50 protein-coding genes and 1 tRNA gene (1 of these 51 cut by a window edge) are annotated in these 56,114 nt (G+C 71.1%); 36 read left to right on the top strand and 15 right to left on the bottom strand.

What is annotated here, in order from left to right:
• The first annotated feature begins 25 nt into the window (after positions 1-25).
• Positions 26-622, top strand: a complete 597-nt coding sequence (locus E1B00_RS11340) for a hypothetical protein (RefSeq protein ID WP_139448803.1) — start codon at positions 26-28, stop codon at positions 620-622.
• Between the two features lie 33 nt (positions 623-655).
• Here the strand turns inward: E1B00_RS11340 and E1B00_RS11335 are convergent, their stop codons facing one another.
• Together E1B00_RS11335 and E1B00_RS11330 are read right to left on the bottom strand one after the other, a co-directional pair.
• On the bottom strand, positions 656-1,399 hold the full coding sequence (locus E1B00_RS11335; RefSeq protein WP_139448801.1) for a DUF4197 domain-containing protein: 744 nt from the start codon (positions 1,397-1,399) through the stop codon (positions 656-658).
• 38 nt (positions 1,400-1,437) lie between these two features.
• Positions 1,438-2,085 carry a YceH family protein gene (locus E1B00_RS11330; protein WP_139448799.1) on the bottom strand — a complete coding sequence of 216 codons (648 nt, stop codon included), beginning with the start codon at positions 2,083-2,085 and terminating at the stop codon, positions 1,438-1,440.
• Between the two features lie 107 nt (positions 2,086-2,192).
• Here E1B00_RS11330 and E1B00_RS11325 point away from each other — a divergent pair, with 107 nt between their 5' ends.
• From E1B00_RS11325 to E1B00_RS11315, 3 genes are all read left to right on the top strand, one after another.
• Positions 2,193-2,930 (top strand): HAD family hydrolase, encoded by a 738-nt coding sequence (locus E1B00_RS11325; RefSeq protein WP_139448797.1) that lies wholly within the window; start codon positions 2,193-2,195, stop codon positions 2,928-2,930.
• A 66-nt stretch (positions 2,931-2,996) separates the two neighbouring features.
• The gene (locus E1B00_RS11320; protein ID WP_139448795.1) at positions 2,997-4,799 is read left to right on the top strand and encodes an acyl-CoA dehydrogenase family protein; all 1,803 of its coding nucleotides are present in this window, start codon (positions 2,997-2,999) and stop codon (positions 4,797-4,799) included.
• Positions 4,796-6,172 carry a GGDEF domain-containing protein gene (locus E1B00_RS11315; protein ID WP_139448793.1) on the top strand — a complete coding sequence of 459 codons (1,377 nt, stop codon included), beginning with the start codon at positions 4,796-4,798 and terminating at the stop codon, positions 6,170-6,172. Before E1B00_RS11320 ends, E1B00_RS11315 begins: the two co-directional genes overlap by 4 nt.
• Here the strand turns inward: E1B00_RS11315 and E1B00_RS11310 are convergent.
• Both E1B00_RS11310 and E1B00_RS11305 read right to left on the bottom strand, forming a co-directional pair.
• Entirely contained in the window at positions 6,169-6,912 is a 744-nt protein-coding gene (locus tag E1B00_RS11310) for a MipA/OmpV family protein (RefSeq protein WP_176693218.1), read from the bottom strand. The genes E1B00_RS11315 and E1B00_RS11310 overlap by 4 nt on opposite strands.
• An 87-nt stretch (positions 6,913-6,999) precedes the next feature.
• Entirely contained in the window at positions 7,000-7,662 is a 663-nt protein-coding gene (locus tag E1B00_RS11305; RefSeq protein WP_139448789.1) for an energy transducer TonB, read from the bottom strand.
• A 163-nt stretch (positions 7,663-7,825) separates the two neighbouring features.
• Between E1B00_RS11305 and E1B00_RS11300 the strand changes: the two genes are divergently transcribed.
• The 5 genes from E1B00_RS11300 to E1B00_RS11280 all read left to right on the top strand — a co-directional run bounded on the left by E1B00_RS11300 (position 7,826) and on the right by E1B00_RS11280 (position 13,756).
• Positions 7,826-8,299, top strand: coding sequence for a copper resistance protein NlpE N-terminal domain-containing protein (locus tag E1B00_RS11300; RefSeq protein ID WP_176693217.1), 474 nt, complete (start codon positions 7,826-7,828; stop codon positions 8,297-8,299).
• A 70-nt stretch (positions 8,300-8,369) separates the two neighbouring features.
• Positions 8,370-8,966, top strand: a complete 597-nt coding sequence (locus E1B00_RS11295) for a hypothetical protein (protein WP_139448785.1) — start codon at positions 8,370-8,372, stop codon at positions 8,964-8,966.
• Positions 8,967-9,115: 149 nt separating this feature from the next.
• The gene (locus E1B00_RS11290; protein ID WP_139448783.1) at positions 9,116-9,457 is read left to right on the top strand and encodes a hypothetical protein; all 342 of its coding nucleotides are present in this window, start codon (positions 9,116-9,118) and stop codon (positions 9,455-9,457) included.
• Positions 9,458-9,575: 118 nt separating this feature from the next.
• Positions 9,576-10,556 (top strand): homocysteine S-methyltransferase family protein, encoded by a 981-nt coding sequence (locus tag E1B00_RS11285; protein WP_139448781.1) that lies wholly within the window; start codon positions 9,576-9,578, stop codon positions 10,554-10,556.
• Between the two features lie 173 nt (positions 10,557-10,729).
• On the top strand, positions 10,730-13,756 hold the full coding sequence (locus E1B00_RS11280) for a protein kinase domain-containing protein (RefSeq protein ID WP_176693216.1): 3,027 nt from the start codon (positions 10,730-10,732) through the stop codon (positions 13,754-13,756).
• Here E1B00_RS11280 and E1B00_RS11275 read toward each other — a convergent pair.
• The gene (locus E1B00_RS11275; protein ID WP_139448777.1) at positions 13,731-14,285 is read right to left on the bottom strand and encodes an ECF-type sigma factor; all 555 of its coding nucleotides are present in this window, start codon (positions 14,283-14,285) and stop codon (positions 13,731-13,733) included. The two genes, E1B00_RS11280 and E1B00_RS11275, sit on opposite strands and share 26 nt — an antisense overlap.
• A 176-nt stretch (positions 14,286-14,461) precedes the next feature.
• Between E1B00_RS11275 and dusA the strand changes: the two genes are divergently transcribed.
• The 5 genes from dusA (at position 14,462) to E1B00_RS11250 (ending at position 19,008) form a co-directional block, all read left to right on the top strand.
• Complete coding sequence (dusA, locus tag E1B00_RS11270; RefSeq protein ID WP_139448775.1) at positions 14,462-15,460, top strand: tRNA dihydrouridine(20/20a) synthase DusA; 999 nt, start codon at positions 14,462-14,464, stop codon at positions 15,458-15,460.
• Entirely contained in the window at positions 15,457-16,365 is a 909-nt protein-coding gene (locus tag E1B00_RS11265) for an arginine deiminase-related protein (RefSeq protein ID WP_139448773.1), read from the top strand. The genes dusA and E1B00_RS11265 overlap by 4 nt, the downstream gene beginning before the upstream one ends.
• Before the next feature lie 132 nt (positions 16,366-16,497).
• The gene (locus E1B00_RS11260; RefSeq protein ID WP_139448771.1) at positions 16,498-16,893 is read left to right on the top strand and encodes a hypothetical protein; all 396 of its coding nucleotides are present in this window, start codon (positions 16,498-16,500) and stop codon (positions 16,891-16,893) included.
• Between the two features lie 42 nt (positions 16,894-16,935).
• On the top strand, positions 16,936-17,616 hold the full coding sequence (locus E1B00_RS11255) for a response regulator transcription factor (RefSeq protein ID WP_139448769.1): 681 nt from the start codon (positions 16,936-16,938) through the stop codon (positions 17,614-17,616).
• A gap of 6 nt (positions 17,617-17,622) precedes the next feature.
• Positions 17,623-19,008, top strand: coding sequence for an ATP-binding protein (locus tag E1B00_RS11250; protein WP_139448767.1), 1,386 nt, complete (start codon positions 17,623-17,625; stop codon positions 19,006-19,008).
• Here E1B00_RS11250 and E1B00_RS11245 read toward each other — a convergent pair.
• Both E1B00_RS11245 and E1B00_RS11240 read right to left on the bottom strand, forming a co-directional pair.
• Positions 19,005-19,754 (bottom strand): M90 family metallopeptidase, encoded by a 750-nt coding sequence (locus E1B00_RS11245; RefSeq protein WP_425456504.1) that lies wholly within the window; start codon positions 19,752-19,754, stop codon positions 19,005-19,007. The genes E1B00_RS11250 and E1B00_RS11245 overlap by 4 nt on opposite strands.
• A gap of 49 nt (positions 19,755-19,803) precedes the next feature.
• The gene (locus E1B00_RS11240; protein WP_139448763.1) at positions 19,804-20,052 is read right to left on the bottom strand and encodes a hypothetical protein; all 249 of its coding nucleotides are present in this window, start codon (positions 20,050-20,052) and stop codon (positions 19,804-19,806) included.
• A gap of 158 nt (positions 20,053-20,210) precedes the next feature.
• Between E1B00_RS11240 and E1B00_RS11235 the strand changes: the two genes are divergently transcribed.
• From E1B00_RS11235 to E1B00_RS11185, 12 genes are all read left to right on the top strand, one after another.
• Entirely contained in the window at positions 20,211-22,025 is a 1,815-nt protein-coding gene (locus E1B00_RS11235; RefSeq protein ID WP_139448761.1) for a DegV family protein, read from the top strand.
• A 31-nt stretch (positions 22,026-22,056) separates the two neighbouring features.
• Positions 22,057-22,677, top strand: a complete 621-nt coding sequence (gene plsY, locus E1B00_RS11230; protein WP_176693215.1) for a glycerol-3-phosphate 1-O-acyltransferase PlsY — start codon at positions 22,057-22,059, stop codon at positions 22,675-22,677.
• Positions 22,674-23,645, top strand: coding sequence for a bifunctional biotin--[acetyl-CoA-carboxylase] ligase/biotin operon repressor BirA (birA, locus tag E1B00_RS11225; protein ID WP_139448757.1), 972 nt, complete (start codon positions 22,674-22,676; stop codon positions 23,643-23,645). Before plsY ends, birA begins: the two co-directional genes overlap by 4 nt.
• Positions 23,642-24,394 (top strand): type III pantothenate kinase, encoded by a 753-nt coding sequence (locus E1B00_RS11220; protein WP_139448755.1) that lies wholly within the window; start codon positions 23,642-23,644, stop codon positions 24,392-24,394. The genes birA and E1B00_RS11220 overlap by 4 nt, the downstream gene beginning before the upstream one ends.
• The gene (locus tag E1B00_RS11215) at positions 24,391-25,047 is read left to right on the top strand and encodes an SPOR domain-containing protein (protein WP_139448753.1); all 657 of its coding nucleotides are present in this window, start codon (positions 24,391-24,393) and stop codon (positions 25,045-25,047) included. Before E1B00_RS11220 ends, E1B00_RS11215 begins: the two co-directional genes overlap by 4 nt.
• Positions 25,048-25,077: 30 nt before the next feature.
• Positions 25,078-25,153 (top strand) — tRNA-Thr (locus E1B00_RS11210).
• A 95-nt stretch (positions 25,154-25,248) separates the two neighbouring features.
• Positions 25,249-31,011, top strand: a complete 5,763-nt coding sequence (locus E1B00_RS11205; RefSeq protein ID WP_220396274.1) for a PAS domain S-box protein — start codon at positions 25,249-25,251, stop codon at positions 31,009-31,011.
• A 55-nt stretch (positions 31,012-31,066) separates the two neighbouring features.
• Positions 31,067-31,534 carry a response regulator gene (locus tag E1B00_RS15650; protein ID WP_176693214.1) on the top strand — a complete coding sequence of 156 codons (468 nt, stop codon included), beginning with the start codon at positions 31,067-31,069 and terminating at the stop codon, positions 31,532-31,534.
• Entirely contained in the window at positions 31,531-33,960 is a 2,430-nt protein-coding gene (locus tag E1B00_RS11200) for an EAL domain-containing protein (protein WP_176693213.1), read from the top strand. Before E1B00_RS15650 ends, E1B00_RS11200 begins: the two co-directional genes overlap by 4 nt.
• A gap of 71 nt (positions 33,961-34,031) precedes the next feature.
• A complete protein-coding gene (locus E1B00_RS11195; RefSeq protein ID WP_139448747.1) occupies positions 34,032-34,454 on the top strand; it encodes a rhodanese-like domain-containing protein in 423 nt (140 codons plus the stop codon).
• Complete coding sequence (gene rocF / locus E1B00_RS11190; RefSeq protein ID WP_139448745.1) at positions 34,451-35,368, top strand: arginase; 918 nt, start codon at positions 34,451-34,453, stop codon at positions 35,366-35,368. The genes E1B00_RS11195 and rocF overlap by 4 nt, the downstream gene beginning before the upstream one ends.
• A gap of 111 nt (positions 35,369-35,479) precedes the next feature.
• The gene (locus E1B00_RS11185; RefSeq protein ID WP_139448743.1) at positions 35,480-35,620 is read left to right on the top strand and encodes an entericidin A/B family lipoprotein; all 141 of its coding nucleotides are present in this window, start codon (positions 35,480-35,482) and stop codon (positions 35,618-35,620) included.
• Between the two features lie 68 nt (positions 35,621-35,688).
• On the opposite strand, the gene E1B00_RS11180 is transcribed toward E1B00_RS11185, so the two are convergent.
• Positions 35,689-36,516: a hypothetical protein gene (locus E1B00_RS11180; RefSeq protein WP_139448741.1), complete on the bottom strand. Its 828-nt coding sequence runs from the start codon at positions 36,514-36,516 to the stop codon at positions 35,689-35,691.
• 168 nt (positions 36,517-36,684) lie between these two features.
• Here E1B00_RS11180 and E1B00_RS11175 point away from each other — a divergent pair, with 168 nt between their 5' ends.
• Complete coding sequence (locus tag E1B00_RS11175; protein ID WP_139448739.1) at positions 36,685-38,001, top strand: tryptophan--tRNA ligase; 1,317 nt, start codon at positions 36,685-36,687, stop codon at positions 37,999-38,001.
• A gap of 76 nt (positions 38,002-38,077) precedes the next feature.
• The gene (locus E1B00_RS11170) at positions 38,078-39,160 is read left to right on the top strand and encodes a GGDEF domain-containing protein (protein WP_139448737.1); all 1,083 of its coding nucleotides are present in this window, start codon (positions 38,078-38,080) and stop codon (positions 39,158-39,160) included.
• Positions 39,161-39,222: 62 nt separating this feature from the next.
• On the opposite strand, the gene E1B00_RS11165 is transcribed toward E1B00_RS11170, so the two are convergent.
• The 6 genes from E1B00_RS11165 to E1B00_RS11140 form a co-directional block, all read right to left on the bottom strand.
• A complete protein-coding gene (locus E1B00_RS11165; RefSeq protein ID WP_139448736.1) occupies positions 39,223-39,612 on the bottom strand; it encodes a VOC family protein in 390 nt (129 codons plus the stop codon).
• A gap of 1 nt (position 39,613) precedes the next feature.
• Entirely contained in the window at positions 39,614-40,987 is a 1,374-nt protein-coding gene (locus tag E1B00_RS11160; RefSeq protein WP_139448734.1) for a dihydrolipoamide acetyltransferase family protein, read from the bottom strand.
• A 4-nt stretch (positions 40,988-40,991) separates the two neighbouring features.
• Entirely contained in the window at positions 40,992-41,327 is a 336-nt protein-coding gene (locus E1B00_RS11155; protein WP_139448732.1) for an SH3 domain-containing protein, read from the bottom strand.
• A 3-nt stretch (positions 41,328-41,330) separates the two neighbouring features.
• The gene (locus E1B00_RS11150) at positions 41,331-42,311 is read right to left on the bottom strand and encodes an alpha-ketoacid dehydrogenase subunit beta (protein WP_139448730.1); all 981 of its coding nucleotides are present in this window, start codon (positions 42,309-42,311) and stop codon (positions 41,331-41,333) included.
• Position 42,312: 1 nt separating this feature from the next.
• On the bottom strand, positions 42,313-43,386 hold the full coding sequence (gene pdhA, locus E1B00_RS11145) for a pyruvate dehydrogenase (acetyl-transferring) E1 component subunit alpha (protein ID WP_139448728.1): 1,074 nt from the start codon (positions 43,384-43,386) through the stop codon (positions 42,313-42,315).
• Between the two features lie 104 nt (positions 43,387-43,490).
• Entirely contained in the window at positions 43,491-46,601 is a 3,111-nt protein-coding gene (locus tag E1B00_RS11140) for a lamin tail domain-containing protein (protein ID WP_139448726.1), read from the bottom strand.
• 153 nt (positions 46,602-46,754) lie between these two features.
• Between E1B00_RS11140 and E1B00_RS11135 the strand changes: the two genes are divergently transcribed.
• The 4 genes from E1B00_RS11135 (at position 46,755) to E1B00_RS11120 (ending at position 52,154) form a co-directional block, all read left to right on the top strand.
• Complete coding sequence (locus E1B00_RS11135; protein WP_139448724.1) at positions 46,755-47,615, top strand: tryptophan 2,3-dioxygenase; 861 nt, start codon at positions 46,755-46,757, stop codon at positions 47,613-47,615.
• A 137-nt stretch (positions 47,616-47,752) separates the two neighbouring features.
• Positions 47,753-49,252, top strand: a complete 1,500-nt coding sequence (locus tag E1B00_RS11130) for a peptide MFS transporter (protein WP_139448722.1) — start codon at positions 47,753-47,755, stop codon at positions 49,250-49,252.
• Positions 49,253-49,327: 75 nt separating this feature from the next.
• Positions 49,328-50,815 (top strand): peptide MFS transporter, encoded by a 1,488-nt coding sequence (locus tag E1B00_RS11125; protein ID WP_139448720.1) that lies wholly within the window; start codon positions 49,328-49,330, stop codon positions 50,813-50,815.
• A 10-nt stretch (positions 50,816-50,825) separates the two neighbouring features.
• Positions 50,826-52,154, top strand: a complete 1,329-nt coding sequence (locus tag E1B00_RS11120; protein WP_139448718.1) for an MFS transporter — start codon at positions 50,826-50,828, stop codon at positions 52,152-52,154.
• Positions 52,155-52,164: 10 nt separating this feature from the next.
• Here the strand turns inward: E1B00_RS11120 and E1B00_RS11115 are convergent, their stop codons facing one another.
• Complete coding sequence (locus E1B00_RS11115; RefSeq protein WP_139448716.1) at positions 52,165-52,620, bottom strand: MarR family winged helix-turn-helix transcriptional regulator; 456 nt, start codon at positions 52,618-52,620, stop codon at positions 52,165-52,167.
• Between the two features lie 85 nt (positions 52,621-52,705).
• On the opposite strand from E1B00_RS11115, the gene hppD reads away from it, so the two are divergent.
• The 4 genes in view from hppD to E1B00_RS11095 are tightly spaced (at most 25 nt apart) and all read left to right on the top strand, a layout consistent with a single transcriptional unit that may run on beyond the window.
• Entirely contained in the window at positions 52,706-53,806 is a 1,101-nt protein-coding gene (hppD, locus tag E1B00_RS11110; protein ID WP_139448714.1) for a 4-hydroxyphenylpyruvate dioxygenase, read from the top strand.
• A 13-nt stretch (positions 53,807-53,819) separates the two neighbouring features.
• Complete coding sequence (gene hmgA, locus E1B00_RS11105) at positions 53,820-55,115, top strand: homogentisate 1,2-dioxygenase (protein ID WP_139448712.1); 1,296 nt, start codon at positions 53,820-53,822, stop codon at positions 55,113-55,115.
• Positions 55,115-55,774 carry a hypothetical protein gene (locus E1B00_RS11100; protein ID WP_139448710.1) on the top strand — a complete coding sequence of 220 codons (660 nt, stop codon included), beginning with the start codon at positions 55,115-55,117 and terminating at the stop codon, positions 55,772-55,774. The genes hmgA and E1B00_RS11100 overlap by 1 nt, the downstream gene beginning before the upstream one ends.
• Positions 55,775-55,799: 25 nt before the next feature.
• A protein-coding gene (locus tag E1B00_RS11095) for a fumarylacetoacetate hydrolase family protein (RefSeq protein WP_139448708.1) crosses the window boundary here: on the top strand, positions 55,800-56,114 show its beginning. 681 nt of this gene lie beyond the right edge of the window; only the first 315 of its 996 coding nucleotides appear in the window; its start codon is at positions 55,800-55,802; the stop codon falls past the right edge of the window.

Below are 56,114 nucleotides of genomic sequence, written 5' to 3'. Positions count from 1 at the left end.
CGGTTCCTACCCCCCGGACGACCGAATGACGCACCGCCTTTTCCTGCCCCTGCTGTCCCTGACCCTGCTGCTGGGTGCCTGCGGCGAAGCCCCGGCCCCCGCAGCGGCGCCCGAGACCGCGGCGGCCGCGCCCGCCGCCGGCAGCGGCGTGGACTGGAGCCGCTGCCGCATCCCCCATGTCGGCCTGCCTGTGCCCGGCCGGCTGTTCGTCATCGACGGCGGGCGGCCGACGCCCGAGTCCGAACCCGGCCGCGAATCGATCCGTCGCGTCGACGTGCGCGTGCCCGGCCCGGTGGCCCTGCTGCTGACCGCACCCGACGCCACCGCCTGGCACGTGCGCGTCTCGCCCGAAACCCAGCTGCGCGCGATCTTCGCCAGCGGCCAGCAGTCCCAGCGCATCACCGGCCAGGGCCTGGGCAATGCCCGGCTGACGCAGTCGCAGGTGTTCGGCGAGCCCTGCGGCCGCTACTGGCTCGAAGGCGGCGCCGGCCCGGCCCTGGCCGAGCTGACCCAGGAAGTGTTCGGCCGCCCGCACGACGCCATCTACGAGATGCGCATCGGCAGCGTGATCATCGGCGGCACCGATCCCGACCTGGACCAGCCGGTCGGCCGCGGCGACTGAGCGCCCGGCGGCGGCCGGAGACGCCGCGACCGCTCAGCGGCTGCCGAAGACCTTGCGCAGCAGTTCGCTGGAACGCTGCGCGGGATCCTCGCGGATGGCCCGCTCCTGGTCGGCGACGACCTTGAACAGGCCGTCCAGCGCCGCCTCGGTGACGTAATCGTCCAGGTCGACCGACTCCGAGCCGCCCAGCAGCGCCACCAGGCCGGCGTTGCGTCCGACCATGGCCTTGTAGCGCTGGGTGACGCCGGCGCTTTCGGTCGCGTCCTCGACGATGGGATGGAACTGCGCGCGCAGCCGGTCCTCGGTGACCCGGCGGAAGAAGCGGGTGCCGGCGTCGGGTTCGCCGCGCACGATGTCGATGGCGTCGCGCACGGTCATCTGCCGCACCGCGTCGGCGAAGACGTCGGCGGCGATCGGCACGGCCTTTTCGGCGGCGCGGTTCATCGACAGCTCGAATTCGTCGACCTTGCGGCCGGCGCCCAGCTGGCGCGCGGTGTCGGCGATTTTCCCCAGCTGGCCGGGGATGCGGATGCGCACGGCGCTGTCGCCGTAGAAGCCGTCGGTGCGGCCGAGCTGGGTGACGGCGCGGTGCACGCCCTGGGCCAGCGCCTCCTTGATGCCGCCGGAGGCCTCGGATTCGCTCAGGCGCGAACTGCGCGAGCCGCCCAGGCTGTCCCGGAGCCGGTCCTTCCAGTCGTCGGCCTGGGCGCTGGTGGCGCAGCCGGTGATGAGCACGATCGCGGCGAGCGCGAGGGAGGGCAGGGTGTTCGGGCGCATGGCGGTCTCCGGCGGGGGCGCGGCGCCCATCCTACGCGTCAGTCGGCGGGAGAGAGCAGACGCCGGACCTGGTCGCTCAGTTCGACGACTTGAGCCTCCAGCGCCTCGACCCGGGCCTCGAGCGACGTGCGCGCCGGGCTGGCCGCGCGCGGTGCGGCGGCGGCCAGCAGGTCCGGCGACACCGGGCCCGCGAGCAGGTGCATGTAGCGGTCTTCGCGCTGGCCGGCGCCGCGGCCCAGGTTCACGGCCAGGCCGCGCTGGATCAGGCGCTCGAGCTGCTGGCGCGCGTCATCGAGTTCGCGCGGGCCGTTCAGGCGCTCGCAGCGGGTCAGCAGTTCGGCGGCGGTCTGCGGACCCCGCAGCAGCAGCACGCTGACCAGGGCCTGCTGCTGGCGCGTCAGCGAATACGCCGCCGACAGCCGGTGTTCGTAGCGCTGGGCGCGGGCGCCATGCACCGACTGCACCAGCCCGCGCGATTCCAGCTCGCGCAGGGCGTGGCCGACTTCGCCGGCCTCGAGCTCCAGGATCGGATCGCGGTTGTTCTTCTGGTTGCAGGCCAGCTGCACGGCATTGGCGGTGAGCGGATAGGCCTCGGGCGTGGTCGCTTCCTTCTCGACCAGGCTGCCCAGGATGCGGGCTTCGGTGGCGCTGAGCGGGGGCAGGGCGTTGGATTCGGAAGAGTTCATGGCCGCGGTCCGGATAAAGAAGCCCATGATGCCGGACGTCGTGCCGGCGCACGACCTTCGCGGCGGTCCGGGTTAGCATTCCGTCTCCACCCGCCCACCGGCTTCCCATGATCCAGCTCATCGGCTTCGACGGCGACGACACCCTCTGGCACAGCGAGGGCTATTACCAGTCCGCGAACGCGGCCTTCGAGGTCATCGTCGGCGGCTATGTCGACCTGGCCGACGCCGGCCTGCACCAGCGCCTGCTCGCCACCGAGCGCGCCAACCTCAAGCTGTTCGGCTACGGCGCCAAGGGCATGACCCTGTCCATGCTCGAAGCCGCGTACGCGATGACCGAAGGGCGCATCAGCGCCGCCGACATGCACCGCATCGTCGAGCTGGGCAAGGCGGTGATGGCGCATCCGGTCGAGCTGCTGCCCGGCATCCGCGCGGCGGTCGAGGCGGTGGCGCGGGACGTGCCGGTGGTGCTGGTCACCAAGGGCGACCTGTTCCACCAGGAAGCCAAGGTCGCGGCCTCGGGCCTGGCCGACCTGTTCCGGCGCATCGAGATCGTGTCGGAGAAGGATGCGCGCGCGTATGCGCGGGTGCTGGGCGAGTTCGGCGTCGCGCCGGAGGCGTTCGCGATGGTCGGCAACTCGCTGCGTTCGGACATCGAGCCGGTGCTGCGCCTGGGCGGTTGGGGCGTGCACATGCCCTACCACGTGACCTGGGCGCACGAGCAGGAGAATGGGCTCGAGCCCGGGCACGCGCCGCGCATGGTGAGCGTGGACGGACCCGCGGGCATTCCCGCGGCGGTGGCTGCGCTGCAGGCGCGCGCCGCCGCATCGGCCGGAGGCGCCGGCTAGCCGCCTTCACTGCGCCGGAAGGCGCGCGCTTGTTAAGCTCCGCCCGACGCCCCCGCAGGTCGAGCCATGTCCGATACCGCCCCGTTCGATCGCCGCGATCTGGACTTCCATCTGCACCAGGTGCAGGACAGCGCCGGGCTGTGCCGCTACCCGCGTTTCGCCGCGCATTCGCGCGAGACCTTCGACGCCGTGCTCGACGCGGCGCAGTCGCTGGCGCTGTCGGCCTTCGCCGGCCACAACCGCGCCTCGGACGTGCAGGAGCCGCACTTCGAGGGCGGCCGCGTGCACATCCTGCCGGAAGTGAAGGCGGCGCTGGACGCGTATGCCGACGCCGGCTTCCCGGCCCTGCTCACCGACGCGGACGAAGGCGGCATGCAGCTGCCCTACACCGTGGCCCTGGCCTGCGACGCGATGTTCGTCGCGGCCAACGTCGCCACCGCGGGTTATGCGCTGCTGGCGCGCGGCGTCGCCAACCTGCTGAAGGTCCACGCGACGCCGGAGCAGTGCGCGCGCTACCGCACGCCGATCGTGCAGGGGCGCTTCCTGGGCACGATGTGCCTGAGCGAACCGCAGGCCGGCTCCTCCCTCGGCGACATCCGCACGCGCGCCGAACCGGCGGGCGAGGGCCGCTACCGCATCACCGGCGCCAAGATGTGGATCAGCGGCGGCGACCACGAGCTGGCCGACAACATCGTGCACCTGGTGCTGGCGCGGCTGCCGGACGCGCCGCCGGGCGTGAAGGGCATCAGCCTGTTCATCGTGCCCAAGTTCCGCGTCGGCGACGACGGAAGCCTGGGCGCGCGCAACGACGTGCAGCTGGCCGGCGTGAACCACAAGCTGGGCCAGCGCGGCATCGTCAATACCTTCCTGAAGTTCGGCGAGGGCGGCGACTGCCTGGGCGAACTGGTCGGCGCGCCGCACCAGGGCCTGGCGCAGATGTTCCACATGATGAACGAGGCGCGCATCGGCGTCGGCGTCGGCGCGGTGATGCTCGGGGTCGCCGGCGCGCGCTATTCGACGGCCTATGCGCGCGAACGCCGCCAGGGCCGTCACCCCGACCAGAAGGATCCGGCCAGCCCGCCGGTGTCGATCATCGAGCACGCCGACGTGCGCCGCATGCTGCTGCAGCAGAAGGCCTGGAGCGAAGGCGCGCTCGGCCTGGCGATCTACGCCGCGACCCTCGTGGATGTTCAGGCGCAGGATCCCGAGCCCGCGCGCCGCCGCGACGCCCACCTGCTGCTGGAACTGCTGACGCCGGTGGTCAAGGCCTGGTCGGCCGAGTGGTGCGTGAAGGCCAACGACCTCGCCATCCAGGTGCTGGGCGGCTATGGCTACACGCGCGAATATCCGGTCGAACAATACTGGCGCGACAACCGCCTCAACCCGATCCACGAAGGTGCCAACGGCATCCAGGCGCTGGACCTGCTGGGCCGCAAGGCGCTGATGGACAACGGCGCCGCACTCAAGCTGCTGCTGCGCGAGATCGCCGCCACCGCCGCCCAGGCCGGCGCGGTGCCGGCGCTGGCCGAACACGCCGCGGCGCTGGCCAGGTACGCCGCACTGGCCGCACGCACCACCGGCGAGCTCGGCGCCGCGATGGCGCGCGGCGACCTGCGGCCGGCGCTCGCCAACGCACCCCGCTACCTCACCCTGGTCGGCCACCTGGCGGTGGCCTGGAGCTGGCTGCGGCAGGCGCTGGCCGCCGCATCGGCGACGCCGCGCAGCGATGCCGAGCGCGACTTCTATGCCGGCAAGCTGGCGGCCTGCCGCTGGTTCTTCGTGCACGAACTGCCGACGGTCGAGCACGAGGCGCGCCTGCTGTCCGCGCTCGATCGCTGCGTGCTCGACACCCGCCCGGAGTGGCTGTGACCGCGGCCACCCTGCCGGCGATCAGTCCGCGGCGCGCGGCGACGCTGCGGCGCTTCGCGCGCGGCGCCGGCGCCGCGGTCGTGGTGATCGCCTGCTCCGCATTGCTGGGCTGGGCGATGGACATCGACCTTCTCAAGTCGGTGGTGCCCGGCCATGCCGAGATGAAGGCCAATACCGCCATCGGCCTGCTGCTGTCGGGTCTGGCCCTGCTCGCCAGCACCTTTCCGCACCCGCACGCGCCGACGGCCGTCACCCTGATGTCCGGCGCCGTGCTCGTGCTGGGCCTGGCGACGCTGGCGCAGTACGCCACCGGGGCTGACCTGGGCCTGGATACCCTGCTGTTCGACGACCCCAAGGCGCTGGCGCTGGGCCGGCCGCCGGGCCGCATGTCGCAGATCAGCGCCATCGGTTTCCTGCTGCTGGGCTGGAAAGGCCTGAGCGACGCCGGGCGCGTGTGGCTGGGCCAGACCCTGGCGCTTCTGGTGCTGGCGATCGCGCTGTTCGCGCTCAGCGCCTATGGCTACGCGATGGGCACCGGAGACCGCGAGGCGCCGTTCAACCCGATCTCGATGCACACGGCGGCGATGCTCTTCCTGCTGGCGCTGGGCTGGCTGGCCACCGATGCGGGCCGCGGCGTGGCGCGGGTGCTGGCCGCCGATTCCTTCGGCGGAGAGCTGGCGCGCCGCACCCTGCTGCCGGCCCTGCTGGTGCCGGCGCTGCTGAGTTACCTCGCGCAGCTGGCGCGCGCCAGCGACTGGATATCCGAAGGCGCGATCATCACGGTGCTGGCGGTGTCGTCGGGCGTGGCGGTCGCGACCATGATCTGGTGGGCCAGCGCCCTGCTGGACCGGGTGGAGCGGCAGAACCGCACCGCCGTCGCCCTGCGCGACAGCGCCCACACCGATGCGCTGACCGGGCTGGGCAACCGCCGCGCCTTCGACGCGGCCCTGGTGCGGTTGTTCGAGCAGCGCGAGCGTGTCGGCCTGACCTTCTCGCTGCTGCTGCTCGACCTGGACCACTTCAAGGCCTACAACGACAGCTTCGGCCACCCTGCCGGCGACGAAGCGCTGCGCCAGGCCGGCCGGCTGCTGCCGCTGGCGCTGCGGCCCGGCGACGTCGCCACGCGCTACGGCGGCGAGGAATTCGCGGTGCTGCTGCCCGGCGCACGCCGCGCGGATGCGCTGGTGGTCGCCGAACGCATCGTCGCCGACGTGCGCAACGGCCTGTGGCTGCATCGGCCGGTGACCGTGAGCGTGGGCGTGGCCGAAGCGCGCGCCGGCGAGGCCGCCCCGGCCCTGGTCGCACGCGCCGATGCCGCGCTGTACGCCGCCAAGCAGGCCGGTCGCGATCGCGCGGTCGCCGCGGAGCCTTAGTCCGGCGAGTAGCCCAGGCCGACGAACAGCGCGGTGCTGCTTTCGTCGTCGACGATCGGGCTGTCTGAGATTTCCGACGGCAGCCAGGCGTGGCTGGCGCGCACGAAGAAGGTCCAGCGTTTGGCGAAGGGCAGGGTGGCGAGCACCGACACGTCGGGCGTCAGCGCCGCTTCGCCGTAATAGGGCGGCCGACCGACGATGCCTTCGATGGCCCGCACGCCGTAGTAGTAGTCCACCATGTCCTCGCTCTGCCAGCGCAGCGAAGCGCCCGGCACCACGGTCCAGCCGCCGGCGCGGAACAGCAGGTTCCAGGACGCGGCCAGTTCGGCGCCACCGCTGCGGTCGAGAGCGTCGACCACGCCCGACAGTTCCAGCGCGCCGAGTTTTTTCGAGGTCCAGGTCGAGGCCAGGCCGAGGTCGAGCGAGGCGCGGCGGTCGGACATGCCGGCCAGGAAGGGCGAGTCTTCGGCGTCGTAACCGTCAAAGCGCGCCTGGCCGATCACCGCCAGTTCGTAGCCGGGCGTGTCGACCAGGCGCCATCCGGCGCGCAGGCCGCGCAGGTAGAAACGTTCGCCCTCGAAGCGCACCAGGGGCACGACCAGCAGGTCTTCGTCCAGGCCGGTGTAGGGCGCGTCGCGGTCGGCGGCGATCACGCCGAAGGTCCAGCGCGGCGGGCCTTCCTGCGCCTGCACGGGCAGGGCGGCGCAGAGCAGGGCGAGCGGGAGCAGGAGGGTTCGCATCGGGACGGCCTTGGGGCGAGGGGCCTCCATTGTGCCGCCGCGACGTCGAACCGGCGTGATTCCCGGTCCGACGCCGCGGGGCGGCCTTCAGGGCAGATCGAAGGCGATCGGCACCAGGGCATAGGCGGCGATCGCGCGGCCCTGGCGCGTGGCCGGGTGGAAGCGCCACTTCGCCAGCACCTGGTCGCGCGCGGCCTGGTCGAGCAGGCGGTGCCCGCTGCTGCGCTCGATCACCACCTGCTGCGGGCGACCCTGTTCATCCACCAGCACCTTCAGCACCACGGTGCCTTCCGCGCCGCTGCGCAGGGCCTGGCGCGGATAACGCGGGGCCGGCGAAACGTCGTAGGCCAGGGTTTCGACCTGGGGCTGGCCGGGATCGAACGTGTCCACCACCGGGCCGGCGTCGTCGCTGGGCAGGGCGGCTTCGGTTCCGGCGTCGAGCACGGGGGCGGTGTCGGCCACCGGCGTGTTGTCCACGCGCGGCGTGGGAATCGGCGTCGGCGTGCGCGTCTCGCGCGGCACGCGGATCGGGTCGGCGGGCGGCGGCGGGATCGGCGGCGGCGGGGCCGGGTCGGTGACGAGCGGCACCACCACCTCCAGGCGCGGCGCCGGTGCCGGCGGCTCCCAGGTCGAGGGCGCCATCAGCAGGGCGAAGGCGAGCGCATGCACCAGCACGACGACGGTATTGCCGGCGATGCGCTTGGCGTCGATCTGCGCGAAGGCGGACGGGTGGGGCAGGCTGCGGACCATGGGACACCTCCTGGGCTGGGGTCGCAGGGCTGTCAACGCGCGGGTGCCGGCAACGGGGTTGAGGGCGTCGTCATCGCGCCGAACGGGGCTTGAACGGAACCGCGGCGCGCGCCTGCGGTCCAAGGGCTCCCGGGCTAGGATGGAAGCCCCGATGGAGACGCCGATGCGCTTGCCGCGAACCCTCCGCCCGCTGGCCCTGCTGGGGCTCGCCGCGCTCGCCCTGGCGGGCTGCGGCCGCTCGTCCGAATCCGATTCCGCCGCTGCGCCCGCCGAGCGCGCCGAGCGCGCGGCGCCCCTGGCCGAAGACTTCGAGCGCACCTGGCTGGGCGTGCTGCCCTGCGCCGACTGCGACGGCATCCAGACCCGCCTGGTGCTGCGCGGCGAGGACGGCGCCCGCCGCTACCTGCTCGAAGAAACCTACCTGGGCGTCGAAGGCGACAACGCCTTCGTGCAGGAGGGCGAATGGACCGAAGAGACGCTGTCGCTGGAGGGCGTGGACACCCCGGTCTACCGGCTCGACCCGCAGGGCCCCGCCAGCCGCTGGTTCTGGGTCCAGCCCGACGGTGGCCTGGAGATGCTGGAAGGCCGCGGCCGCACCTTCGGCGACGGCCTGGGCTACCGCCTGCAGAGACTGTGAAACGGTTCCGGCACGGTTCATCGATCCGATGCAGAATCGCCGCGTCCCCCGGACCCAGGAAGCCAAAACAATGAAAACCAAGATCGCCGGATTCGTGCTCACCTTCGGCCTGGCCTTCTCGGCCGGTGCCCAGGCCCTCGTCGACAGCTTCGTGTTCGGCTTCAGCCCGCGCACGGGCGATGCCTTCGTGGACACCCAGCTGGGCGACATCAACGTGTTCGCCAGCGGCAACACCGACGGCTTCATCGACGACGTGGTGGTGAGCTTCGGCGCGCCCCGCCACCTCGTCAGCGAGTACTACCTCGAGCGACGCTGGGCGCCGGGCGACCTCTACTTCGCCTGCGCCATCGCCTACCAGCTGGGCCGGCCCTGCCTGGAGATCATCCACATCTACGAGCGCGACCACGGCCAGGGCTGGGGCGCGATCGCGCAGCGCCTGGGCATCAAGCCCGGCTCGGCGGCCTTCCATGCGCTCAAGGGCAAGGTCGGCCGCGGCCACGGCAAGATGAAGGCAGGTCGCGGCAATGGCGGCCATGGTGCCCGCGCGGCCGGTCCGCAGGGCGGCCGCAGCGCCGGTCCGGCCTCGCAGGGCGGTGGCAGGCCGCAGGGCGGCCAGGGCCAAGGCGGCCAGGGCAAAGGCAAAGGCAAGGACAAGGGCGGCCGCTGATCGGCCGTCCGCCCGCCAGGGCAGCGTCGCCAAAGCAGCCCTTCGGGGCTGCTTTTTTTTTGCGATGGCGGCCGGACCCGCCAAGTTTCATATCTCCTGAAGGCCCGCGGCGCGATTCCGGCGGGCGCCGAACCCAACGGGAGAATGAAATGAAGCTGCAGAACATGGGCTTGGCCGTCCTGGGCCTGGCTGCCCTGCTGGCATCCGCGGCCTGCACGCGCGATGGCCAGGGAGGGCAGGCCGTGCCGGCCTCCGCGCCGGCGTCCGCCGCCGCGGCGGAGAAGGCGACCGATTCCACACCGCGCGCCGACCGGGCGATGGTGCGAGAAGCCCGCCGCGACGCCAACGCCGAAGCCGAAGCCGTCCATAACGCGGCGCGCGTGACTGCGGCGGCCGCCGACGTCGACAACCTGCGCAGCCGGATCGAAGCCCGGCGCAAGGAACTGCGCGAGCAGGCCGCGCGGCAGCGGCCGGAGCCGGGAGCGCCCTGAGCTTCGGTCCGCCCGGATCAAACCGCGGTCGCGCGCACCGCGGCCACGCGTGGCGGGCGACGGCCCCGTTGCGCATAAGCAACCGCTCGGGACATCCGACACGCCGCGGCAGCACGCCATGACTTTTTCTCCGCGCCATCCGCTCCCGCATCAAGGCGAACGCCTTTACATCACCGACGGCGGACTGGAATCCGCGCTGATGCATCGGCAGGGGCTGGCCTTGCCCGCCTGCGCGGCCTTCGTGCTGATCGACGAGCCGGACGGACGCGACCGCCTTTGGCGCCACTACGCCCGCCATGCCCGGATCGCCTGCGAACAGCGCGTGGGCCTGGTGCTGGAAACGCCCACCTGGCGCGCCAGTTCCGACTGGGGGCGCCTGCTGGGCTATGACGCCTCCGCGCTGGTGCGCATCAATCGTGCGGCGGTGGACCTCATGCTCGAGCTTCGTGTTTCCTGCGAAACTGGCGCCAGCCCGATGCCGATCAGCGGCACGCTCGGGCCTCGTGGCGACGCCGGAAGCTCGAGCCGCATGAGTCCGGGCCAGGCGCGCGGCTACCATGCGCCGCAGATCCATGCGTTCGCCGCCAGCCGGGCCGATCTCGTCTGCGCCAGGACGCTGGGCGACTCGGCCGAGGCCATCGGCATCGTCGCGGCCGCCCGTGCCTGCGGGCTGCCGGTGGTGGTGTCGTTCACGGTGGATACCGATGGCCGCCTGCCCTCCGGGGAAACGCTCTGCGCGGCGATCGGACGCACCGACGCGCAGACCGACGGGCACGCCGCCTATTTCATGGTCGATTGCGCGCACCCCGTGCATTTCGCCCCGGCCTTCGCCATTCCGGGCGCCTGGCAGCGTCGCGTGCTCGGCCTGCGCGCCAATGCCTCGCGGCGCAGCCACGCCGAGCTGGAGGTGTGCCGCGACCTGGACGAGGGCGATCCCGCAGCGCTGGGCCTGCAGCTCGGCGAGTTCAAGCGGCACATGCCTTGGCTGCGCGTGCTGGGCGGCTGCTGCGGCACCGATCATCGCCACCTGGACGCCATATGCCGGGCGGCGCGGCATGTCTCGCGCTACGACCGCGAAGCGGAGGCGGCGATGCCCTAGCCGGCCGGCTTCGGCACCGGCCCCGAAGCGCGGTTGCGCTGGCGGACTGGCCGGGGCTTTCGCGTAGGGCAAGGATTCGGGCCGGACCGAAGCGCGCGTCTGCGATCGGCCGCAAGGCGCGCGTAAGATCGTGTGCGCACCGCAATCGACCGTGCCTGCTTTCCGAGGATGTCATGCCAGACTCCGCCTCCCGCCGTGCCCTGGACCAGCTGCTCGACGAACTGCTGGACCTGACTCCGGCCGATCGTGCGCGGCGGCTGAACAGCCTGCGGGAGCGGGAGCCGGCGAAGACCGCCGAACTCGAGCGGCTGCTGGCCTTCTGCCTGGAGGACTCGGCCGAGCTTGGTCCCGGCGGCGCACTGGCCAGCGGGCTCGCGCGCGAAGCCCTGCTCGGAACCGATTCTGCCGACGAGGTTCCCGCTGGCACCGAAATCGGCCCCTACGTCATCGAGACCCTGATCGGCCGCGGCGGCATGGCCGAGGTCTATCGCGCCAGCCGCGCCTTCGACGGCTTCGCGCAGTCGGTCGCGCTCAAGCTCGTGCGTTCGGACAGGGTCGGCGGCAACCTGCGCGAGCGGCTGCTCGGCGAACAGCGCGCCCTGGTGCGGCTCGAGCATCCCAACATCGCCCGCTTCCTGGACGCCGGCGTCGGCGCCGACGGCAACGTCTACCTGGCGATGGAGCTGGTCGACGGCCTCCCGGTGACCGCCCAGGCGGAGGCGCGCAAGGCGGACCTGAAGATGCGCGTGCGCTGGATCATCGACCTGTGCGATGCGCTGGAGCATGCGCATTCGCAGCTGGTCGTGCACTGCGACATCAAACCCTCGAACGTGCTGGTCGACCGCGGCGGGCGCCTGCGGCTGCTGGATTTCGGCATCGCCAGCCTGATGACCGAAGTCGAGCCGTCGTCCGACGCCGGGCTGAAGCTGTTCACGCCCGACTGCGCCGCGCCCGAACAGGTGAGCGGCGGGCCCGTCGGCACGGCGACGGACGTGTTCCAGGTGGGCGCGCTGCTGTACCGGCTGCTCGTCGGGCAGTCCTGGCTGCACCGGCCCGACCTGCAGGACAGCGACGAACTTGCCGCCGTGCTGCACGAATCGGCCACCGCCCCTAGCCTGCACCTGCGGGCCGCCGCGGACGATCCGCAGGTGCGCGCCAACGCCCTGGCCTGCGGGTTCCCCGACGCCGCCGCGCTGGCGCGCCGGGTGGACGAGCGGCTCGACGCCATCGTGCTCAAGTGCCTGGCGCGGGCGCCGACGGCCCGCTACGCCAACGTCGCCGGGCTGCGTGCGGACCTGCGCGCCTGGCTCGGGCACCGGCCGGTATCGGCGCTGGTTTCGGGCCGCTGGGTCACCGGCCGCCTCTGGCTGCGCCGGAACGGGCGCGAGGCGGCGATCGCGTTCGCCGGCGTCGCCTGCCTGGTGCTGCTGACCGTGGTCTACGTGCACCGCGTGACCGAGGAACGCGACGCCAAGGCGCGGGAGCTGCAGCGCGCGCAGGCCGTCGAAGGTTTCCTGGGCAGGGTGTTCGAGCAGGCCAGCCCCTACCTGGACCAGGACAGCGACCAGCCCCTGCAGACCCTGGTCGCGGTCGGCGATTCGATGCTGTCCGATGCCACCACCATGGACCCGCGCACCCGCTTCAGCCTGTCCACCGTGCTGGCCCGGCTGGAGATGGACCAGGGCCGGCCCGAACAGGCTGAGCGCCGCGCGCGTGCCGCGCTGCAGGCCGATGGCGCCGCCGCCGATGCACTGGCCCGGCTAAGGCTGCAGCGCCTGCTTGCCGAGGCGCTGGCGCAGCAGGACCGGGCCGCCGAAGCGCTGGACGTGCTGCGCGACGCGGTCGCCACCGGACCCGGGCTGGCCGAGCTGCCGCCGGCCTTGCGCGCGACACTGCAGGTACAGCTCGGCGGCCTGTACGAAAGCCACGGCCGGCTCGACGAAGCGACCGCGCAGTACGACGCCGCCTTCGATGTGCTGGTGTCGCCGGACACGCCGCTCGATGGCGAATCGCTGCAGGCGCTGCAGCGGCTGGCGAACAACATCGACTTCGGCCAGCGCAGCGAGGACCTGGCCAGGGTGAAGGCGATCCTGGCCCGCGTGTCGGTCGCGCCGGCGGGTGAGTCGACGATCCAGCGCGCGCGCCGGCTGCAGCTTCTGGGCTTCGTCGAAGGCCTGGACAACCGGCCCATCGAGGGCGGCGAGCGCAGCCGGGAAGCCGCGCAGGTGCTGGCCGCGGCGCTGGGCCCGACGCACCGGCAGGTGTCCGAAGCCTGGGGCAAGGCCTGCGTCTCTTTCATCAACGGTGGTGGCATGAAGCAGGCGCATGCGGCCTGCACCCACCGGCTGGAGCTGGAGATCCAGGCGGGGCGCCCGCAGTCGTCGGCGGCCACCAACGCGCGCGTGAACCTTTCGGCCCTGGAATTCCTGCGTGGCGACATCGCCGCGTCGGGTGCACTGATGCGCACGGTGCTCGAGGGCGTCAACGGCGACGACAACCCCGGGCTGTATCTGTACGTCGGCGGCTGGCTGTCGCGGGTCGACCTGCGACAGGGGCGCTACGGCGAGGCGCTGGCCCGGCTGGACGGGATGCTGCGGCTGCAGCGCCGCAGTTTCGCCGACAACCACGACCAGCTGGCCGAGATCGGCGCCAACCGCGCCGAGGTGCTGATCGAGCTCGGCCGGCTGGACGAGGCCGCGAAAGCCCTGGACGAGAGCGACCGCAAGACCGCCACGGGCGGACTGCGCGACCGCGTGCTTCCGGCCCGGCTGATCACCCGCGGCCGGCTCGCCGCCGCGCAGGGACGCCATCGCGAGGCGGTGGACCTGGTCGAGCAGGGCCTCGACGGCTTCGCGCGGCACGAGGCGGTGTCGCCGAGCGAAATGGGCTGGGCGCTGCTCGATGCGGGCGAGGCGCTGCTGCACGCGCGCGACCCGGCGAAGTCCCTGGCGGTCTTCGAACAGGCGCTGGCGACCGGACTGGAGCCGGACTGGAACCCGGGGCTGTGGGCGTGGGCGGTGCTGCGGATCGAAGAGCTGGCACCGGGGCGATATGGCGTCGACGAGCTGCGGCGTGCCGTCGCGCTGGCAGAGGCGCAGTTCGGGCCACCGGGCGGGCAGGCCGCGCCCTGCCTGCGGCGTCCGCCGGCGCTGGGCGGCCGGCCCGGACCGGAGATCAGGGCGCGGACAACATGTCTTTGACCCAGGCGCGGGCACGCATCCATTCGCGCTGGACGGTGCGCAGCGACAGCCCCAGGGCCTCGGCCGTCTCTTCCTCGGTCAGGCCGCCGAAAAAGCGGCACTCGAACACCCGCACCAGGCGCAGGTCGACGTCGGCCAGGCCGCGCAGCGCCTGATCCACCAGCAGCAGCTCCTCCGCTTCGCCCTTGACCGGGATGTCCAGGCCATGGATGTCCTGGATCAGCGGATTGGCGCCGCGCTTCTCGGTCAGCTTCTGGCGCGCGTAGGACACGATGAACTGGCGCATCGCCTGGCTGCAGATCGCCATGAAGTGCGCCCGGTCGTTGGCGTCCAGCGCGCGCTGGCGGACCAGCTTGAGATAGGTCTCGTGCACGACGCCGGTGGTGTCGAGCGTGAGGTTGGGCCATTGGCCCACGTGGCGGCGCGCCAGGCGGCGCAGGTCGTCGTAGACCAGCGGCACCAGACGGTCGAGGACGCCCGGTTCGCCGCGACGATAGGCGGCCAGCAGCTCGTGAAGGGTGTCGTCCATGTCGTGGGTCGAGCGGCGTCCCGATGACCGCCGCCGGATCCGGCGGTGGCGTCCGCAGGCGGTCCCGGCGAGCGGGTGATGGCCGCGTCTGTGCGCGGGCTGGGTTGAATATAGACAGCGCGCCGCGCCAGCGGCAACTGCCGCGGAACGGCGGGGCCGCCCGGTAGACTGTCGCCATGATCGCCCTGCCTCCCGCCCCTGCCACCCGCCTGACCGTGGCGCCGATGATGGACTGGACCGACCGGCACTGCCGGGTCTTCCACCGCCTGCTGGCGCCGAACGCGCGCCTGTACACCGAGATGGTGCACGCCCAGGCCGTGATCCACGGCGACCGCGAGCGCCTGCTCGGTTTCGATCCGGTCGAACATCCGGTCGCGCTGCAGCTGGGCGGCAGCGATCCCGCGCACCTGGCGCAGGCCACGCGCATCGGCGCCGACTGGGGCTACGACGAGGTCAACCTCAACGTCGGCTGCCCCAGCGACCGCGTGCAGGCGGGGCGCTTCGGCGCCTGCCTGATGAAGGAACCGTCCCTGGTCGCCGACTGCGTCGCCACGATGGCCGCGGCGGCGTCGGTGCCGGTGACGGTGAAGTGCCGGCTGGGCGTGGACGAGATGGAGGACTACGGCGTCTTCCGCCGGTTCATCGACACCGTCGCCAGCGCCGGTTGCGGGCTGTTCGTCGTGCACGCGCGCAAGGCCTGGCTGCAGGGCCTGAGCCCGAAGGAAAACCGCGAGATCCCGCCGCTGCGTTACGACTGGGTGCACCAGCTCAAGCGCGAGCGCCCGGACCTGCGCGTGCTGATCAACGGCGGCCTGGCCACGGTCGAGGACGCGGTGGCCCAGCTCGCCACCCTCGACGGCGTGATGATCGGCCGTGCCGCCTATCACGAACCCTACCGCCTGCACCTGATGGACCGCGCGATGTTCGCGCCGGAGCAGGCGCCGCGTCCGCGCGCCGAGCTGCTGCGCGCGCTGCGGCCCTACGTCGAGGATTGCCGTGGCCGCGGCATCGCCGTCAAACACCTCACCCGCCACCTGCTGGGCCTGTTCCATGGCCAGCCCGGCGGTCGCGCCTACCGGCAGGTGCTGAGCGAGGGCGCGCCGCGCGCCGACGCCGGCTGGGACCTGCTCGAGCGCGCGCTCGCCGTCACCGAACGCCGCGAGGACGCCGCGTGATCACCCGCGATACCGAGGCGTTCCTGCATTTCGCCCGCGGCCTGGCGGCCGACGCCGGCCCGGCCTGTGCCAAGGCCGTCTTCCTGGTCACGCCGGAGGGTTTCGCGCTGGCCGAACAGTCGGCCAGCGACAACGCCTACATGGACCTGGGCGTGGCGGTGGATCCGGCGCGCGCGCTGGCCCAGCACCGCGAGCTGCAGCGGCAGCTGGCGCAGGCGGTTCCGGCGATCGCCTTTCCCGGCGATCCGGCGGCGCCCGACGGGCTGTTCCCGAACAACGTCTTCGCCACGGCGCCGGGGCGTCTGGTCCTGGGCCACATGCGCCACCCGGTGCGCCAGCGCGAGGCCGAACGCGCCGACATCCGCGGCTTCTTCGCCGCGATGGGCTATGCGGAAACCGACCTGCGCCGCCAGCCCGGCATCGCCGAGCTCACCGGCGCCCTGATCATCGACCGCGCCCGGGGCCTGGGGTATGCCGGCCTCAGCGAGCGCTGCGACGAAGCCGGCGCCGCGGCCATGCACGCCGCCTTCGGCCTGCGCGCGACCCTGGTGTTCGACCTGGCCGCCGGCGAGTACCACACCAATGTGGTGATGAGCGTCCTGGCCGGCCGCGCCCTGGTGATCTGCCCGTCCGGTTTCGCCGACCCGGCCGTGCCGGCGGCGATCGCGGCCCTGCATGCGCCGCATGTGGTCACCCTGACGCCGGCGCAGAAGGCCGCGTTCGCCGGCAACTGCATCGCCGTCTCGCCCGACCGGGTGTTCGTCAGCCAGGCCGGGGCTGCGGCCCTCGAGGCCGGGCAGCGGGCGATCCTGGCGCGCGCAGGCTTCGAAACGGTGGCCGTGCCGCTGGACGAGATCGAGAAGGCCGGGGGCTCGCTGCGCTGCTGCGTGGCCGAAATCTACTGAGGCCTGAACCCGCTCGCGTCCAAGTGATTGAAGCTGTTAGGGTTCAGATCGGATTCACCGCCTGCCGCCCAGACTTCGCCCCGCTACCCCCGGCCTAGCCGGCCTGCCCCCCACGGAGCTAGTATCCCGACGATGCTGAACGCCCTGCGCCCCTTGCTGCTGCTCGCCGCCCTCGCGGTGGTCGTGCCCGTGCAGGCGAATGCCCAGCAGCGGGGCGGTCAGCGTGAGGATGCCGGCGACCGCGTGCGCCAGGTCGAACGCGACGGCGGCCGCGTGCTGCAGGCCCAGCCGATGCAGCGCGGCGGCGAAGAGGTCTACCGCCTGAAGGTGCTCACCCCGGAAGGCCGCGTGCGCGTGATCCAGGGCGACCTTCAGGACCGGCCGCGCCGCGAGCTGGCTCCCCCCCGCGACCGCCTGCGCGCCACCGGCGCCCGCCCGGTGGGCAGCGCCGAACTGGCGCGCGACCGCGAAGAACGCGCCCGCCAGCGACGTGCCGCCCGCCAGGGCGACGATCCTGGCGGCAACTGATCACCCGGCCCCCGGGCCGGCCCCCTGTCGAAAGGAGACGACATGCGCGTACTGCTGGTCGAGGATGAAGCTCCGCTGCGTGAAACCCTGGCCGCCCGCCTCAAGCGCGAGGGTTTTGCCGTGGACACCGCCGGTGACGGCGAAGAAGGCCTGTACCACGGCCGCGAAGTGCCGTTCGACATCGCCGTGATCGACCTGGGCCTGCCCAAGATGTCGGGCATGGATCTGGTGAAGGCGCTGCGCGCCGAAGGCCAGAAATTCCCGATCCTGATCCTGACCGCGCGTTCGAGCTGGCAGGACAAGGTCGAGGGCCTGAAGTCGGGTGCCGACGACTACCTGGTCAAGCCCTTCCACGTCGAAGAGCTGCTGGCCCGCCTCAACGCCCTGCTGCGCCGCGCCGCCGGCTGGAGCAAGCCCACGCTCGACTGCGGCCCGGTCAAGCTCGACCTCTCGGCCCAGACGGTCACCGTCAACGGCAGCGGCGTCGACCTGACCAGCTACGAGTACAAGGTGCTCGAATACCTGATGCTGCACGCCGGCGAACTGGTGTCCAAGGCCGACCTGACCGAGCACATCTACCAGCAGGACTTCGACCGCGACTCCAACGTGCTCGAGGTGTTCATCGGCCGCCTGCGCAAGAAGCTCGACCCCGAGGGCGAGATCAAGCCGATCGAGACCGTGCGGGGCCGCGGCTACCGCTTCGCCATCCCGCGCGACGAATAAGCCGCCATGCGCGGCTGGCGCACCCTCTCGCTGCAGGCCAGGCAGCTGCTGGCGGCCAGCCTCGCGCTGGTCGCCTTCCTCGGTTTCACCGGCTACGCGCTCGACCGCGCCTTCGTCGAAACCGCGCAGAACGCCCTGCGCGAACGCCTGGCCGATCTGGCCAACGGCTACCTCTCCGGCTCGGAACTCGACCGCGGCCGCGCCTTCATCTCGCCCGAAACCCCGCCGGACATGCGTTTCATGATCCCGGGCAGCGGCCTGTACGCCAGCGTGCGCGGCGAAGGGCTGCGCTGGGAGTCGGCATCCTCGCTCGGTCGTTCGCTGCCGCCGGTGGCCTTCCTGGGGCCGGGTGAGCGGCGCTTCGACGGGCCGCTGCGCATCATCGACGCGCGCGGCATGGAGAACAGCGTCTACGCCTATTCGATCGGCGTGATCTGGGAATCGGCCGGCGACTTCCGCCTCACCTTCAGCGTCTACGAGGACGCGGCCCAGATCCAGGACCAGGTGAACGTGTTCCGGCGCGCGCTGTGGGGCTATCTGGGCCTGGCGGCGCTGCTGCTGGTGCTGGTGCAGATGCTGGTGCTGCGCTGGAGCCTGCTGCCGTTGGGCAACGTCGAGCGCGAGCTGGCGCGTGTGCGCAAGGGCCAGAGCCAGCGCCTGTCGGGCTGGCATCCGCGCGAGCTGGAGTCGGTCACCGACAGCATCAACAGCCTGATCGAAAGCGAGCGCAGCCACCTCGAGCGCAGCCGCAACACGCTTTCGGACCTGGCGCACAGCCTCAAGACGCCGCTGGCCGTGCTGCGCTCGCGGCTCGACAGCGACGCCAGCTTCGACGAACTGCGCGCCGACGTCGCCGCGCAGGTGCAGCGCATGAACGAGATCGTGTCCTACCAGCTGTCGCGTGCCGCCCGCAGCGGCCACGCGCTGTACGCGGCGCCGATCGAGATCGAGCCGCGCGCCGAAGAGATCGTCGCCGGGCTGGAGAAGGTCTACGCCGGCAAGGGCGTGCTGTGCGAGTTCGAGATCGACGCCAGCGCGCGTTTCCACGGCGAGCTGGGCGACCTGCAGGAGCTGCTGGGCAACCTGCTGGAGAACGCCTTCAAGTGGGCCGGCAAACGCGTGCTGCTGAGCGTGAAGGCCGAACCGGGGCCGGCCAACCGCCGTGCCGGCGTCGCCTTCGTGGTCGAGGACGACGGCCCGGGCATCCCGCCCGAACAGGTCGAGCGCCTGCTGCAGCGCGGCGTGCGCGGCGACGAGCGCGTGCAGGGCCACGGCATCGGCCTGTCGATCGTGCAGGACATCGTCGCCGCCTATCGCGGCGAGCTGAAGGTCGAACGGTCGGCCGAGCTGGGCGGCGCCCGCTTCGCCGTGCGTTTCCCGCCCGCGGTCTAGGCGGCCGGAATCGGCGAATCGCCGTAGAGGCGGCGCAGGTGCGCGGCCACCGCCGGCATCTCGCGCGCCAGCAGGGCCGGCGCGGAGAAATGGTATTCACTGGTGACGGCGAAGAATTCCTCGGGCGCTTCGGCGGCATAGGGGTCGATCGGCAGATCCTCGCCGGCGTCCACGCGCGCGCAGAAATCTTCGTAGGCCGACTGGAAATCGCCAGCCCATTCGCGCTGCCAGTCGGCGGGGAGGGGCGGCGTGCCGTCCATCGCGCCGTCGAGCGCGTCGAGCTTGTGCGCCATCTCGTGCGCCACCAGCAGGAAACCGGCTTCCGGTTCGGCCAGGTCGGCTTCGATGTCGTCCCAGCTCAGCACCAGCGGGCCGTCTTCCCAGGATTCGCCGGCCAGGTCCTCCTCCCACTCGGCGACCACGCCGGTGTCCTCGTCGTGGTGGCGGCGGTGCGCGCGGAAGGCGCCCGGATACACCACCACCTGGGACCAGCCGCGCAGGCCTTCGGCGCCGAACTCCAGCAGCGGCAGGCAGGCGAGCGCGGCCAGGCGCAGGCGCTGGGCCGGATCCAGCACCAGGCCATGCAGCGGCGTGATGGTCTTGCCGGCGAGGAAGCGCGCGCACAGGTCGAACAGGCGATCGCGCCGCTCCGGCGCCAGCCGGTCCAGCCAGGGCAGGGCGGCGTGCAGGGACGCGACATCGGCCGGCGCGAGCGCCGGCGGCGGGGAACGGAAGCGGCGGAACAGCGATCTCATGCCCGCAGGGTGCGGGCGGTGCGGCCGTCAGGCAAGCGGCTTAGCGGAACATGCCCGGCAGCAGGCTGTGCCAGCGCGGAGTGCCGCGCACGGTGCCGGTGCGCGGGCGGACGGGAGCGGTGGTGCCCGGACGGGCCGGCGGCGCCTTGCCGTCGGTGGTGGGTTCCTTGCCGGCGGCGGCTTCGGTCTTGGGGCAGCCGGAAGTCTCGGGATCGGCCTCGACGGCCTCGGCGGCGAGCGCATTCGCGGCGAGCAGGGAAAGGCTGAGAACGAGCAGCGGGCGGATCATGGTCGTCACCTGCGATCGGGAGTGCCCATTGGGATGCCGGCGGGCGCCCAAAGGTTGCAGCCGGATTCTATACCGGTTCCCGGAGGCTCGCCCGGGCCGGGCTTGCGGCGTTGCAGCATGGCGCCGCGAGCGGCGCTTGCGGCAGACTCCGGCAGCCCATGAATGCCGCCTTCCTCGAACTGCCGCGTCCGCTGATCCGGGGCCCCGCCCTGCGCCGGGCACTGATCGCCGGCGCCCGCCGGGTGATCGCCCAGCGCGAGACGCTCAACAAGATCAACGTCTTCCCGGTGCCGGATGGCGACACCGGCAGCAACCTCGCCTTCACCCTCGGCGGCGTGCTCGCCGGAGCCTTGAGCTGCCGCACCCAGGGCGCGGGCGACCTGCTGCGCAGGGTCGGCGAAGACGCCGTGGACGGTGCGCGCGGCAATTCCGGCGCGATCCTGGCGCAGTTCCTCACCGGCGTGGCCGAGGCCGTCGGCCCGGTGCGCGCGCTCGAGCCCGAAGCATTGGCGCGAGCGGTGCGGGCCGGCGCCGAGTCCGCGCGCCTGGCGCTGTCGGAACCGCGCGAGGGCACCATCCTGAGCGTCATCGCCGCCTTCGCCGACGCGCTGGAGCAGCGCGGCGGCAGTGGCGACCTCGGCGAGTGGTTCCGGCGCGGGCTCGAGCACAGCCGCCGCGCGCTGGCGAACACGCCCAACCAGCTGCCGGTGCTGGCGAAGGCCGGCGTGGTCGATGCCGGCGCGCAGGGTTTTGTCGACCTGCTCGAGGGCATCGGCGAATTCATCGATTCCGGTGCCGTCGATGCGGTCGGCGTCGCCGACGAGCTGCCCGCCGACGTCGAAGCCGCCGAAGCGCACGGCGAACTGGGCGACGCCGATCCCGAGCACCGCTGGTGCAGCGAGTGCCTGGTCGTGGGCGAAGGCCTGGACCGCGCCGGCCTGCGCGCGGCGGTCGGCGAACTCGGCGCGTCCTGCGTGGTCATCGCCGGCAGCGGCACGCGGCTGCGGCTGCATGCGCACGTTGCCGACCCGCGGAAGATGTTCGAGACCGCGGCGCGCTTCGGACGCGTCGAAGGCAGCAAGGCCGACGACATGCACGCGCAGGCGCGCACCGCCGCCGGCGCGGTCGGCGTGGCGGTGATCACCGACAGCGCCGCCGACCTGCCCGAGGACGTGCAGCAGCGCCTGAACATCCACATGGTGCCGGCGCGGGTGAACTTCGGCGACCAGGACTACCTGGACAAGGTCGGCCTGAGCACCGCCGAGTTCTACCGCAAGCTGCGCACCGAACTGGTGCTGCCGCGCACCAGCCAGCCGCCGCCGGGCGATTTCCGCCGGCAGTTCGAATTCCTGCTCTCGCACCACCGCGAACTGGTTTATGTCGGGCTGTCGCGTTCGGTGTCGGGCACGCTGCAGTCGGCGGAAACCGCCGCGCAGCGCGGCCACGGCGCACGCACCCACATCTTCGACACCGGCAACGCCTCCTGCGGCGAGGGCCTGCTGGCGATCCGCGCCGGCGAAATGGCGCTGGCTGGCGCCGGTGCGCCCGAAATCCTCGCCGAGCTGGCGCGGCTCAAGCCGCTGACGCCGACCTGGGCGGCGGCGCGCGACATCAGCCACGCCGTACGCGGCGGCCGCATCCCGGCCTGGGCCAAGCCGGTGGTGGAATGGCTGGGCTTCACGCCGATCGCCAAGGTGAAGGCGGACGGCAAGCTCGGCGTGGCCGGCGGCCTGGTCGGCAAGTCGCGGGTGCCGGAGCGGTTCGCGGCCTATGTCGCCAAGCGCGTGGACCGCGGCGCGCGCTGGCGCCTGATGGTCGGCCACTGCGATGCGCTGGCCGACGGCGAAACGCTGCTGGCGGCGCTGCGCGCGCGCCTGGATCTCGCCGACAGCTGGCTGGTGGAAACCGGGCCGGCGGTGGGCGCGCATGCCGGCCCCGGCACCCTCGTGGTGTCGCTGCAGCCCGCGGACTGACGGGCGTGCGGGGACGGCCCATAATGCCGGCATGACCGCGGCGCTCCTCATCGTCCTCGCCTACCTGCTCGGCTCGCTGTCCGGCAGCCTGCTGCTGGGGCGGCTGCGTGGCGTCGACATCCGCCAGCACGGCAGCGGCAACGCCGGCGGCACCAATGCGCTGCGCACCCAGGGCTGGAAGTTCGCGCTCGGCACGGTGCTGGTCGATGTCGGCAAGGGCGCGCTGGCGGTGGGCCTGGCGCAGCGCTACGGCGGCGACCTGGCCTGGCTGCCCTGGGCCGCCGCCGCCGCCGCGGTGCTCGGCCATGTCTGGCCGGTTTTCCACGGGTTCCGCGGCGGCAAGGGCGCGGGCACCCTGGTCGGTGCGTTGCTGATGCTGTGGCCGGTGGCGGTGCTGGTGCTGATCGGCGTCTGGGCGCTGGTGCTGACGATCTGGGGCTATGTCGGCCTGTCGACGATCCTGGCGGCCGCCAGTCTGGTGCCGCTGGCGCTGCTGGACGGCGCCGCGCCGCTGCGGCTGGGCTTCGCCCTGGTCTTCGCGCTGTTCATCCTGTTCACCCACCGCAGCAATGTCGCGCGGCTGCGGGCCGGCACCGAAAGCCGCTTCGAGCGCGTGCGGCTGTGGCGGCGCCTGCGCCGGGGCACCGCATGAGCGACCGCGCGCTGCTGGCCAGGCTCTGCCGCGGTCCGGCGTCCGGCGCCGAACTGGCGCGCGAGCTCGGCCTCACCCGCAGCGCGGTGTGGAAGCGGATCGAATCGCTGCGCGCGGCCGGGGTTGAAGTGGACGCCCAGCCGGGCCGGGGGTATGCGCTGGCGCGGCCGCTGGAACTGCTCGATGGCGAAGCGATCGCGGCGGCGCTGTCGCCGGCCGCGCGCACCGAGCTGGCCGGACTCGAGCTGCTGTTCGAAACCGATTCCACCAATGCCGTGGCGCTGCGCGAGCCCGCGCCCGCGCACGGCACCCGCGCCTGGTTCGCCGAACGCCAGACCGCCGGCCGCGGCCGCCGCGGCCGCGGCTGGACGTCGCCGCTGGCCGCGCACGTTTACCTCAGCCTGTCGCGCCGCTTCGACGGCGGTATCGCCGCGCTGCAGGGCCTGAGCCTGGCGGTGGGAGTCGCAGCCGCCGAGGCGCTGCACGCGGCCGGTTATCCGCAGGTCGGGCTGAAGTGGCCGAACGACCTGCTGGCCGACGGCCGCAAGCTCGGCGGCATCCTGGTCGAAGTCGGCGGCGATGCCGCCGGGCCGATGCGCGTCGTGGTCGGGCTGGGCCTGAATGTGGCGATGCCGCCGTCGGCGGCGCAGGACATCGACCAGCCCTGGTGCGACCTCGCCGCGCTGTCGGCGAGACCGCCCTCGCGCCACGCGGTGTGCGTGGCCCTGCTCGACGCGCTGCTGCCGATGCTGGCGCGCTTCGAACGCGAGGGCCTGGCGCCCTTTGTCGCCGCCTGGAACCGCCACGACCTGCTGCGCGGCCGCGCCGTGCGCCTGGTCGAAGGTGGCCGCGTGCACGAGGGCGTGGCCGCCGGCATCGCCGCCGACGGCGCGCTGCGCCTGGAGCCGTCCGAAGGCGGCGAGCTCCGGCATTTCCACGCCGGCGAAGCCAGTCTGCGCGCCGCATGATCTGGCTCCTGGACCTCGGCAATTCGCGCCTGAAGGTCGCGGCCTGGCGGCCCGACACGGGACTGGGCGAAGTGCAGGCCTGGGCGCACGGTGCCGCCGACTTCGCGCCCTCGATGCAGCGCTGGCTGGCCGGCATCGGCGCCGGCGACCGCTGCTGGCTGGCCTCGGTGGCCGGCTCCGAACTGACGGCGGGCGTGGCCGAAGCGATCGCCAGCCGCAGCCATCCGGCCATCCGCGCGCGCACCCGGCCCGAATGTGCGGGCGTGCGCATCGCCTACGCCGAACCGGCGCGCCTGGGCGTGGATCGTTTCCTGGCGCTGCTGGCGGCGCACGCGCGCGGCGACGGCCCCTGGCTGATCGTCTCCGCCGGCAGCGCGCTGACGGTGGACCTGCTCGACGGCGCCGGCCAGCACCGCGGCGGCGTCATCGCGCCCAGCCCCGAACACATGCGCGCCGCACTCGCGGCGCGCTTCCCCGCGCTGGCCTATGCCGGCGGCGAAGCCAGCGACTTCGCCGCCGACACCGCCGACGCGCTCGCCGGCGGCAGCCTGGGCGCCGCGCTCGGCCTGGTCGAACGCTCCCACCGGCAGGCCACGCGCCTGCTCGGCCGCGCGCCGCGGCTGCTGCTCAGCGGCGGCGGCGCCACGCGCCTGGCCGAGGGCCTGGAGCTCGAGGTCGAGCTGGCGCCGTCGCTGGTGCTCGAAGGCCTGGCGGTCTACGCGGCGCATTCCACAAGTGAGACTCCATGATCCTGCGTAGCCTGGTGGTGCTGTTGGTCTGCCTCAATCTCGGCGTCGGCCTGTGGTGGTCGCTGCGCCGTGACCCGGCACCGCCGCCGCCGCCCGCGGTCGAAGCCGGCACCGGCAGCCTGGTGCTGCTGGGCGAGGCCGAAGCGCCGCCCGCACCCGACGACGCCGAAGTCGGCGCGGTGCCGGTGCCGGTGGCGGACGCGCCGGTCTGCCTGAGCCTGGGCCCGTTCGCGACGCCGGCCGACCTGCGCGCGGCGATGAACGCGATGACGCCGCACGTGGGCCGCATCCAGTTCCGCGAAGTGCCCGCGACCGAACTGCGCGGCTACCGCGTTTACCTGCCGGCCGCCGGCAGCCGCGAGGCCGCGCTGGCCACCGCGCGCCAGCTCGCCGCGCGCGGCGTGCGCGACTACTACGTGGTCACCGCTGGCGCGCAGGAGAACACCGTCTCGCTGGGCCTGTTCCGCGACCTGGGCAATGCCGAGAAGCGCCGCGACGAACTGATGGCGCAGGGCTTCCAGGCCGTGCTCGAGCCGCGTACCGAAGACGCCGCGCAGTGGTGGATCGACCTCGCGGCGGAGCGCGGCTTCGACTGGCGCGCCCTGCTGCCGGGCCGCACCGAGCTCGAGGAACGCCCGGTCGACTGCACCTGAGCCGTCTTCGCGGCTAGAATCGCCGCCGATGCCGGCATAGCTCAGTTGGTAGAGCAACCGCCTTGTAAGCGGTAGGTCCCCAGTTCGAATCCGGGTGTCGGCACCAGGACTGTGAAGCACGGCGCGGTCTGCCCGATGGCGCCGGGGCGGGAATTGCGGTTCTATAGCGACTGGCTCACGGGAGGGCTGCGTCGCCAGGCCATGGTCACCGCCACGCCCGATCCGGGATCCCCCGACGGCCGCCTGCACCGCAGCGCCTGGTTGCCCGCGGCGGCGTTCGGCGTGGTGGCCGCGGTCTCGATCACCGGCTGGCTCGCCATGGAGCGCCAGGAAGCGCGCCTGGCCGACGCCGTCGTGCAGGAACGCGGCCACACCGTCGAAGCGGCGCTGCGCGCCGCCATCGTCGCCCGCGCCGCGGCCATGGACCGCATGTCACGGCGCCTGGCGCATACGCGCGACCAGGCCGAACTGTCGCGCCAGTTCGCGCTCGAATCCGGCATCTACCTGCAGCAATACCCGAGCCTGCTGACCCTGGTCTGGGCCGGGCCCGACCGCGTCGTCCGGCACGCGGCCGCCAACGAGGGCGCGGAGATCCCGCCCGTGGGTGCCGTGCTGGACGTGGACCCCGAACGCCTGGCCGACGGCGCGGCCGAGCCGGCGGCCGCCGGTTCGCGGCTGCTCGGCGGCCGCAACGGCGAACTGCTGGTGCTGCGCCGCGCGGCCGGCCCGGGTCCCGGGCCGACCTACCTGGTCGCGGCGATCGACTACGAGAAGCTGTTTCCGGTCGCGCTCGCGGACGTGGACATGGACCTGCCGCTGCGCGTGAGCCAGGGCGGCCGCGAGATCGTGTCGCGCGGCGTGCCCGACGGCGTCGCGCCGGCGCTGGAGCGCTCGCTGGACAACCAGGGCCAGCAGGTGCGCATCGAAATCTGGCGCGACGGCAAGGCGGCCGCCGGCAGCTGGCTGGACGAGCTGCTGCTGGCGGCCGGGCTGCTGGTGGGCCTGCTGCTGGCGCTGGCGCTGCGGCTGTGGGCGCGCTCGCGGGAGCGCGCCGAGCAGGCCGAGCACGCCCGCCGCGCGCTGGCCGCCCAGGTCGCCGAAAGCGAGCGCGAACACGAGGCGCGCGAAGCGGCCGAGCGCGAGCTGGGCTCTGTGTTCGAAAGCATCAGCGACGCGCTTTACGTGCTCGACCGGGACTGGTGCTTCGTGCTGGTGAACCCGCGCGCCGAGCAGCTGATGCAGCGCGAACGCGGCAGCCTGACCGGGCGCAGCGTCTGGGACGAGTTCCCCGAGGCGCGCGGCACCGAGATCGAAACCAACTTCCGCGACGCGGCCCGCGAACGTCGCACCGTCGTCTTCGAAACCTATTTCCCGCCGCTGTCGAGCTGGTTCACGGTGCGCGTGTTCCCGCACCCCGGCGGCATCGCGGTTTATTTCCAGGACATCACCGAGCGCAAGAGCGGCGACATCGCCCTGCTCAAGGCCCAGGCGACCTCGGCGCGCGCCCAGCGCCTGGCCCGGCTGGGCAGCTGGGAATACGACCTGCGCACGGGCGAGCTGAACTGGTCCGACGAGGTGCTGCGCATCTTCGGCGTCGGCGCCGACAAGCTGGCGCGCGGCCTGCCCGCCCTGATCGAGCGGGTCCACTTCGACGACCGCGCCGCGCTGCAGGACGCGCAGCGCCGCCTGCACGGCGGCGAGGGCGACATCGACATCGAATACCGGGTGCAGCGCCCGGACGGCGAGATCCGCATCGTGCGCGAGCTCGGCACCCTGGTGCGCGACGACCAGGGCCGCCCGGCGGTCGCCGCCGGCGCGCTGCAGGACATCACCCAGCAGCGGCGCAACGAAAGCGCGCTGCGCGAGCTCACCGCCCGGCTCGAGCAGTCGCTGGTGATGAACCGGCTGGTGATGGACAACTCGCTGGACGTGATCTGCGTGATCGACGGCAATGGCCGCTTCGTCCAGGTCAGCGCCGCCAGCGAACAGGCCTGGGGTTATGCGCCGCGCGAGCTGCTGGGCCGACCCTTCCTCGACCTGGTGCACCCGGACGACCGCGGCGAAACGCTGCGCGCCAATGCCGAAGTGCTGGCCGGAAAGCCGACCACGGATTTCCGGAACCGCTATATCCACAAGGATGGCCGGGTGATGACCATCCAGTGGTCGTCGGTGTGGTCGTCGCACGAGCGGCTGGGTTTTTCGGTCGCCCGCGACGTGACCGACATCGAGCGGCAGTCGCAGGCGCTGCAGCGCGCCAACGACAGCCTGCAGCGCGCGCAGGACATCGCCCGAATGGGCGCCTGGGAGCTGGAGCTGGCCACCGGACAGCTGCGCTGGTCGGAGCAGGTGTACCGCATCTTCCAGGTCGAGCCGGGGGAGTTCGCCGGCAACGCCGAGGCCTTCGCGGCACGCGTGCATCCGGACGACCTGCCGGCGCTGCAGGCCGCGCAGTCGACGGCGCTCAGGGGCGAGGCCGAGCTCGACATCCAGCACCGCATCGTGCTGCCCGGCGGCGCCATCGGCCACGTGCACGAACGGGCGCGCCTGCTGCGCAACGACCAGGGCGCGCCCTGGCTGCTGTCGGGCACCGTGCAGGATGTCACCGAGCGGGTCCAGGCGCGCGAGGCGCTGCGCAAGGAGCAGGAGTTCCTGCGCGCCATGCTCGAGAGCCTGTCGGACGGCATCGTCGCCTGCGACGCCGAGGGCCGCCTCACGCTGTTCAACCGCGCCACCCGCGAGTTCCACGGGCTTCCGCACCAACCCATCCCGGCCGACCGGTGGTCCGAACACTACGACCTGTTCGGACCGGATGGCCGCACGCCGCTGGACACGTCCGAGATCCCTCTGATGCGCGCCCTGCAGGGCGAGACGATTCGCGACCAGGAGATGGTGATCGCGCCGCGCGGCATGCCGGCGACGCGTGTTCTGTGCAGCGGCGAGCCCATCTTCGACGAGGCCGGGCGCAAGCTCGGCGCCGTGGTCGCCATGCACGACGTCACCGAGCGCAGGCGCCAGGAGGACCGGCTTCGCGAGAGCGAACTGCGCATGCGCACGACGGTCGAAAGCGCCTTCGACTGCATCGTCACCATGAGCGCCGAGGGCGATATCCTGGAGTTCAATCCGGCGGCCGAGCGTACCTTCGGCTTCCGCCGGGAGGACGTGCTCGGGACGAAGCTGGCCGACCGGATCCTGCCGCCCGAACATCGCGCCGCCCACGCCGCGGGGCTCAGGCGCCACGCCGCCGGCGGCCAGGCCCGGGTGCTCGGCCGGCGCCTGGAGATGGAGGCGATGCGCGCCGACGGCAGCCGCTTCCCGGTGGAACTGACCATCACCACGCTGGGCGACAGCTCGCCGCCGGTCTACGTCGGCTTCCTGCGCGACATCACCGACGCCAAGCGGGTCGAACGCCTCGAGGCGGGCCAGCGCGCGGTGCTGACCGGCATCGCCGCCCGCCGGCCGCTGCCGGAGAGCCTGGCCGACATCTGCCGGCTCTACGAGGCGCAATATCCGGGCGCACTGTGCAGCGTGCTGCTGCTGGACGAGCCCGGCGAACACGTGTTGCACGGCGCCGCCCCAAGCCTCCCCGATACCTACAGCCTGGCCCTGCACGGACTGGCCATTGGCGAAGGCGTCGGGTCCTGCGGCACCGCCGCGACGCGCGGCGAGCGGGTGGTGGTGGCGGACATCGCCACCGACCCGCTCTGGAAGGACTATGCCCCGCTGGCGCTGGAGCATGGCCTCAAGGCCTGCTGGTCCACGCCGGTAAAGTCGGCGGACGGCCGCGTGCTGGCGACTTTCGCCACCTACTATCGCGAGGCGCGCGAGCCGTCGCCGCCCGAACTGGTGACCATCGACTCGATGGCGGCGATGGCGGCGATGGCGATCGAGCAGGAAAACGCCTACCGCCAGCTGAGGCTGAGCGAGCAGCGGTTCCGGTCGCTTTTCGACGAGCACCCGGACGTGGTGTATTCGACCGACCTGGAAGGCCGGTTCACCCAGCTCAACCAGCATTTCCTCGCGCGGCTCGAGCGCCCGCCGCAGCAGGTGCTGGGCCACCGCTTCGACGAGCTGATCGCGCCCGAGCAGGTTGAAACGGTGCGCGCCCACTTCGAGGCCGCGGCGCGCGGCGAGGCGCGGACTTACGAGCTCACTGTCGTCACGCTCGGCGGCGCGCGCATGGACATGCGGGTGACCAACCTGCCCATGGTGGTGGACGGCCGCGTCACCGGCGTGTTCGGCATTGCCCAGGACATCAGCCTGCTGCGCAAGCACCAGCGCGAACTGGCCGATGCGCTCGACGCCGCCGAGGCCAGCAGCGCCCAGCTGCGGCGCCTGAGCCAGGCGGCGGCCGCGATGAACCGCGACCTTGCCGAGGCCGGTCTGTACCAGCAGCTCGTCGACCAGCTGCGCGACACGCTTGGCGCACACCAGGCCGTGGTCAGCGTCGAGACCGGCCAGGGGACGGCGCAGATGATCAACGCCATCTCGCTGTCGGAGAAATACGCGCGCTGGCGCGACTACGACGTGCCGATCGACGGCAGCGGCATCTACGCGCTGGTCGCCGAGACGGGCAAGCCGATCCGGATGACCCAGGCCGAGCTGGAGGCGCATCCGCGCTGGCGCGGCTTCGGCAAGCACGCCGCGGACCACCCGCCGATGCGCGGCTGGCTGGCGGTACCGCTGATCGGCAGCGATGGCGCCAGCCTGGGCGTGCTGCAGCTGAGCGACAAGCGCCGCGGCGAATTCAACGAGGACGACGAGCAGGTGGCCGTGCAGTTCGCCCAGATGGCCTCGATCGCCATCGAGCGCGCGCGGCTGATCGAGAAGCTGCGGGTGCGCGACCGGTTCTTCGAGATGTCGGCCGAGGTGTTCGTGGTCTTCGACCCAGGGGCGCGGCGCTGGATCCAGGTCAACCCGGTGTTCAGCCAGATCACCGGCTACAGCGCCGAAGAGCTGTGCGGCCGCGAGTTCCTCGAATTCATCCATCGGGACGACCGGCCGGCGGCGCGTTCCCGTTCCGACAGCCTGGCCGCGCGCGTCGGCGTGCCGCGCAATTTCCAGAACCGCTACGTCTGCCGCGACGGCAGCGTGCGCTGGCTCGACTGGGTGTCGGTGCCGGGGCCGGACGGCCTGGTGTACGGGGTGGGCCGCGACATCACCGAGCGCCGCAAGGCCGAGGCCGCGCTCGACCAGACCCTGGCCGACCTCAACAGCCGCAACCGCGAGCTGCAGGATTTCGCCTTCATCGCCTCGCACGACCTGCAGGAGCCGCTGCGCAAGATCCGCGCCTTCTCCGACCGGCTGCAGCAGCGCCACGCCGCCGCGCTGGCGCCGGAGGCCCGCGACTACCTCGACCGCACCGGCCAGGCGGCGGCGCGAATGCAGGTGCTGATCGACGATCTGCTGGCCTATTCGCGGGTCGCCCGCGGCAAGCCCTTCGTGCGGGTCGACCTGGGGTCGGTGCTGGCGGCCGTGCTCGAGGACCTGGAGGCGCGGCTGGAATCGAGCGGCGGCCAGGTCGAGGCCGGTCCGCTGCCGACCGTCGAGGGCGACCCCACCCAGCTGCGCCAGGTGTTCCAGAACCTGATCGCCAACGCCCTGAAGTTCCGTGCCCCCGACCGCGCGCCGCGGATCCGGATCGACGCGACGCCGGTGCGGATCGGCGACGCTCCCGGCTGGGAGCTGGCGTTCGCCGACAATGGCATCGGCTTCGAGCCCCGGTACGCCGAGCGCATCTTCGGCCCCTTCCAGCGCCTTCACGGCCGCCAGGACTACGAGGGCACGGGCATCGGGCTGGCCATCGTCCGGCGCATCATCGAGCGTCATCGCGGTACGATCCAGGCGGAAGGCCGCCAGGGCGAGGGCGCGACGTTCCTTCTCAGGATGCCCGAACAGCAGCCTGCGGAAGTGACCGTGCCGGTCGGGCCGATGCAGCCCCCGGGAACCAGAACGGAGTCCGAATGAACCAGGCCACCGTCCCACATCCGTCCGTGCCGGCCCCGGGAATCCGCTGCGCGCCATGACCACGCCCCGCCAGCCGATCACCATCCTGATGGCCGAGGACGATCCCGACGATCGCCTGATGACCCGGGAGGCCTTCGCCGAGTGCCGGCTGGGCAACCCGCTGCATTTCGTCGCCGATGGCGAGGAACTGATGGACTACCTGCACCGGCGGGGCGCCTATGCCGACGAGGCCCGCTACCCGATGCCCGGCCTGATCCTGCTCGACCTCAACATGCCCCGCAAGGATGGCCGCGAGGCCCTGCGCGAACTCAAGGCCGATCCGGAGCTGCGCCAGATCCCGGTGGTGATCCTGACCACCTCGAAGGCCGAAGAGGACGTCAGCGCCAGCTACCGCGACGGCGCCAACTCCTTCATCACCAAGCCGGTCAGCTTCGGCGCGCTGATCGACGTGGTGCAGGCGCTGGGCCGGTACTGGCTGCAGATCGTCGACCTTCCGGCCGAGCCGGGCAGGGGGCGCGAGTGAGCAAGGCGCCGCTGCGTGTCCTGGTGGTGGACGACGACGAAGAGGATTTCCTGATCCTGCGCGACCTGCTGGCGGACCATGCGCAGGAGCGGTTCGAACTGGCGTGGGTGGGCACGCTGCGCGAGGGCATCGAGGCGCTGCGCGCCGACCGGCACGACGTGTACATGGTCGACTACCAGCTGGGCCCGGACAACGGCATGGAGCTGGTGCGGCAGGCGGTGGCCGAGGGCGGTCGGCACCGGCCGGTGATCATGCTAACCGGCCAGGGCAATCCCGACGTGGACCGCGAGGCCCTGGCGGCAGGGGCGTCCGACTACCTGGTCAAGGGCGCGATCGACGCCGAGAAGCTGGCCCGGTCGCTGCGCTACGCCGCCGAGCGCGGCCGCCAGATCGCCGAAGTCGAGGACAGCAAGCAGCGCTACCAGCAGCTGTTCCGGCTCAGCCCCTACCCGACCTGGGCCTACGACCGCGAGACGATGCGCTTCGTCGCGGTCAACGACGCGATGGTGGCAAACTACGGCTACTCGCGCGACGAGCTGCTGTCGATGTCGGTATTCGACATCCGCGAGCCGCAGGAGGGCGAACGGCTCAAGGACTTCATGGCCGGTCGCGAGGGCGCCACCGGGCCGGCCGGGATCTGGCCGCACATCCGCAAGGACGGAAGCCGGCTGTGGGTGGAGATATCAAGCCACAACCTGGTGCTCGACGGGCGCGAGTGCCGGATGGTCATCGCCAAGGACGTCACCGCCGAGCGCGAGGCGCGCGAACGCCTGCAGCTGCTCGAGCGCGCGGTGGAGTCGAGCATCAACGGCGTGGCGATCACCGACGCCAATGCACCGGACCTGCCGCTGATCTACGTCAACCCCGCTTTCGAGAGCATGACCGGTTATTCGGCGCAGGAAGTGGTGGGCCGGAACTGCCGTTTCCTGCAGGGCCCGCTGCGCGCGCAGCCGGAGCTGGACGTGCTGCGCGAGGCGCTGCGCCAGCAGACCGACTGCAACGTCATCCTGAGCAACCAGCGCAAGGACGGCAGCCTGTTCTGGAACCACCTGTTCGTGTCGCCGGTGCGCGATGACCGGGGGCGCGTGACCCACTACGTGGGCGTGCTCAACGACCTGACCGAACGCCGCCAGGTCGAGGCCGAGCTGGCCTTCGCCGCCAACCACGACGCCGTCACTGGCCTACCCCGGTTCCCGATCCTGGAGGCCGCGCTGGCCCTAGCGCTCGATCGCGAGGGCGCCGTGGTGTCGCTGTTCTACATCGACATCGACCATTTCCACGCCATCAACGAATCCATGGGCCACCTGATCGGTGACGAGGCGCTGCGCATCGCCGCCGAACGACTGAGCGCGGTGCTGGGTGGGCCCGCTTTCCTGGCGCGCTTCGCCGGCGACGAGTTCGTGGCGATCGCGCCGGGCGCCGACGCGAAGCGCGCCGCCGAACTCGCCGACAGCATACGCACGGCGCTGGCCAAGCCGATCGAAGGCGATGGCTACCGCCTCTACCTGACCGCCAGCATAGGCATCAGCCGTTCGCCCGAACACGGCGAGAGCGGCATGGAGCTGCTGCGCCGCGCCGAAGCGGCGATGACCCGCTCCAAGCGCCAGGGCCGCGACGTGGCCTGCGAATTCTCCGCGGCCCAGATGCAGGAGCTGGAAGACCGGCTGGTGCTTGGCGCCCGCCTGCGCGACGCCATCGCCCGCAACGAGTTGAGCCTGCACTACCAGCCCCAGCTGCGCGCGGCTGATCGCCGCATCACGGGCTTCGAGGCGTTGGTGCGCTGGCACAGTCCGGAGCTGGGTCCGGTGCCGCCCGGCCGCTTCATCCCGATCGCCGAGGCCCTGGGCCTGATGCCCGAAGTCGGCAGCTGGGTGATGAACGAGGCCTGCCGGCAGCTGCGCGCCTGGGTCGACCAGGGCCGCAGCGGCTTCACGGTCGCGGTCAACGTCTCGGCCCAGCAGCTGCAGCGCCCCGACATGGTGGGCATGGTGCGCGACGCGCTGGCGCGGCATGCGGTGCCGCCCGGCATGCTGGAGATCGAGCTGACCGAAAGTTCGCTGATGGAAAACGTCGAGCGCGTGCAGGGGCGCCTGGCCGAACTCAAGACCCTGGGCGTGTCGCTGTCGCTGGACGATTTCGGCACCGGCTATTCCAGCCTGGCCTACCTCAAGCAGTTCTCGCTGGACAAGCTCAAGATCGACCGCAGCTTCGTCCGCGACCTGCCCGACAACGCCGACGACGCGGCCATCGCCCGCACCATCATCGCGATGGGCCACCAGCTGCGCATGGTGGTCGCCGCCGAGGGCGTCGAGACCGAGGCGCAGGCGTCCTTCCTGCGCGAGATCGGCGCCGACGAGCTGCAGGGTTACCACTTCGGCCGGCCGGTGGCAGCGTCGGAGATCGAGGCGCTGTTCCCGCGCGATTGAGCGCGGTTGGCGGGACGGCGACCCGGGGCTTATCCTTCGGGTCCGCCCCCGCACCGCATCGAGAACGCGCCATGCGCCGTCGCCCGTACGCCCCCGTCCTTGTCCGCTGCGTCCTGTCCGCCGCGATCGCCCTGCCGGGCCTGGCCCTGGCCGGCAAGCCGGCGGTGTCGCCGGCTGCGGTCGCCGAGCTGTCGGCCCGTGCCGACGCGCCCCTGATCCTGGACGTGCGCAGCCAGGCCGAATACGACGCCGGCCACGTGCCGGGCGCCGTGCTGATCCCGCACGACGAGCTGGCGGGCCGCCTGTCCGAGCTCGATCGCGACCGATGGGTGCTGGTCTACTGCAAGAGCGGCCGCCGCGCCGGCATCGCCGAGGCGTTGCTGGTGAAGGAAGGTTTCGAGGTACGCCAGATCGAGGGCAGCTGGAACCGCTGGTCGGCCGAAGGCCGCCCCGCGCAGTCCGTCGCGCCCGCCGCCGGGGAGGCCCGCCGATGAGCGCCGCCACCATCGCCCTGATCGGTGCGCCGACCGACATCGGTGCCGGCCACCGCGGCGCCTCGATGGGCCCCGAGGCCCTGCGCGTCGCCGGCCTGGCCGAGGCCCTGCGCGAGCGCGGCCTGCAGGTGATCGACGCGGGCAACCTGGTCGGCCCGGTCAATCCCTGGCAGCCGCCGACCGAGGGCTACCGGCACCTGGCCGAAGTCGTGGCCTGGAACCGCGCCGTGATGGACGCCGTGTACGGCCAGCTGCGCCAGGGCCGGCTGCCGATCCTGCTCGGCGGCGACCATTGCCTGGGCGTGGGCAGCATCACCGCGGTCGCGCGCCACTGCCGCGAGGCCGGCAAGAAGTTGCGCATCCTCTGGCTCGACGCCCACGCCGACTTCAACACCAGCGACGTCACGCCCTCGGGCAATGTGCATGGCATGCCGGTGGCCTGCCTCTGCGGCCTGGGTCCGCAGCCGCTGACCCACCTGGGCGGCAGCGCACCGGCGATCCAGCCCGCCGACATCCGCCAGATCGGCATCCGCTCGGTGGACCAGGGCGAAAAGCGACTGGTCAAGGAGTACGGCCTCGACATCTACGACATGCGCTACATCGACGAGATCGGCATGAAGCGGGCGATGGAGGAGGCGCTGGAAGGCGTGGACGCCGACACCCACGTGCACGTCAGCTTCGATGTCGACTTCCTCGACCCGGCGATCGCGCCCGGCGTCGGCACCACGGTGCCCGGCGGCCCGAACTACCGCGAAGCGCAGCTGGTGATGGAGATGATCGCCGACACGGGGCGGGTGGGTTCGATCGACATCGTCGAGCTCAACCCGGCCTTCGACGAGCACAATCGCACCGGTCAGCTGGCCGTGGACCTGGTCGAGAGCCTGTTCGGCAAGTCCACGCTGATGCGCGATTGAGCGCCGGTCTCCGGCCAGCGTGAAGTGGCGATGAAGCCCGGGCCGGGCTGCGTTGACAGGGGTCGGCCGGGCGTTAGACTCGTGCCGTCCCCACGACTCAAGGAGTTCGCCATGACCCGTACCCGACTGATCCTCATCGCCCTGCTGGCCGCGTTCGCGCTGTCCGGCTGCAACACCGTCAAGGGCTTCGGCCAGGACGTGAAGAAGGCCGGCGGCGAGCTCGAGGAAGCGGCCGACGACGCCAAGAACTGATCCAGGCGATCCGATGTGCGGAAGGCCGGGCGGAGACGCCCGGCCTTTCGCTTTTCCGGCGTACGGCGTTACGGATCCGGCGCGAAGCCGATCGGGAAGGCTTCCGGCGAATCCCAGCCGTGCCGACGGCGCCAGGGCAGCACGCCGCGCGCGACCAGGGCTTCGGTGGAGTCGTAGAACACGCTCAGCACCTGGTTGGGGCGCGCACTCTCGCGTTCGAAACGGGTGACGCTGGCGGCATCCCAGCGGCGCTCGCCGTGGCCGGTGCCCAGCTGCTGGCGCGCGGCCAGGCCGGATTCGCGGGCTTCGGACTTCATGGCCGGCGCCGCGGCATCGGCGCTGGAGGCGCCGCGCGCGGACTGGGCTTCGGCTACGGGTGCCGGGGGCGCGGCCGGATACGGCGGCGCGTACCCGTCGTCGCGCGACGAGTAGTGCGGCACGTGCACCGGGCGCCGCTCGCGGAACGCGGCCACGCCGATCACGCCGACGTTGTCGGGGCGGCCGGTCCGCGCCGCGTAGCTGTCGCCCAGCGAGGTGAAATGGAACTCGGCGATTTCGGACAGGTTCTTGCGCCAGCCGCGCACCTCCAGACGTTGCCAGGGCTCGAGCACGTAGCCGCTCTGCTGGCTGCCCGCGGTCTGGCCGCTGATGGCGTTGACGCCGTCCACCGAGACCACGGCCAGCACGCGCTCGCCGGTGAGGTTCTGCAACACCACGGCGTAGCGGTGGCCGGGCCGGCCCTCGATGTAGTCGCGGCCGCGGTGCGGATGGCGGGGCAGGGTTTCGTAGCGGTCCAGGTCGAGCACCTGCAGGTCGACCAGGGTCTGGGCATTGGCGCAGCCGGGCAGGCCGGCCAGCACCAGCAGGGCGGACAGGGCGGCGATCAGGCGGTTCATGGCGGGGCTCCGGAAGGGGTGGGCAGGAATGGAAACGCCCGGACGCCAGAATCGGGGTTAGCCCGCCGACCCCGCCGCAGTGCCCGTTCAGTGCGGCGGTGTCCTTCCGCCGGCGTGTTGCAGGCGATACCCGTCTAAAATGGCCGGGATTCCCCAGCAGGTCCCTCCATGCCCGCCACCCGCGTCCTGACCGGCATCACCACGTCCGGCACCCCGCACCTCGGCAACTACGCCGGCGCCATCCGGCCGGCGATCGCCGCCAGCCGCCAGCCCGGGGTCGAGAGCTTCTATTTCCTGGCCGACTACCACGCCCTGATCAAGAGCCACGATCCGGCCCGCGTGCAGCGCTCGACCCTGGAGATCGCGGCCAGCTGGCTGGCCTGCGGCCTGGAGCCGGAAAAGGTGTGGTTCTACCGCCAGTCCGACATCCCCGAGATCCCGGAGCTGACCTGGCTGCTGACCTGCGTGGCCGGCAAGGGCCTGCTCAACCGCGCGCATGCCTACAAGGCCGCGGTGGACAAGAACCGCGAAGCCGGCGAGGACGACGATGCCGGCGTCACCGCCGGCCTGTTCATGTACCCGGTGCTGATGGCCGCCGACATCCTGCTGTTCAAGGCGCATTCGGTGCCGGTCGGTCGCGACCAGATCCAGCACATCGAGATGGCGCGCGATTTCGGCGCGCGCTTCAACCATCTCTACGGCGAGCACTTCGTGCTGCCGGAAGCGGCGATCGAGGACAACGTGGCGACCCTGCCCGGCCTCGACGGCCGCAAGATGAGCAAGAGCTACGACAACACCATCCCGTTGTTCGCGCCGCGCAACGAGCTCAAGAAGCTCATCGCCGGCATCGTCACCGACTCGCGCGCGCCCGGCGAGCCCAAGGACACCGAAGGTTCGGCCCTGTTCCAGCTCTACCAGGCCTTCGCGACGCCGGAACAGACCGCGGCCTTCGCCGAAGCCTTCGCGGGCGGCATCGGCTGGGGCGAGGCCAAGCAGCAGCTGTTCGAACGCATCGACGCCGAAGTGGCGCCGATGCGCGAGAAGTACGAGGCGCTGATCGCCAAGCCCGTCGAGATCGAGGCGGTGCTGCGCGAGGGCGCGCTGAAGGCCCGCAAGCTGGCGACGCCGCTGCTGGGCGCGCTGCGCCATGCGGTGGGCCTGCGCGACCTGCGCGAGCAGGCGGCCACGAAGTCCGCCGGCAAGGCCAAGGCAGCGGCGCCGAGCTTCAAGCAGTACCGCGAGGCCGACGGCCGGTTCTACTTCAAGCTGGTCGCCGCCGACGGACGCGAGCTGCTGCAGAGCGTGGGCCACGCGTCGCCGCGAGACGCCGGCCAGGCGATCGCGCGCCTCAAGGCCGATGCCGGGGCCGGGCTGCGCGAGGCGGCGGGCGGCCTGCTGCACCTGGGCGAGGACGCGCTCGGCGCACGGATCCAGGACGCCACCGTCGAGGAGATCGCCGCCGCTCTGGCCGCGTTCGCGGACTAGGGTGAGGCACCGGCGGTTCGCGCCGCGTTGACATCGGCCTCACCAGACTTTCATCCGGGCCGGACGCGGAGGAGCCATGGCGGAACGCAGCATCGGGCAAGCGCAGGACGAAGCCAGGCGCCTGGCGGCGCTGCGGCGCTACCGCATCCTCGACAGCCTGCCGGAGCCGGTTTACGACGATGTGGTGAAGATCGCCAGCGCCGTCTGCGGCACGCCGCAGGCGGTGGTGACCTTCATCGAGGAATCGCGCCAATGGTTCAAGGCCAGCCTCGGCATCGAGGGCGAGGAAACCCCGCGCGAAATCGCCTTCTGCGACCAGGCGATCCGCCGGCCCGGCGAAGTGACCGTGGTCAACGACGCCTCGGTGCATCCGCTGTTCCGCAATTACCCTCAGGTCACCGGGCCCGACCACCTGCGCTTCTACGCCGGTGCGCCGATGGTGACGCCCGACGGCCACGCGCTCGGCACCGTCTGCGTCATCGACCGGGTGCCGCGCCAGATCGACGCCGGCCAGGTGGCGGCGCTCGGCAGCCTGGCGCGCATCGTCGTGCAGCTGCTGGAAACGCGCCGCGCCCAGCTCGACTTCCAGCGCCAGCTGGCGGAACGCGAGCTGGTGACCCAGGACCTGATCCGGCATCAGCGCGAGCTCGAGGCCCACAACTCCGAGCTGTCGCAGCAGGCCAGCCAGGACCCCCTGACGGGCCTGCTCAACCGGGCCGGCATGCAGCGCGCCTCGGCCAGCGCGCAGTCAGGCTGGTCCGGCAGCGGACCGTTCTGCGTGGCCGTGCTCGACATCGACCACTTCAAGCGCATCAACGACAGCTTCGGCCACGCCACCGGCGACTCGGTGATCCAGGCAGTGGCTGGCGCCATCCGCCGCAACGTGCGCGGCGGCGACATCGCCGTGCGTTACGGCGGCGAAGAGTTCCTGGTGATGATGCCGGCGACGCCGGCCACCGGTGCGCGCACGGTGATCGAACGCATCCGCCGCGAAGTCGCCGAACAGCCCGGCCTGCCGGCGCGCGTGACGGTATCTGCAGGCCTGGCGATGGGCCAGGCAGGCCGCGACGAACCGGAGGCCGTGTTCCGCGCCGCCGACCAGGCCCTCTACCTGGCCAAGCGCCGCGGCCGCGACCGCATCGAAGTCGTCGAAGACTGAAAATCCGGGGTCAGAGTGTGTTTATCTTGCGGCTCAGGATAAACGCACTCTGACCCCGGATTTCAGGGGTGCACGTTGGCGTTGTTGCGGTGCAGGCGGCTGCGGGCGCGCACCACGCAGAAGCGGTGGCCGGTGGGCGCCTCGAGCACGATCCAGCGGCCGTCGCGGGGCCGCGATACTTCCTTCGCGCCCAGGGCGACCAGGCGCGCGGCCTCGGCCTCGATGTCGTCGCTTTCGATGTCCAGGTGCACCCGCGACGGATGCTGCACCTTCTGCACCTCGATGTGCAGGCCGAGCGCGCTGCCGTCCAGGCAGGCGTACTTGTCTTCGCCACCTTCGTCCGGGTCGGTCACCGGCAGGCCCAGGGCCTGGCTCCAGAAGTCGGCCGCGGCGCCCAGCGAGCCGCCCTCGCAGTCGATGATGAAACCGGCCAGCCGGCTGCGGTGTGCCATCTCAGCGGGCCTTCTGCAGGTCGTCCATCACCGCGCGCAGGAAACGCGCGGCCTCGCCGCCGGTGGCGGCCCGGTGGTCGAAGGTCAGCGACAGCGGCATGATCCGGTGCGTCTCCAGGCCGCCCAGCACCGGCACCACCGCGTGGTGCAGGCGGCCGGCGCCGATGATGGCGACGCAGGGCGGCACCACGACCGGCGTGGCGTACTTGCCGGCGAAGACGCCGAAGTTCGACAGCATCATCGTGTAGTCGCGCAGGTCTTCGGGCGGCAGGCTGCGGTTCTTGACGCCGTCGCGGATGCGGTTGAGCTCGCGCCGGACTTCCTGCGGATCGCGGCCGCCGGCGTCGCGCAGGTTGGCGACGAACAGGCCGTCCGGCGAATCGATGGCGATGCCCACGTGCACGCGCGAGTGCCGGCGCAGCGTGCCTTCCTTGGCGTTGAACCAGGCGTTCATCGCCGGCTCGACCGCGGAGGCGGCGGCGAGGGCGCGGATCAGCCGCGCCATGATGTCCTCGCCCGGCGCCCAGGCATGGATGTCGGCGTCGTCCATCAGCGTGGTCGGCACGACTTCGGCATGCGCCTGCGACATCGAGCGCACCATGTTGCGGCGCACGCCGCGGATGGGTTCGTCGCTGTCGTACTTCGTGTTCGGGTCGCGCGCGGGCGGCGGCGAGGGTGCGCGGGCCACCGCCGGTTCCGGCGCACGATAGGCGGCAGGGGCCGCGGCCACGGGCGCCGCACTGCCGGCCGCGGCCGCGTTCTTCACGTCGGCCATCGTCACCACGCCGTCGGCGCCGCTGGGGCGCACGCGGCCGATGTCGACCTTGAGTTTCTTCGCCAGCGCACGCACCGCCGGCATCGCCTTGACGCCGCCGATGGCGACCGCCTGTTCGCTGCGCACGGCGTCGGAGCTCTGCATCGCGCCGACCACGGTGCCGGCGTCGCCGCCCTGTTTGGGTGCGGCGCCTTCGCCGGCGCGCACTTCGCCGCCCTCGTCGGAGGCGACGACGGTGGTCGCGTGGCCGTCATCGCGCGAGGGCTCGTCCGGCACCGGGTTTCCGGCGCCCTTGTGGCCGCCGTGGCCGTGCGAATGGCCGGTGTCCTGTGCGTCCGCACGCTGCGGCAGGTTCGGATCGAGCTCGACTTCCGCCAGCCAGCTGCCGGTGACGATCACATCACCCGCCGCCCCGGCCAGGCGCGTCACCTTGCCCGAAAAGGGCGAGGGCACCTCGACCACGGCCTTGGCGGTTTCCATCGAAACCAGCGGCTCGTCCAGCTTCACCACGTCGCCGACCTTGACCAGCCATTCGACGATCTCGGCGTCGGGCAGGCCTTCGCCCAGGTCGGGCAGCAGGAACAGTTTCTTTTCGCTCATGGGGTCACTCGATGACGGGTTCGATGTCGAGGTCGCGGTCGGGCAACCAGCCGGTTTCGCCGATGATGTTCTCGGCCCACCACCAGCCGCCGGCCGCTTCGAGCAGGCGCACGACGTCGCCGGCGTTGGCGGACAGCTCGCGGGCGTCGTAGTCGCGGACGGCGAGGTCGCCGTCCAGGCGGTCCTGGTGCACCCAGCCGCTCTTGCCGCGCGGGTCGGTGGCCCAGAGGAACTCGGGCCACTCGGTGTCGCGCGTGCCAAGCACCAGGCGCTCGCCGGCCGTGAACGCGATCGGGTCGCGGTGCTGCGGGCGATAGTCGCGGCGCAGGCGGGCGCGCATGGCTCAGCTCGCCGCCAGCGTGCGCTTGGTCGCCGCGACGATCTTCTCCACGCTCGGCAGGTATTTCATCTCCAGCCGGAACAGCGGGATGTGGGTGTCGTAGCCGGTGACACGTTCGACCGGCGCCTGCAGGTCGTACATCGATTCCTCGGCCAGGCGGGCGGCGATCTCGGCGCCGAAGCCGGCGGTCTTGGCGGCCTCGTGCACGATCACGCAGCGGCCGGTCTTGGCCACCGATTCGCGGATGGTGTCGAAGTCCAGCGGCTTGAGCGTGGCGACGTCGATGACTTCGGCGCTGATGCCCTCGGCGGCGAGCTTTTCCGCGGCCTCCAGGGTTTCCTTCACCTGCGCGCCCCAGGTCACCAGGGTCACGTCGGCGCCGTCGCGCAGCACGAAGCACACGTCCAGCGGCAGCGCCTCGCCGTCGTCGGGCACCTCTTCCTTGTACTGGCGGTAGATGCGCTTGGGCTCGAAGAAGACCACCGGATCCGGGTCGCGGATCGCGGCCAGCAGCAGGCCGTAGGCGCGCTGCGGCGAGCTCGGCATCACCACGCGCAGGCCCGGCACATTGGTGAAGATCGATTCGTTGGCTTCGGAATGGTGCTCCGGCGCGCGGATGCCGCCACCCCAGGGCACGCGCAGCACCATCGGGCAGGTCAGGCGGCCGCGGGTGCGGTAGCGGAAGCGGGCGGCGTGGCAGACGATGTGGTCCACCATCGGGTACATGAAGCCGTCGAACTGCGCTTCGGCGACCGGCTTCATGCCCTGCGAGGCGAGGCCCACGGTGAGGCCCGCGATCGTGGTTTCATCGAGCGGTGTGTCGAGAACCCTTTGGTCGCCGAACTGCTGCTGCAGGCCGGCGGTGGCGCGGAACACGCCGCCGTTCACGCCCACGTCCTCGCCCAGCACGATCACGGTCTCGTCGTGTTTCATCTCCCAGGCCAGGGCCTGGGTGATCGCTTCGATCAGGGTGATGGCGGCCATCTCAGCGGCCCTCCCACTTGATCGCGTCTTCGCGCTGGGCCTGGAGGTCGGCCGGCAGCTCCGCGTAAAGGTAATCGAACATGGCCTCGACCGGCTGCACCTTGGTTTCCAGGTAGGCGTTCACTTCCTCGTCCACCTTCCTGCCGCACTCCTCTTTCCAGGCGGCCTCTTCGGTCTCGCTCCACACGCCCTCGCTGATCAGGAAGGTGCGCAGGCGCGACATCGGCTCGCGCTCCCAGGCCGCCTTCACTTCGGCATCCTCGCGGTAGCGGCGGGCGTCGTCGGCGGTGGTGTGGTCGCTGAGGCGGTAGGTGACCAGCTCCAGCACGCTGCCGCCGTGGCCGTTGCGGGCGCGCTTGAGCGCGTGGTCCATGGCGGCGCGCACGGCGATGATGTCGTTGCCGTCCACCTGCACGCAGTCCAGGCCGCCGGCCAGGCCCTTCTGCGCCAGGGTCTTGGCGCCGGTCTGCGACTTGCGCGGCACCGAGATCGCCCACTGGTTGTTGACGATGCACAGCACGAAGGGCAGGGCGTAGGCGCCGGCGGAGTTGATCGCGGCGTAGGTGTCGGTCTTGGAGCTGCCGCCGTCGCCGACGCAGGTCACGGCCACGCGCGGTTCGCCGCGCAGCTTGAAGGCCAGCGCGGCACCGGCCGCGTGCAGGCACTGGGTGGCGATCGGCACGCACCAGGGGTAGTCGTGCGGCGGGCCGGAGAAGTCGTTGCCGCGTTCGTCGCCGCCCCAGTACATCAGGATGTCGCGTGGCTTCACGCCGCGCACGATCTGGGCGCCGTACTCGCGGTAGGAGGGTGCGAACACGTCGTCGTACTGCATCGCGCTGCCGATGCCGATGTGCGCGGCCTCGTGGCCCAGGCAGCTGGCATAGGTGCCGAGCTTGCCGGTGCGCTGCAGGGCCACCGACTTGGTGTCGAAGGTGCGCACGTACAGCATCTGCTTGAACAGCTCGACCAGGTTGCGGCGGTCGCGCGCGAACTCGGGAAGATCCTCACGGACGAGGCGGCCGTCCGGCCCGAGGTACTGCAGGTATTCGATTTCGAAACTGGCTACCAGGGACATCGAGTCCCTCCCGGGGAAACGAGGCCCCGATCATAGCCGAGCGCGCCGGCCGAAACGAAACGGGCGCCCGAAGGCGCCCGTTCGCTGGCGAATGGTGCGTGGGCTCAGTCGCCCCAGGTCCAGCGCGGACGGCCCACGACCTTGGCGCTGTCGGCGCCGGCGTCATTGCTGGCGCGGGTGTCGTTGCTGCGGGTGTCGGCCTGCGCGCGCAGGCCGACGCTGTCGATCGCGGTCAGGCGCACGGCTTCCAGGTTGACCAGCAGGAAGTCGATCTCGCCCGCCGCCATCGGCGTTTCGCGGCCGCAGAAGACTTCGCTGCCGCCCGACACCGCCACCGGCGCGCCGCAGTCCCAGCCGGCGGCCAGCACCTGGCGCACCTGGGCCGGCGTGCCGTCGATGCGCAGGGTGACTTCCGGACGCAGCGCGCGCGACTGGCCGCGGTTGCGCACGGTGGCCACGAAGGGCACCACCTGGCCGTCGAACACCAGCTTGAACGGCGTGAACACCGTCGTCGCCAGGTCCGCGTCCAGGAAGGCGGGCACGACCAGGTCGGCCACCAGCGGATCGTGGTCCGAGGTGCGCACCGGCACGGTCGGGTCGGCGGCGTTGTCGGTGGCGAAGTCGCTGTTGACGCGGGCGTGGTAGAGCGTGGCCTCGGTCGTCTCGATGACGGCCTGGTTCACCAGCGCGTGGTCCAGGGTCTGGGTGTTGCCCTCGAAGACGTAGGAGTAGCGCTCGGCTTCGGGCTTGGTGCCGATCAGGTTCACCAGCGGGCGGGTGACGGCGCTGTCGCCGTGGACCAGCACCTGGTCGGCCGGCGCCGGTTCGCCGCGGATGATGCCCATCACGTCCACGTAGCCGTCGTTGAAGTCGAAGGCGTTGTAGTCGCCGATCAGCACCAGCGGTGCGGTGGCATCGGCGGCCTGGATCGACTCGACCAGCTCCGAGACCTTGATGGCCTGCTGCAGGCGCTTGCCGCGCGAGCGGTCGCCGTCGGTGCCCCAGACCGCGCGCGGCGTCAGGTCGTTGACGTCGAGCAGGGACAGGGTGTGGTTGAGCAGCACATTGATCGGGTAGCTGCGGCCGCGTTCGCCGTTGATGCGGCCCTGCAGCAGCAGCGGGGCGCGGTCGAACAGCACGCCGTTGGCGGTGCCGTCCGGCGCGGTCAGGGTGTCGCCGACAAACTGTTCGGTCACCGAGTCCACCTCGACCCGCGGCCGGCCATCGGCCAGCGGCGCGGTCTTCACCAGATAACCCAGTCGCTGGCTGCCCGAGGTGGACAGCAGGTAGGCCTGGTACATCGGGCTGGTCGGGCAGGTGCCGAACTCGTTGTCGTTGATGGCGCGGGCCAGGCGCTGCGCCGTCTCGAGGTTGGCGATCTCGACCAGGCCCACCACGTCCGGGTTGCGCAGGTACTGGCAGAACACTTCCGACAGCTTGCTCAGGCGATTGAGCGGCACCGACTCGCCGCCGCTGAGGTTCTCGATGTTGTAGCTGCCCACGCGCACCGCGCCTTCCTCGGCCGCGGGCACGGCGGCGACGTAGGCGCCGCCGCTGATCGCCAGCGTGCTGCTGTCGCCGATCAGCAGGGTGAAGTCGCCGCGGTCGTAATACATCACGCCCTGCATGCCCTCGATCAGGGTGCCCGCGTCGACGTTGAGTGCGCTGCCGCCTTCCAGGCCGGTGCTTTCCACGCGCAGCCGCTCGGGGTTGCGATCGAAACGCACGATGTTGTTGCCGGCCGGCAGCGGCACGGCGTCGAGCGCGGCGATGCCGGGCTCGCGGGCCGGACGCGGCGTGGTCGGCAGCGTGACATGGAAATCACCAAAGGCATTGGTGGCGCCGACGACCTTGGCGGCCGGCAGCTGCACGCGCATGCCCTGGTAGCGGCCCAGGGCCGCGGTGGACAGGCCTGGCGAGAGCACGCTCTCGTCGATCAGCACCGGCGCCGGCAGCGCCTGGCCGCCGGCCAGCACCGTCGCGGAGGAGTTGCCCAGCTGGGTCAGCGGGTAGCCGTGCGGGGTGCGCGAGAACTGCGTCACGCGGCCGGCGACGCGCAGGCGGTTGCCGACGGTGGCGGCAGCCGGCGGCGCGGCATTGGTGAACACGAACAGGCCTTCGGCCGTGGCCGGGTCGCCGTCCTCGTCGCCCGGGGCGCTCTGGATGAAATAGCCGTTGGCGCGGCGGGCGGTGACGATGCCTTCGGTCACCACCTCGGTGCCCACGGCCAGCGGCGAACCGACGCCCTGGCCCTGGATGTCGGAGATGTCGACGCGGGCGACCACCGACAGCGCGATGCTGGCCGCTGCGCTGCGGCCTTCGGCGTCGGCGATCGCGACCGGCAGCACCTTCGGGCCGGCGGCGGTGCCGGCGGCGACGGTGGCCTGGTGCGAGAAGGTCAGGTCGCCGGCGATCGCATCGCCGTTGCTGCCGTCGTCGACGAAGGCCTGGGATGCGGCGCCGCCGATGGCGCTCAGGTCGGCCGAAACCGTCAGGCCGGTGCTGGCCGGGTTCGCGCCCGGGACCACTGCGACCGTGAGCAGGGTGGCGTCGCCGGCGGCCAGGCTGGCCGGGCTGGCGCCGCCGCTGGCGGTCGGGTCGGTCGGCAGGCTGCCGCCGCCGCAGGAGGCGGTGTGGCTGCCCAGGCCGTCGAAGGTGTCGGTGGCGTAACCGTCCCATTCGCCGGCCGGGTCGAAGGCGTCGCTGCCGTCGGCATCGCCGGCGCAGACGGTGGCCTTGCGGCGGATGGTGTTGTCGGCGGTCGAGGCCAGGCCCGCGCCCCACTGGGTGCCCGGGTCGAAGCCGATCTGGCCGGCCACGTCGAGCAGGGCGCCGGCGCTGCCGCCCTTGCGCAGCACGATGGCGTCGTCGCCGTTGAACCAGCTGGTGCCGGACACCTGCTGCGCCGCGGCCAGGATGGTGGCATTGGCATTGCTGGGCGCGATGACGAAGGCGCCTCCGTCGGCGACCGTGCCGCTCAGCGCCAGGGTGAAGTTCGGCGTGGTGCCGCCGTTGAAATAGAACTGCAGGGTGTAGCCGCCGGCCGCGAGGTCGACGGGGGCGCCGGTGCCGTTGTAGATCTCGACGGCCTTGTTGTTGCTGCTGCCCTCGATGATCTCGGAGAGCAGCAGGTCGGCGGTGGCGGCGCTGGCCGGGGCCGCGAACGGCAGGGCAAGCAGCGCGAAAAGGGCGTGCAGGCGCTTGTGATGGCGCATGGATAGGTACCTTTGGGGAGTCCAGGGGCTGCCAGCGCGTCCGGAACCCCGTGAAGGGCCCCTGTCCAGACCGTGACAGAGTCCGCAGTTTATATCGGAAAATGCGTCGCCCGCATGACAGACTTGCGCCCTTCACGGACCGACCCGCCGACCATGACCCAGCCCCCCAACCAGCGCGCCCTCGAGCAGGGCATCACCACCGACCTGCGGGACCGGCTCAGCTATGGCGGCTACCTCCAGCTCGACACCCTGCTGTCAGCGCAGAAGCCGCTGTCCAATCCCGCTCACCACGACGAGATGCTGTTCATCGTCCAGCACCACGTGGCCGAGCTGTGGCTGAAGCTGGTGATCCACGAGCTGCGGGCGGCGATCGACTGCCTGAAGAACGACGAGCTGGGCCCGATGCAGAAGACCCTGGCCCGGGTGAAGCTGGTGCAGCGCCAGCTCTACGAACAGTGGTCGGTGCTCGAGACCCTGACCCCGGCCGACTACCTGGCCTTCCGCGACGTGCTGGGCCCGGCCTCGGGCTTCCAGTCGCTGCAGTACCGCCTGGTCGAATTCCTGCTGGGCAACAAGAACGCCGACATGGTGCGCGTGTTCGGCCACGACACGGCCGCCACCGCCGAGCTGCAGGCCGCGCTGGACGCGCCCAGCCTGTACGACGAATTCCTGCGCCATCTGCACCGCCGCGGCTATGCCATCCCGGCGGCCTGCGTCGAACGCGACTGGTCGCTGCCGCACCAGCGCGAGCCCGGCCTGATCCCGGTGTTCAAGGCCATCTACGAGGACACCGACCGGCACTGGGAGGCCTACGCCACCTGCGAGCAGCTGGTGGACGTGGAGGTCAGCTTCCAGCTCTGGCGGTTCAGGCACATGAAGACGGTGGAACGCATCATCGGCTACCGGCGCGGGACGGGCGGCAGCTCGGGCGTGGGTTTCCTCAAGCAGGCCCTGGACCTGACCTTCTTCCCGGAGCTGTTCGAGGTGCGGACCGTGCTGGGGCAGCCGGGCTGAGGCCCGGCCGCCGGGCCATTCAGGTTTGACGGGCGCGGCCGCAGCGGTTACACCTTCCGGGCCCCGCGACGCCGCTTCTGCCGGCCCGGGGCGCAGCAAGCACCATTCCAATCACTAGAAACCAGGGGAGAGACCGCATGAGCGGTGCCGCCACCACGCCCAACGAGGCGCCCATTCCGCAGTACCCGCAGCTGTTGGGTCATCCCAAGCCGCTGTGGATGCTTTTCATGACGGAGTTCTGGGAGCGCTTCGCGTTCTACGGCATCCGCTGGGCGCTCGTCCTCTATATCGTCGCGCAGTTCCACGGAGGTGACGGCAGCGGCCAGGCGCCGGCCAACCAGACCTATGGCGCCTACCTGGCCCTGGTCTATGCGGCGGCGATCTTCGGCGGCTACGTAGCGGACCGCATCATCGGCTACCAGCGTTCGATCCTGCTGGGTGCGGTGATCATGGCGGCCGGCCTGTTCATGATCGCGGTTCCCAGCGAACAGGTCTTCAACCTCGGCCTGGCGACGATCATCGCCGGCAACGGTCTGTTCAAGCCGAACATCTCGACGATGGTCGGCAAGCTGTACTCGGTTACCGACGAGCGCCGCGACTCCGGCTTTACGTTGTTCTACATGGGCATCAACCTCGGCGCGATGGTTGCCCCGCTGCTGACGGGCTGGCTTGCCGAGCAGGTGTTCGGAACGACGCAGTTCCCGTCGTACAAGGTCGTGTTCATCGCATCCGGCGTTGGCATGCTGATCAGCCTGGTCTGGTTCTGGTTCGGGCGCCGCCAGCTTCAGGGCGTGGGCCGGCCCAACGAAGGCGGAGAGAACAAGGCCCGCGTGCTCTACACGGCGATCGGCGCCCTGGTCGCCATCCCGGTGATCTACTTCCTGCTTTCGCTCGGCGCGAGCACCCTTCAGTGGATCCTGACGGCGATGTTCATCGGCCTGGGCGTGATGCTGCTGGTCGAAGGCATCCGCGAGGGCAGCAAGCAGCGCGACATGGTGATCGCGATGCTGATCATCTTCGCCTTCAATGTGCTGTTCTGGTGCTTCTTCGAGCAGGCAGGCAGTTCGTTCACCTTCCTCGCCAACGAGATCGTCGACCGCGAGATGTTCGGATGGACCTGGCCGGTGGCCTGGTTCCAGTCGGTGAACTCGCTGGCGATCATCACGCTGGCGCCGCTGATGGCCTGGTTGTGGGTCGCAATGGGCCGCGCCAACCCCTCGATTCCGCGCAAGTTCGGCCTGGGCCTGCTGTTCAACGGCGTCGCCTTCGCGCTGCTGTGGTTCGCGCTGTCGGCGCTCGTCGACAATTTCGGCAAGATCCCGTTCTGGACCCTGTTCATGGTCTACGTGATCCAGTCGGTGGGCGAGCTGTGCCTGTCGCCGATCGGTCTGTCCATGGTCACCAAGCTGGCGCCGGTGCGCCTGGTCGGTTTCGGCATGGGCGGCTGGTTCCTGTCGACCGGCATCGGCAACAACCTGTCGGGCATCTTCGCCAGCCACGTCAGCGGTGCCGAGGGCATGACGGTCGCCTCCGCAGCCTCCGGCTACGAATTCGGTTTCTGGGCGCTGGTGATCCCGGGCGTGCTGCTGTTCCTGATTGCGCCCCTGATCCAGAAGCTGATGCACGGCGTGAAGTAAGCACCGGCGTTCAACGTACCGCCACGCGGCCCGGGATCTCCGGGCCGCGTCGTTTCAGGCAAAAGGAAAAACCGCATGGCCGTCTCCGCTTCGTCCCACACCTCGTTCACGCCACCGCCGCCGGGCGACAAGTTCGGGCAGCCTGCCGCACTCTGGCAACTGGTGCATTCCGAGTTCTGGGAGCGGTTCGCGTACTACGGCATGCGTGCGTTGTTGGCGATCTACGTTGCCGACGCGTTCTTCTCGCTTCTGCCCGACAACGAGGCCAAGGCGCAGGCGGCATTGACCTACGGCGCCTATACCGCGCTGATCTACGCGACCGGCATCTTCGGCGGCTTCATCGCCGACCGTTACATCGGCTACCGGCGCGCGATCGTGATCGGCGGACTGCTGATGGCGGCCGGCCTGTTCCTGCTTCTGGTGAAGGACCTGCAGTGGTTCCTGCTCGGCCTGTCGCTGATCGTGGTGGGCAATGGGCTGTTCAAGCCCAACATCTCGACCATGGTCGGTCGGCTGTACGCGCCGGATGACGTGCGCCGCGATTCGGGCTTCACCTGGTTCTACATGGGCATCAACGCCGGTGGCGCGATCGCACCGGCGATCTGCGGCTGGCTGGTCGGCGCGCGCTTTGGCTACCAATGGGGCTTTTTCACCGCCGGCCTGGGCATGCTGTTGGGGCTGGTGGTGTTCCAGTGGCGTATCGCGCGGCTGGGCGACATCGGCAAGGCGCCAGACGGCGGGAATGGCGCGGCGCGGGTCCTGGTGGTGGTGCTGGGTGCGCTGGTGGCGGTGCCGCTCGTCTACCTGCTGCTCAACCAGAAGACCCTGGTGGGCTATCTGCTGATCGGCTTGTTTCTGGTGCTGACCGTGTACTTCATCGCCTCGGGCATCCGCAGCGGCGACAAGGTGCAGTTGCACCGCTACATCGCGATGCTGCTGCTGTTCCTGGCCAAGATCCTGTTCTGGGGCATGTTCGAGCAGGCGGGTTCGTCGCTGAACTTCTTCGCCAAGGACCACGTCGATTCGCCCTTCGACTTCACGCTGTTCCAGTCCGCCAATCCGACCTTCATCATCCTGATGGCCCCGGTGTTCGCCTGGCTGTGGCCGAAGCTCGAGGCGCGCGGCATCAACCCGTCCATTCCGCGAAAGTTCGGCATCGCGGTGATCCTGGTGGCGATCGGGTTCAGCGTGCTGGTGGGCAGCATCGGCGGCCAGACCGGCACCGAGGTCCGCATCGCCTGGGAGATCCTCGCGCTGGCCTACCTGATCAACACCATGGGCGAGCTCTGCCTGTCGCCGATCGGGCTGTCGATGGTGAGCAAGCTGGCGGCGATGCGCGACACCGGCCTGGCCATGGGCGCCTGGTTCCTGTGCACGGCGATCGGCAACTTCGTCGCCGGCGCGGTGGCGGCGGTCGCGTCCGGCGGCGGCGCCAGCGGAACCGCGGGCATCGAGCAGTACGCGGCGATCTACACCCAGATCGCGATCGCGGGCTTCGTGTTCGGCGCGGCCTTCATGCTGTTCGCCCCTCTGGTCAACAAGCTGATGCACGGCGTGAAATAAGGGCCTGCCCATGAACACGACGCTGCCGCCGCCGACCGCTGCCTGGCGCTGGATCGCGCTGGTTCTCGCCAGCCTGGCGATGTTCGGCAATTACTACGCCTACGACGCGCTCAACCCGGTGGTGGACCTGCTGCGCGAGCAGCAGGGGCTGGACTATGGCCAGATCGGCCAGCTGTCGAGCGCCTACAACGTCGCGGCCCTGCTGGTGCTGCTGGCGGGCGGCTATGTGATAGACCGCTTCGGTGCGCGCCGGGCGATCGTCGTGTTCGCGGCGGTGTGCGTGATTGCGGCGGTGGTGACGGCGGCGGCGCAGAACTACTCTTCACTGCTGGCGGGACGGTTCCTGTTGGGCCTGGGCGCCGAGCCGCTGATCGTCGCGGTCACCGCCGTGCTGGCGAAGTGGTTCAAGGGCAAGGAGCTCAGCTTCGCCTTCGGCCTGAACCTGTCGATCTCGCGGCTCGGCTCCGCGTCCACCGACTGGTCCACGTCCTTCGCCAGCCCGCTGTATTCGAACTGGCACGACCCGCTATGGCTGGCCACCGGCGTGATGAGCGCAGGCCTGGGCGCCGCGGTGCTGTATTTCCTGATGGAAAAACGCGCCGAAGGCCGCTTCGACCTTGGCGAGGCCGTGCAGACCGACAAGCTGGAGCTGAAGAATCTCTACCGCTTCAGCGCCTCGTACTGGTACATCGTCGCGCTGTGCGTGGTGTTCTACTCGACGGTGTTCCCGTTCCGTTACTTTGCGATCGACTATTTCCAGCAGGCACACGGGCTGTCGCGCGAGGGCGCCGGCATCCTCAGTAGCCTGCTGCCGTTCGCGGCGATCGTCGCGACGCCGATCTTTGGATTGTGGGTGGATAGGGTCGGCCGGCGTTCGCTGTTCATGGCGGCGGGCTCGCTGGTGATCCTGCCGCTGTTCTTGGCGGTCACCTACCTGCCGCCGGGCCCCATCGTGGATCTCGTGGTGCCCTGGGTCGGCAGCGGCGAGATCCCTCTCACCCTGTTGTTGTCGGTTCTGCTTCTGGGCGGCGTGTTCTCGCTGATCCCCGCCGTGATGTGGCCGTCGGTCGCCTACATCGTCGACGAGCGGCGCCTGGGGTCGGCCTATGCGCTGATGACCTTCTGCCAGCAGATCGGCTGGCTGATCGTGCCGCTGGTGATCGGCTGGCTCAACGACCGTTACCTCGCCGGTCCGGAAAACACCGCGGGTTATGCGCCGGGCATGTGGGTCTATACCGCGCTGTCGTCCTTGGGCCTGTTCTTCGCCTGGAAGCTCTGGCGCGCCGAGACGGGGCCGGGGGCGCATGGGCTCGAGTCGATCAGGACGCGAAGCGCCTGATGCCGGCGGCTCAGGCCGGCCGCGTCGCCAACTCCAGCTCCATCATCCGCGTCAGCAGCCGGTCCAGCGCCGCGCGCTCGTCCTCGGCCAGACCCTCGAGCAGGCGGCGCTGGTAGGCGAGGGCGAGCGGCGCGACCTCGTCGTAGATCGCGCGGCCGGCCGGGCTCAGGCGCAGGCAGGAGCGGCGGCGGTCGTGGCCGTGGGTGTCGCGTTCGATCCGGCCCGCGGCCTGCAGCGAGGCGATTGCCCGGCTGACGGCGACCTTGTCCATGGCCGTGCGCTCGGCGACCTCGCGGGCCGAGACCTCGGAATGCCGGCCCAGCACCGCCAGCACCCGCCACTCGGTGATGCCCAGGCCGAAGCGGTCGGCGTACAGGCGGGCGATGTCCTGGCTGATGCGGTTCGACAGCACCGACAGGCGGTACGGGAGGAAATGTTCCAGGTCCAGGATGTCCCGGTCGGGCATGTGGCGCCGCGCCTTGCAAATGGTTTCAGATGAAACTATAACGGCGGCAATCCCGGCGCAAGCCACCCCAGACCAGGAGGACGCCATGAGCGCCCAGCCCCAGACCCACGCCCCGAACCTCGGCATGAAGCCGACCACCTTCGCCAACCCGATGGGCATCGACGGCTTCGAGTTCGTCGAGTTCGCGGCCCCGGCCGGGCAGGGCACTCTGTTGCACGGCCTGTTCAAGAAGATGGGCTTCTCGGCCGTGCTCAAGCACAAGACGCGCAACATCACGGTCTACCGCCAGGGCGGCGTCAACTTCCTGGTCAACGAGGACCCGGACAGCTTCGCCGCCGACTTCGCGGCCCAGCACGGCCCCTGCGCCTGCGGGTTCGCCATCCGCTTCACCGAGCCGGTGGCCAAGGTGTTCGAGACCGTGAAAGGCAACGGCGGCGAAGCCATCGACCACAAGCCGCAGTCCGGCGTCATCGACGTGCCGGCGGTGAAGGGCATCGGCGACTGCATGCTCTATCTCGTGCCCTCGGGCCAGGACGTCTATGCGGCCGACTACGCGCCGATCCCGGGCGCCGACACGAACCCGGTGGGCTTCGGCCTGACCTTCATCGACCACCTCACGCACAACCTCTTCTTCGGCAACATGCAGAAGTGGAGCGATTACTACGAGCGCCTGTTCAACTTCCGCGAAATCCGCTACTTCGACATCAAGGGCGCCAAGACCGGCCTGGTGTCCAAGGCCATGACCGCGCCGGACGGCGTGGTGCGCATCCCGCTGAACGAGTCGAGCGACCCGAAGAGCCAGATCAACGAATACCTCGACGCCTACAAGGGCGAGGGCATCCAGCACATCGCCTGCTTCACCGACGACATCTACGCCACGGTGGAGGCGATGCGCGCCCAGGGTGTCGAGTTCCTCGACACGCCCGACACCTATTTCGACGTGATCGACCAGCGCGTGCCCAACCACGGCGAGGACGTGCCGCGCCTGCGCGCCAACAAGATCCTGATCGACGCCGACCTCGAGACCAAACAGCGCAAGCTGCTGCAGATCTTCACCCAGAACGCGATCGGCCCGATCTTCTTCGAGATCATCCAGCGCAAGGGCAACGAAGGCTTCGGCGAAGGCAACTTCCAGGCCCTGTTCGAATCCATCGAACGCGACCAGATGAAGCGCGGCGTGCTCTGAGGAAACCCCGGCCATGGCGCTGAACTACCAGAGCGGTTTCGGCAACGAGTTCGCGACCGAGGCGCTGCCCGGCGCGCTGCCGGTGGGCCGCAACTCGCCGCAGCGGGCGCCGTACGGCCTGTATGCGGAGCAGATCAGCGGCACGGCATTCACCGCGCCGCGGCACAGTAACCGGCGCAGCTGGCTGTACCGCATCCGCCCGGCGGCGCTGCACGGCAAGTTCAGCGCGCTGCTGCATCCGCGCTTCCACAACGCCTTCGGCGACGGCCCGGTAACGCCGGAGCAGCTGCGCTGGAGCCCGCTGCCGATGCCCTCGGCGCCGACCGACTGGCTCGACGGCCTGTACACGATGGCCGGCAATGGGAGCGCCGAGGCGGGCACGGGCGCGGGCATCCACGTCTATGCCGCGAACAAGGACATGGACGGCCGCTTCTTCTACGACGCCGACGGCGAGCTGCTGATCGTGCCGCAGCAGGGCCGCCTGCGCATCGCCACCGAGATGGGCGTGCTGGAGGTCGAGCCGCAAGAGATCGCGCTGATCCCGCGCGGAATCCGCTTCAGCGTGTCGCTGCCCGACGGTGCCGCGCGCGGCTACGTCTGCGAGAACTTCGGCGCGATGCTGAAGTTGCCCGACCTGGGCCCGATCGGCAGCAACGGCCTGGCCAATCCGCGCGATTTCCTGGCGCCGGTGGCGGCCTACGAAGACCGCACCGGCCAGTTCGAGCTGGTCGCCAAGTTCCAGGGCCACCTGTGGCGCGCTGACCTCGGCCATTCGCCGCTGGACGTGGTGGCCTGGCACGGCAACTACACGCCCTGCAAATACGACCTGCGCCGCTTCAACACCATCGGTTCGATCAGCTACGACCATCCCGACCCGTCGATCTTCCTGGTGCTGCATTCGCCCAGCGACAGCGAGGGCGTGAGCAACCTCGACTTCGTGATCTTCCCGCCGCGCTGGCTGGTGGCCCAGGACACGTTCCGGCCGCCGTGGTTCCACCGCAACATCGCCAGCGAGTTCATGGGCCTGGTGCACGGCGCCTACGACGCCAAGGCCGAAGGTTTCGTGCCTGGCGGCGCCTCGCTGCACAACTCGATGAGCGGCCACGGCCCGGACGCGGCGACGTTCGAAAAAGCCTCGAAGGCCGATCTGACCAAGCCGGACGTGATCAGGGACACCATGGCCTTCATGTTCGAAACCCGGCACGTGCTGCGTCCGAGCGCGCAGGCGCTGGACGCCGCGCACCGGCAGGCCGACTATCAGCAGTGCTGGCAGGGACTGGCCCGCCACTTCACTCCGGAGAAACGCTGATGACCCCCCTGCGCCGCGTTCCGCTCGTTCTCGCCATCGGTTTTGTGCTCGCCGCCTGTTCGCCCGCGCAGGAAGCCGCCGCGCCCGCCGCCGAGGCCGCGACCCCGGTCGAAGCGCCCGTGGCGGATCCGGTGGAAACCGTCGACCCGGCGCCCACCGCCGAAGCGCCCGCCGTCGGCGAGCTGGCCGCGGTGAAGAACGATCCCGCGGTGATCAACTTCGAGGGTTTCGGCCCGGCGAAGTTCGGCGCCAGCGAAGAAGAAGTGCGCATGGCCTGGGGCCGTCCGCTCGAGGCCGGCACCCCGGCCGAAGGCGCCACCTGCTACCAGCTGCGCATGGAGCCGATGCCGGAGAACGGCAAGGGCATCCTGTTCCTGTTCGAGGACGGGAAGTTCGCGCGTTACGACGTGGACGTGCCGCTGCACGTCGCGCCGGGCGACCTGACCACGGGCATGACGGCCGACCAGGTCGAGGCCGCGTTCCAGGGCCGGGTCGAGTCGCAGCCGCACAAGTACGTCGAAGGCGCACGCAACCTCATCGTCTCGCCCGAAGGCGGGGGCGAGGCCCGCCTGGTGTTCGAGACCGACGCCGCCGGCACCATCGTGTCCTGGCGCATCGGCGTGCCGCCGCAGATCCACTACGTCGAAGGCTGCGGTTGATCCGCGGTCCGCAAGGAGCAAGGGAATGAAGCTGGGTTCACTCAAGGAAGGCGGCCGCGACGGCACGCTGGTGGTGGTGTCGAAGGACCTGACGCGGGCGGTGCGCGCGACCGGCATCGCGCCGACGCTGCAGCGTGCGCTGGAGGACTGGTCCAATGCGGCGCCGCGCCTCAACGGCGTGTACGAGGCGCTGCAGGGCAGCACGGCCGAAACGATCAACGGCGAGCCGGTGTTCGCCGTGGACTTCACCCAGTTCGCGGCGCCGCTGCCGCGCGCCTACGAGTTCGTCGACGGCAGCGCCTACCTGCCGCACGTCGCGCGCGTGCGCAAGGCGCGCGGC

It is taken from the genome of Arenimonas terrae (assembly GCF_006265115.1).
GTDB lineage: Bacteria > Pseudomonadota > Gammaproteobacteria > Xanthomonadales > Xanthomonadaceae > Arenimonas > Arenimonas terrae.
The sequence above is the reverse complement of the archived record's forward strand: the minus strand, read 5'-3'. Positions and strand labels throughout refer to the sequence as shown.

Excerpts from the sequence above, each read along its gene's own strand:
- E1B00_RS11340 (WP_139448803.1), top strand. The coding sequence starts at position 26 with ATGACGCACCGCCTTTTCCTGCCCCTGCTGTCCCTGACCCTGCTGCTG.
- E1B00_RS11335 (WP_139448801.1), bottom strand. The coding sequence starts at position 1,399 with ATGCGCCCGAACACCCTGCCCTCCCTCGCGCTCGCCGCGATCGTGCTC.
- E1B00_RS11330 (WP_139448799.1), bottom strand. The coding sequence starts at position 2,085 with ATGAACTCTTCCGAATCCAACGCCCTGCCCCCGCTCAGCGCCACCGAA.
- E1B00_RS11325 (WP_139448797.1), top strand. The coding sequence starts at position 2,193 with ATGATCCAGCTCATCGGCTTCGACGGCGACGACACCCTCTGGCACAGC.
- E1B00_RS11320 (WP_139448795.1), top strand. The coding sequence starts at position 2,997 with ATGTCCGATACCGCCCCGTTCGATCGCCGCGATCTGGACTTCCATCTG.
- E1B00_RS11310 (WP_176693218.1), bottom strand. The coding sequence starts at position 6,912 with ATGCGAACCCTCCTGCTCCCGCTCGCCCTGCTCTGCGCCGCCCTGCCC.
- E1B00_RS11305 (WP_139448789.1), bottom strand. The coding sequence starts at position 7,662 with ATGGTCCGCAGCCTGCCCCACCCGTCCGCCTTCGCGCAGATCGACGCC.
- E1B00_RS11300 (WP_176693217.1), top strand. The coding sequence starts at position 7,826 with ATGCGCTTGCCGCGAACCCTCCGCCCGCTGGCCCTGCTGGGGCTCGCC.
- E1B00_RS11295 (WP_139448785.1), top strand. The coding sequence starts at position 8,370 with ATGAAAACCAAGATCGCCGGATTCGTGCTCACCTTCGGCCTGGCCTTC.
- E1B00_RS11290 (WP_139448783.1), top strand. The coding sequence starts at position 9,116 with ATGAAGCTGCAGAACATGGGCTTGGCCGTCCTGGGCCTGGCTGCCCTG.
- E1B00_RS11285 (WP_139448781.1), top strand. The coding sequence starts at position 9,576 with ATGACTTTTTCTCCGCGCCATCCGCTCCCGCATCAAGGCGAACGCCTT.
- E1B00_RS11280 (WP_176693216.1), top strand. The coding sequence starts at position 10,730 with ATGCCAGACTCCGCCTCCCGCCGTGCCCTGGACCAGCTGCTCGACGAA.
- E1B00_RS11275 (WP_139448777.1), bottom strand. The coding sequence starts at position 14,285 with ATGGACGACACCCTTCACGAGCTGCTGGCCGCCTATCGTCGCGGCGAA.
- dusA (WP_139448775.1), top strand. The coding sequence starts at position 14,462 with ATGATCGCCCTGCCTCCCGCCCCTGCCACCCGCCTGACCGTGGCGCCG.
- E1B00_RS11260 (WP_139448771.1), top strand. The coding sequence starts at position 16,498 with ATGCTGAACGCCCTGCGCCCCTTGCTGCTGCTCGCCGCCCTCGCGGTG.
- E1B00_RS11255 (WP_139448769.1), top strand. The coding sequence starts at position 16,936 with ATGCGCGTACTGCTGGTCGAGGATGAAGCTCCGCTGCGTGAAACCCTG.
- E1B00_RS11250 (WP_139448767.1), top strand. The coding sequence starts at position 17,623 with ATGCGCGGCTGGCGCACCCTCTCGCTGCAGGCCAGGCAGCTGCTGGCG.
- E1B00_RS11240 (WP_139448763.1), bottom strand. The coding sequence starts at position 20,052 with ATGATCCGCCCGCTGCTCGTTCTCAGCCTTTCCCTGCTCGCCGCGAAT.
- E1B00_RS11235 (WP_139448761.1), top strand. The coding sequence starts at position 20,211 with ATGAATGCCGCCTTCCTCGAACTGCCGCGTCCGCTGATCCGGGGCCCC.
- plsY (WP_176693215.1), top strand. The coding sequence starts at position 22,057 with ATGACCGCGGCGCTCCTCATCGTCCTCGCCTACCTGCTCGGCTCGCTG.
- birA (WP_139448757.1), top strand. The coding sequence starts at position 22,674 with ATGAGCGACCGCGCGCTGCTGGCCAGGCTCTGCCGCGGTCCGGCGTCC.
- E1B00_RS11220 (WP_139448755.1), top strand. The coding sequence starts at position 23,642 with ATGATCTGGCTCCTGGACCTCGGCAATTCGCGCCTGAAGGTCGCGGCC.
- E1B00_RS11215 (WP_139448753.1), top strand. The coding sequence starts at position 24,391 with ATGATCCTGCGTAGCCTGGTGGTGCTGTTGGTCTGCCTCAATCTCGGC.
- E1B00_RS11205 (WP_220396274.1), top strand. The coding sequence starts at position 25,249 with ATGGTCACCGCCACGCCCGATCCGGGATCCCCCGACGGCCGCCTGCAC.
- E1B00_RS15650 (WP_176693214.1), top strand. The coding sequence starts at position 31,067 with ATGACCACGCCCCGCCAGCCGATCACCATCCTGATGGCCGAGGACGAT.
- E1B00_RS11195 (WP_139448747.1), top strand. The coding sequence starts at position 34,032 with ATGCGCCGTCGCCCGTACGCCCCCGTCCTTGTCCGCTGCGTCCTGTCC.
- rocF (WP_139448745.1), top strand. The coding sequence starts at position 34,451 with ATGAGCGCCGCCACCATCGCCCTGATCGGTGCGCCGACCGACATCGGT.
- E1B00_RS11185 (WP_139448743.1), top strand. The coding sequence starts at position 35,480 with ATGACCCGTACCCGACTGATCCTCATCGCCCTGCTGGCCGCGTTCGCG.
- E1B00_RS11180 (WP_139448741.1), bottom strand. The coding sequence starts at position 36,516 with ATGAACCGCCTGATCGCCGCCCTGTCCGCCCTGCTGGTGCTGGCCGGC.
- E1B00_RS11175 (WP_139448739.1), top strand. The coding sequence starts at position 36,685 with ATGCCCGCCACCCGCGTCCTGACCGGCATCACCACGTCCGGCACCCCG.
- E1B00_RS11170 (WP_139448737.1), top strand. The coding sequence starts at position 38,078 with ATGGCGGAACGCAGCATCGGGCAAGCGCAGGACGAAGCCAGGCGCCTG.
- E1B00_RS11165 (WP_139448736.1), bottom strand. The coding sequence starts at position 39,612 with ATGGCACACCGCAGCCGGCTGGCCGGTTTCATCATCGACTGCGAGGGC.
- E1B00_RS11160 (WP_139448734.1), bottom strand. The coding sequence starts at position 40,987 with ATGAGCGAAAAGAAACTGTTCCTGCTGCCCGACCTGGGCGAAGGCCTG.
- E1B00_RS11155 (WP_139448732.1), bottom strand. The coding sequence starts at position 41,327 with ATGCGCGCCCGCCTGCGCCGCGACTATCGCCCGCAGCACCGCGACCCG.
- E1B00_RS11150 (WP_139448730.1), bottom strand. The coding sequence starts at position 42,311 with ATGGCCGCCATCACCCTGATCGAAGCGATCACCCAGGCCCTGGCCTGG.
- pdhA (WP_139448728.1), bottom strand. The coding sequence starts at position 43,386 with ATGTCCCTGGTAGCCAGTTTCGAAATCGAATACCTGCAGTACCTCGGG.
- E1B00_RS11140 (WP_139448726.1), bottom strand. The coding sequence starts at position 46,601 with ATGCGCCATCACAAGCGCCTGCACGCCCTTTTCGCGCTGCTTGCCCTG.
- E1B00_RS11135 (WP_139448724.1), top strand. The coding sequence starts at position 46,755 with ATGACCCAGCCCCCCAACCAGCGCGCCCTCGAGCAGGGCATCACCACC.
- E1B00_RS11130 (WP_139448722.1), top strand. The coding sequence starts at position 47,753 with ATGAGCGGTGCCGCCACCACGCCCAACGAGGCGCCCATTCCGCAGTAC.
- E1B00_RS11125 (WP_139448720.1), top strand. The coding sequence starts at position 49,328 with ATGGCCGTCTCCGCTTCGTCCCACACCTCGTTCACGCCACCGCCGCCG.
- E1B00_RS11120 (WP_139448718.1), top strand. The coding sequence starts at position 50,826 with ATGAACACGACGCTGCCGCCGCCGACCGCTGCCTGGCGCTGGATCGCG.
- E1B00_RS11115 (WP_139448716.1), bottom strand. The coding sequence starts at position 52,620 with ATGCCCGACCGGGACATCCTGGACCTGGAACATTTCCTCCCGTACCGC.
- hppD (WP_139448714.1), top strand. The coding sequence starts at position 52,706 with ATGAGCGCCCAGCCCCAGACCCACGCCCCGAACCTCGGCATGAAGCCG.
- hmgA (WP_139448712.1), top strand. The coding sequence starts at position 53,820 with ATGGCGCTGAACTACCAGAGCGGTTTCGGCAACGAGTTCGCGACCGAG.
- E1B00_RS11100 (WP_139448710.1), top strand. The coding sequence starts at position 55,115 with ATGACCCCCCTGCGCCGCGTTCCGCTCGTTCTCGCCATCGGTTTTGTG.